Source organism: uncultured Gemmiger sp., assembly GCF_934561205.1.
Lineage (GTDB): Bacteria > Bacillota > Clostridia > Oscillospirales > Ruminococcaceae > Gemmiger.
This window is the reverse complement of the sequence record NZ_CAKTFU010000005.1, coordinates 115,343-172,597: the sequence shown is the minus strand read 5'-3', so window position 1 is coordinate 172,597 and position 57,255 is coordinate 115,343. Positions and strand designations below refer to the sequence as shown.

Annotated in this window: 57 protein-coding genes (1 of these 57 running past the window's edge); 24 read left to right on the top strand and 33 right to left on the bottom strand. The window is 55.0% G+C overall.

All coding sequences use genetic code 11. The annotated features are described in order from the left end of the window. Positions 1-308, bottom strand: partial view of a response regulator transcription factor gene (locus Q0I19_RS05020; protein WP_294760108.1) — the 5' portion only. The gene continues 367 nt to the left of window position 1, outside the view; only the first 308 of its 675 coding nucleotides appear in the window; it begins with the start codon at positions 306-308; its stop codon lies off the left edge, out of view. 79 nt (positions 309-387) lie between these two features. Here Q0I19_RS05020 and Q0I19_RS05015 point away from each other — a divergent pair, with 79 nt between their 5' ends. The 6 genes from Q0I19_RS05015 (at position 388) to Q0I19_RS04990 (ending at position 5,241) form a co-directional block, all read left to right on the top strand. Further along, positions 388-549 (top strand): CD1871A family CXXC motif-containing protein, encoded by a 162-nt coding sequence (locus Q0I19_RS05015; RefSeq protein ID WP_294760106.1) that lies wholly within the window; start codon positions 388-390, stop codon positions 547-549. Continuing rightward, positions 542-1,450, top strand: a complete 909-nt coding sequence (locus Q0I19_RS05010; RefSeq protein ID WP_294760104.1) for a 4Fe-4S binding protein — start codon at positions 542-544, stop codon at positions 1,448-1,450. Before Q0I19_RS05015 ends, Q0I19_RS05010 begins: the two co-directional genes overlap by 8 nt. 6 nt (positions 1,451-1,456) lie before the next feature. After that, positions 1,457-2,362, top strand: a complete 906-nt coding sequence (locus tag Q0I19_RS05005; protein WP_294760102.1) for a TlpA disulfide reductase family protein — start codon at positions 1,457-1,459, stop codon at positions 2,360-2,362. Positions 2,363-2,491: 129 nt separating this feature from the next. Beyond that, positions 2,492-4,015 (top strand): DNA methylase, encoded by a 1,524-nt coding sequence (locus tag Q0I19_RS05000; protein WP_294760100.1) that lies wholly within the window; start codon positions 2,492-2,494, stop codon positions 4,013-4,015. After that, positions 4,015-4,419, top strand: coding sequence for a hypothetical protein (locus Q0I19_RS04995; protein WP_294760098.1), 405 nt, complete (start codon positions 4,015-4,017; stop codon positions 4,417-4,419). The genes Q0I19_RS05000 and Q0I19_RS04995 overlap by 1 nt, the downstream gene beginning before the upstream one ends. Before the next feature lie 51 nt (positions 4,420-4,470). After that, complete coding sequence (locus Q0I19_RS04990; protein ID WP_294760097.1) at positions 4,471-5,241, top strand: TraX family protein; 771 nt, start codon at positions 4,471-4,473, stop codon at positions 5,239-5,241. Positions 5,242-5,283: 42 nt separating this feature from the next. Here Q0I19_RS04990 and Q0I19_RS04985 read toward each other — a convergent pair whose 3' ends face one another. Further along, positions 5,284-5,694 carry a peptide deformylase gene (locus Q0I19_RS04985; protein WP_294760095.1) on the bottom strand — a complete coding sequence of 137 codons (411 nt, stop codon included), beginning with the start codon at positions 5,692-5,694 and terminating at the stop codon, positions 5,284-5,286. Between the two features lie 227 nt (positions 5,695-5,921). Here Q0I19_RS04985 and Q0I19_RS04980 point away from each other — a divergent pair, with 227 nt between their 5' ends. The 7 genes from Q0I19_RS04980 to Q0I19_RS04950 all read left to right on the top strand — a co-directional run bounded on the left by Q0I19_RS04980 (position 5,922) and on the right by Q0I19_RS04950 (position 14,305). Next, the gene (locus Q0I19_RS04980; RefSeq protein WP_294760093.1) at positions 5,922-6,677 is read left to right on the top strand and encodes a DeoR/GlpR family DNA-binding transcription regulator; all 756 of its coding nucleotides are present in this window, start codon (positions 5,922-5,924) and stop codon (positions 6,675-6,677) included. Beyond that, positions 6,674-7,579 (top strand): 1-phosphofructokinase, encoded by a 906-nt coding sequence (gene pfkB, locus Q0I19_RS04975; RefSeq protein ID WP_294760092.1) that lies wholly within the window; start codon positions 6,674-6,676, stop codon positions 7,577-7,579. Before Q0I19_RS04980 ends, pfkB begins: the two co-directional genes overlap by 4 nt. Before the next feature lie 21 nt (positions 7,580-7,600). Further along, positions 7,601-9,523: a fructose-specific PTS transporter subunit EIIC gene (locus Q0I19_RS04970; protein WP_294760091.1), complete on the top strand. Its 1,923-nt coding sequence runs from the start codon at positions 7,601-7,603 to the stop codon at positions 9,521-9,523. Between the two features lie 175 nt (positions 9,524-9,698). Next, a complete protein-coding gene (locus Q0I19_RS04965) occupies positions 9,699-10,679 on the top strand; it encodes an ABC transporter ATP-binding protein (RefSeq protein WP_294760088.1) in 981 nt (326 codons plus the stop codon). Continuing rightward, the gene (locus tag Q0I19_RS04960; protein WP_294760086.1) at positions 10,663-11,526 is read left to right on the top strand and encodes an ABC transporter permease; all 864 of its coding nucleotides are present in this window, start codon (positions 10,663-10,665) and stop codon (positions 11,524-11,526) included. The genes Q0I19_RS04965 and Q0I19_RS04960 overlap by 17 nt, the downstream gene beginning before the upstream one ends. Beyond that, positions 11,523-12,977 (top strand): GldG family protein, encoded by a 1,455-nt coding sequence (locus Q0I19_RS04955; RefSeq protein ID WP_294760084.1) that lies wholly within the window; start codon positions 11,523-11,525, stop codon positions 12,975-12,977. The genes Q0I19_RS04960 and Q0I19_RS04955 overlap by 4 nt, the downstream gene beginning before the upstream one ends. Then, positions 12,974-14,305, top strand: a complete 1,332-nt coding sequence (locus tag Q0I19_RS04950) for a DUF4340 domain-containing protein (protein ID WP_294760083.1) — start codon at positions 12,974-12,976, stop codon at positions 14,303-14,305. The genes Q0I19_RS04955 and Q0I19_RS04950 overlap by 4 nt, the downstream gene beginning before the upstream one ends. A 73-nt stretch (positions 14,306-14,378) precedes the next feature. Here Q0I19_RS04950 and Q0I19_RS04945 read toward each other — a convergent pair whose 3' ends face one another. Next, entirely contained in the window at positions 14,379-15,686 is a 1,308-nt protein-coding gene (locus tag Q0I19_RS04945) for a hypothetical protein (protein ID WP_294760082.1), read from the bottom strand. A 189-nt stretch (positions 15,687-15,875) separates the two neighbouring features. On the opposite strand from Q0I19_RS04945, the gene Q0I19_RS04940 reads away from it, so the two are divergent. From Q0I19_RS04940 to Q0I19_RS04915, 6 genes are all read left to right on the top strand, one after another. Next, the gene (locus Q0I19_RS04940; RefSeq protein WP_294760080.1) at positions 15,876-17,327 is read left to right on the top strand and encodes a sugar transferase; all 1,452 of its coding nucleotides are present in this window, start codon (positions 15,876-15,878) and stop codon (positions 17,325-17,327) included. Positions 17,328-17,406: 79 nt separating this feature from the next. Further along, complete coding sequence (locus tag Q0I19_RS04935; protein ID WP_294760078.1) at positions 17,407-18,081, top strand: amino acid ABC transporter permease; 675 nt, start codon at positions 17,407-17,409, stop codon at positions 18,079-18,081. 4 nt (positions 18,082-18,085) lie between these two features. Beyond that, entirely contained in the window at positions 18,086-18,832 is a 747-nt protein-coding gene (locus Q0I19_RS04930) for an amino acid ABC transporter ATP-binding protein (protein WP_294760077.1), read from the top strand. Next, positions 18,829-19,650, top strand: a complete 822-nt coding sequence (locus Q0I19_RS04925) for a transporter substrate-binding domain-containing protein (RefSeq protein WP_294760076.1) — start codon at positions 18,829-18,831, stop codon at positions 19,648-19,650. The genes Q0I19_RS04930 and Q0I19_RS04925 overlap by 4 nt, the downstream gene beginning before the upstream one ends. A gap of 24 nt (positions 19,651-19,674) precedes the next feature. Continuing rightward, complete coding sequence (locus Q0I19_RS04920) at positions 19,675-21,078, top strand: MATE family efflux transporter (RefSeq protein WP_294760075.1); 1,404 nt, start codon at positions 19,675-19,677, stop codon at positions 21,076-21,078. A gap of 27 nt (positions 21,079-21,105) precedes the next feature. Continuing rightward, a complete protein-coding gene (locus Q0I19_RS04915) occupies positions 21,106-21,585 on the top strand; it encodes an N-acetyltransferase (protein ID WP_366012431.1) in 480 nt (159 codons plus the stop codon). Positions 21,586-21,636: 51 nt separating this feature from the next. Here Q0I19_RS04915 and Q0I19_RS04910 read toward each other — a convergent pair whose 3' ends face one another. The 4 genes from Q0I19_RS04910 to Q0I19_RS04895 form a co-directional block, all read right to left on the bottom strand. After that, positions 21,637-22,452 carry a hypothetical protein gene (locus tag Q0I19_RS04910; RefSeq protein WP_294760071.1) on the bottom strand — a complete coding sequence of 272 codons (816 nt, stop codon included), beginning with the start codon at positions 22,450-22,452 and terminating at the stop codon, positions 21,637-21,639. Positions 22,453-22,597: 145 nt separating this feature from the next. Beyond that, positions 22,598-23,980: a carboxylesterase family protein gene (locus tag Q0I19_RS04905; protein WP_294760069.1), complete on the bottom strand. Its 1,383-nt coding sequence runs from the start codon at positions 23,978-23,980 to the stop codon at positions 22,598-22,600. 3 nt (positions 23,981-23,983) lie between these two features. After that, positions 23,984-24,823: a creatininase family protein gene (locus tag Q0I19_RS04900; RefSeq protein ID WP_294760068.1), complete on the bottom strand. Its 840-nt coding sequence runs from the start codon at positions 24,821-24,823 to the stop codon at positions 23,984-23,986. A gap of 69 nt (positions 24,824-24,892) precedes the next feature. Further along, entirely contained in the window at positions 24,893-26,293 is a 1,401-nt protein-coding gene (locus Q0I19_RS04895; protein ID WP_294760067.1) for a glycoside-pentoside-hexuronide (GPH):cation symporter, read from the bottom strand. A gap of 179 nt (positions 26,294-26,472) precedes the next feature. Between Q0I19_RS04895 and Q0I19_RS04890 the strand changes: the two genes are divergently transcribed. Both Q0I19_RS04890 and Q0I19_RS04885 read left to right on the top strand, forming a co-directional pair. Next, positions 26,473-27,420, top strand: a complete 948-nt coding sequence (locus Q0I19_RS04890) for an AraC family transcriptional regulator (protein WP_294760065.1) — start codon at positions 26,473-26,475, stop codon at positions 27,418-27,420. Positions 27,421-27,433: 13 nt separating this feature from the next. Further along, positions 27,434-27,682, top strand: a complete 249-nt coding sequence (locus tag Q0I19_RS04885) for a DUF1653 domain-containing protein (protein WP_294760063.1) — start codon at positions 27,434-27,436, stop codon at positions 27,680-27,682. Between the two features lie 49 nt (positions 27,683-27,731). Here Q0I19_RS04885 and Q0I19_RS04880 read toward each other — a convergent pair whose 3' ends face one another. The 14 genes from Q0I19_RS04880 to Q0I19_RS04815 all read right to left on the bottom strand — a co-directional run bounded on the left by Q0I19_RS04880 (position 27,732) and on the right by Q0I19_RS04815 (position 41,283). Continuing rightward, entirely contained in the window at positions 27,732-28,586 is an 855-nt protein-coding gene (locus Q0I19_RS04880; RefSeq protein ID WP_294760061.1) for a hypothetical protein, read from the bottom strand. Between the two features lie 14 nt (positions 28,587-28,600). Continuing rightward, positions 28,601-29,302, bottom strand: a complete 702-nt coding sequence (locus Q0I19_RS04875; RefSeq protein ID WP_294760059.1) for a class D sortase — start codon at positions 29,300-29,302, stop codon at positions 28,601-28,603. 314 nt (positions 29,303-29,616) lie between these two features. Next, positions 29,617-30,261 (bottom strand): hypothetical protein, encoded by a 645-nt coding sequence (locus Q0I19_RS04870; RefSeq protein ID WP_294760057.1) that lies wholly within the window; start codon positions 30,259-30,261, stop codon positions 29,617-29,619. A gap of 179 nt (positions 30,262-30,440) precedes the next feature. After that, on the bottom strand, positions 30,441-31,199 hold the full coding sequence (locus Q0I19_RS04865; protein WP_294760055.1) for a CpsB/CapC family capsule biosynthesis tyrosine phosphatase: 759 nt from the start codon (positions 31,197-31,199) through the stop codon (positions 30,441-30,443). A gap of 8 nt (positions 31,200-31,207) precedes the next feature. Next, entirely contained in the window at positions 31,208-31,954 is a 747-nt protein-coding gene (locus tag Q0I19_RS04860; RefSeq protein ID WP_294760053.1) for a CpsD/CapB family tyrosine-protein kinase, read from the bottom strand. Next, positions 31,955-32,665 (bottom strand): Wzz/FepE/Etk N-terminal domain-containing protein, encoded by a 711-nt coding sequence (locus tag Q0I19_RS04855; protein WP_294760051.1) that lies wholly within the window; start codon positions 32,663-32,665, stop codon positions 31,955-31,957. Positions 32,666-32,859: 194 nt separating this feature from the next. Beyond that, entirely contained in the window at positions 32,860-33,525 is a 666-nt protein-coding gene (locus tag Q0I19_RS04850; RefSeq protein ID WP_294760050.1) for a hydrolase, read from the bottom strand. A gap of 192 nt (positions 33,526-33,717) precedes the next feature. Continuing rightward, positions 33,718-35,199, bottom strand: coding sequence for a 4-alpha-glucanotransferase (gene malQ, locus Q0I19_RS04845; protein WP_294760048.1), 1,482 nt, complete (start codon positions 35,197-35,199; stop codon positions 33,718-33,720). Between the two features lie 20 nt (positions 35,200-35,219). Further along, on the bottom strand, positions 35,220-36,230 hold the full coding sequence (locus Q0I19_RS04840) for a LacI family DNA-binding transcriptional regulator (RefSeq protein WP_294760046.1): 1,011 nt from the start codon (positions 36,228-36,230) through the stop codon (positions 35,220-35,222). A 25-nt stretch (positions 36,231-36,255) separates the two neighbouring features. Then, positions 36,256-37,104 carry a carbohydrate ABC transporter permease gene (locus tag Q0I19_RS04835; RefSeq protein ID WP_294760045.1) on the bottom strand — a complete coding sequence of 283 codons (849 nt, stop codon included), beginning with the start codon at positions 37,102-37,104 and terminating at the stop codon, positions 36,256-36,258. Further along, on the bottom strand, positions 37,104-37,955 hold the full coding sequence (locus Q0I19_RS04830; protein ID WP_294760044.1) for a sugar ABC transporter permease: 852 nt from the start codon (positions 37,953-37,955) through the stop codon (positions 37,104-37,106). The genes Q0I19_RS04835 and Q0I19_RS04830 overlap by 1 nt, the downstream gene beginning before the upstream one ends. A 94-nt stretch (positions 37,956-38,049) precedes the next feature. Then, positions 38,050-39,363, bottom strand: a complete 1,314-nt coding sequence (locus Q0I19_RS04825) for an ABC transporter substrate-binding protein (RefSeq protein ID WP_366012440.1) — start codon at positions 39,361-39,363, stop codon at positions 38,050-38,052. Positions 39,364-39,780: 417 nt separating this feature from the next. Then, positions 39,781-40,356 (bottom strand): isochorismatase family cysteine hydrolase, encoded by a 576-nt coding sequence (locus Q0I19_RS04820; protein WP_294760041.1) that lies wholly within the window; start codon positions 40,354-40,356, stop codon positions 39,781-39,783. 102 nt (positions 40,357-40,458) lie between these two features. Continuing rightward, positions 40,459-41,283, bottom strand: a complete 825-nt coding sequence (locus tag Q0I19_RS04815; protein WP_294760040.1) for a MerR family transcriptional regulator — start codon at positions 41,281-41,283, stop codon at positions 40,459-40,461. A gap of 81 nt (positions 41,284-41,364) precedes the next feature. On the opposite strand from Q0I19_RS04815, the gene Q0I19_RS04810 reads away from it, so the two are divergent. From Q0I19_RS04810 to Q0I19_RS04800, 3 genes are all read left to right on the top strand, one after another. Next, complete coding sequence (locus Q0I19_RS04810) at positions 41,365-42,036, top strand: YitT family protein (RefSeq protein WP_294760039.1); 672 nt, start codon at positions 41,365-41,367, stop codon at positions 42,034-42,036. Between the two features lie 174 nt (positions 42,037-42,210). After that, positions 42,211-43,389, top strand: coding sequence for an MFS transporter (locus Q0I19_RS04805; RefSeq protein WP_294760038.1), 1,179 nt, complete (start codon positions 42,211-42,213; stop codon positions 43,387-43,389). Continuing rightward, positions 43,386-43,910, top strand: a complete 525-nt coding sequence (locus tag Q0I19_RS04800; protein ID WP_294760037.1) for a nitroreductase family protein — start codon at positions 43,386-43,388, stop codon at positions 43,908-43,910. The genes Q0I19_RS04805 and Q0I19_RS04800 overlap by 4 nt, the downstream gene beginning before the upstream one ends. Positions 43,911-44,291: 381 nt before the next feature. Here the strand turns inward: Q0I19_RS04800 and Q0I19_RS04795 are convergent, their stop codons facing one another. The 12 genes from Q0I19_RS04795 to gnpA form a co-directional block, all read right to left on the bottom strand. Beyond that, entirely contained in the window at positions 44,292-45,161 is an 870-nt protein-coding gene (locus Q0I19_RS04795) for a YitT family protein (RefSeq protein ID WP_294760035.1), read from the bottom strand. Between the two features lie 133 nt (positions 45,162-45,294). Further along, positions 45,295-45,984 carry a hypothetical protein gene (locus tag Q0I19_RS04790; protein WP_294760033.1) on the bottom strand — a complete coding sequence of 230 codons (690 nt, stop codon included), beginning with the start codon at positions 45,982-45,984 and terminating at the stop codon, positions 45,295-45,297. Position 45,985: 1 nt separating this feature from the next. Beyond that, positions 45,986-47,509, bottom strand: coding sequence for a DUF1538 domain-containing protein (locus Q0I19_RS04785; protein ID WP_294760031.1), 1,524 nt, complete (start codon positions 47,507-47,509; stop codon positions 45,986-45,988). Positions 47,510-47,789: 280 nt separating this feature from the next. Continuing rightward, positions 47,790-48,290 carry a flavodoxin family protein BilS gene (bilS, locus tag Q0I19_RS04780; protein ID WP_294760029.1) on the bottom strand — a complete coding sequence of 167 codons (501 nt, stop codon included), beginning with the start codon at positions 48,288-48,290 and terminating at the stop codon, positions 47,790-47,792. A 2-nt stretch (positions 48,291-48,292) separates the two neighbouring features. Beyond that, positions 48,293-49,396: a bilirubin reductase gene (bilR, locus tag Q0I19_RS04775; protein ID WP_294760027.1), complete on the bottom strand. Its 1,104-nt coding sequence runs from the start codon at positions 49,394-49,396 to the stop codon at positions 48,293-48,295. After that, complete coding sequence (gene bilQ, locus Q0I19_RS04770; protein WP_294760026.1) at positions 49,368-49,838, bottom strand: bilirubin utilization transcriptional regulator BilQ; 471 nt, start codon at positions 49,836-49,838, stop codon at positions 49,368-49,370. Before bilQ ends, bilR begins: the two co-directional genes overlap by 29 nt. A 121-nt stretch (positions 49,839-49,959) precedes the next feature. Beyond that, the gene (locus Q0I19_RS04765; protein ID WP_294760024.1) at positions 49,960-51,255 is read right to left on the bottom strand and encodes a right-handed parallel beta-helix repeat-containing protein; all 1,296 of its coding nucleotides are present in this window, start codon (positions 51,253-51,255) and stop codon (positions 49,960-49,962) included. Beyond that, on the bottom strand, positions 51,215-51,676 hold the full coding sequence (locus tag Q0I19_RS04760; protein ID WP_294760023.1) for a hypothetical protein: 462 nt from the start codon (positions 51,674-51,676) through the stop codon (positions 51,215-51,217). Before Q0I19_RS04760 ends, Q0I19_RS04765 begins: the two co-directional genes overlap by 41 nt. Then, the gene (locus Q0I19_RS04755; protein ID WP_366012420.1) at positions 51,676-52,482 is read right to left on the bottom strand and encodes a carbohydrate ABC transporter permease; all 807 of its coding nucleotides are present in this window, start codon (positions 52,480-52,482) and stop codon (positions 51,676-51,678) included. Before Q0I19_RS04755 ends, Q0I19_RS04760 begins: the two co-directional genes overlap by 1 nt. Further along, on the bottom strand, positions 52,475-53,356 hold the full coding sequence (locus Q0I19_RS04750) for a sugar ABC transporter permease (RefSeq protein ID WP_294760022.1): 882 nt from the start codon (positions 53,354-53,356) through the stop codon (positions 52,475-52,477). Before Q0I19_RS04750 ends, Q0I19_RS04755 begins: the two co-directional genes overlap by 8 nt. Before the next feature lie 126 nt (positions 53,357-53,482). Next, the gene (locus Q0I19_RS04745; protein ID WP_294760021.1) at positions 53,483-54,823 is read right to left on the bottom strand and encodes an extracellular solute-binding protein; all 1,341 of its coding nucleotides are present in this window, start codon (positions 54,821-54,823) and stop codon (positions 53,483-53,485) included. Between the two features lie 77 nt (positions 54,824-54,900). Then, positions 54,901-57,066, bottom strand: a complete 2,166-nt coding sequence (gnpA, locus tag Q0I19_RS04740) for a 1,3-beta-galactosyl-N-acetylhexosamine phosphorylase (RefSeq protein ID WP_294760020.1) — start codon at positions 57,064-57,066, stop codon at positions 54,901-54,903. Positions 57,067-57,255: the final 189 nt, after the last annotated feature.

Genomic DNA, 57,255 nt, shown 5'->3' with positions numbered 1-57,255 from the left:
AACGGCTTTTCCATATAATCGTTGGCACCGGCATCAAGACCCTCGACCTTGTCGGCAATCTGACTTCGAGCGGATAAAATAATGACCTTGGTTTCGTCGTTATCTTGCCGCAGCTCCCGTAGAATGTCCATGCCATCCCGTCCGGGCAGGTTAAGATCCAGCACGATGAGGTCGTATTCCTCGGTCAAAGCATAATCCAGCGCTTCATCGCCGTCGTAGCAGGTGTCGACCTCGTAGCCCGCTGCATACAGGCTTTTGGCGATGGTATCGCACAGTTCCTTTTCATCTTCCACAATGAGCAGTCTCAAAACGTTTTCTCCTAATCTTAACAAGGATTTTACACCCCCTATTGTATAATAAGTAAGTCGACAGGTCAATAAGAGAAAAATGAAAGGAGCAGCAGCGATTTTGAAAGCAAAAAGGATTTTGCGGCTCGCATTGCTCACCGTGGGGGGCTGTATGGTGGCTTACGGTGCCGGCAGGGGAGAGGCTGCGGTCGTACTTGGCAAGGCCGTAAAACTGTGTCTGGAGTGTGTGGGAATTGGATAAAATAAAACGATCAATATCAAAAAAACTGGCACAGTTTCGTGGATGGATCCAGGCGGCAGCCACACTGCTTACCAATATCCATATTCCGAATCTGTTTCAGGGGAAAATCTACCAAGGCAACGCAAAAACCGTGTGCGTGCCGGGGCTGAACTGCTACTCCTGTCCGGCTGCGACGGGGGCCTGCCCCATCGGTGCATTTCAGGCGGTGGTCGGTTCGTCCAAGTTCAAGTTCACCTATTATATTACCGGCATACTGATTTTGCTGGGGGTAACATTGGGACGGTTTATCTGCGGGTTTCTGTGCCCGTTTGGCTGGCTGCAGGATCTTTTGCATAAGATTCCGAGTAAAAAGTTCTCGACCCAAAAGCTGAAACCGCTGCGGTACCTAAAATATGTCATCCTGGTCGTGTTTGTGATTTTGCTGCCGATGCTGGCGACAAACTCCATCGGTATGGGAGACCCGTTCTTCTGCAAGTACATCTGCCCGCAGGGTGTTCTGGAGGGGGCTATCCCGTTGTCGCTCAGCAATGCAGCCATCCGTTCGGCTTTGGGCAAGCTGTTTTCCTTCAAGAGCGTGATCTTGGCTGCCGTTGTGGTGCTGAGCGTCCTGTTCTACCGCCCATTCTGCAAGTGGATCTGCCCGCTGGGGGCCATCTACTCGCTCTTCAACAAGGTATCCTTGCTGGGAATTGAAGTCGACAAGAATGCCTGCGTCGGCTGTAAGCGCTGTGTTGCAGCCTGCAAGATGGACGTGAACGTGCTGAAAACACCGAACCACCCCGAGTGTATCCGCTGCGGTGCCTGCATGAAAGCGTGCCCCAAAGATGCAATTCACTATCAGTTTATGAATATAGACTGCCGCAAGAAACCCGACATTAACGAATCACTGAAAAGGAGCTAATTATCTATGAAACTCAAGAAGCATTGCATTGCCGCACTGGCCGTTTGCGCCGCCTTGACCTTTACCGCTTGTGCCGGAAGCAACTCCGCAGGCAGTGCCCCTGCCGCAAGCAGCACCACCGCAGTTTCCGATGCCGCAGGGGATGCGAACGCAACAATCGACGACCTGTTCCAGCAGGAAAACCAACTGTTTGCCGACCACGCCGACGTCTGGAACAAGCTGTTTGGCATGATGGGCAAGAGTGAGGGAGATGCCGATGCAGACTATGCCGACTTCCTGGCCGGCACGCTGGAGGCCAATAAGGACTCCTTCACCGAGGAGGAGATCGCTACGCTGACCGCCGACATTGAGACTATTCGCGGCATTGAGGCGCAGATCGCCGAGCTGCAGAGTCAGGCCGATTCTGCCGACAGCGCTGCAGGCGCTGACAGTGCACAGCAGGCATCTCCGTTTAAGAATTTCTCCGCTACCGACTTCGACGGAAACAAGGTCGATGACACGCTGTTCTCCAACAATGCCGTGACCGTCGTGAACTTCTGGTTCACCGGCTGCAAGCCCTGCGTCGGGGAGTTGAGCAAGCTGAATGAACTCAACGAGACCCTGAAGGCTATGGGTGGCGAGGTTGTCGGCATCAACACAGAAACCTTTGACGGCAACGAGACGGCTATTGCAGATGCCAAGAAAGTGCTGGAAAGCCAGAACGCCGCCTACCGCAACCTGTCCCTGACCTCTGATTCCGAGGCCGGCAAATATGCCTCCGGCATTATGGCGTTCCCCACGACCATTCTGGTTGACCGCAACGGCAACATTGTGGGCGAGCCCCTGCTGGGCGGCATCGACATCCAGGAAAACTATGATGCTCTGATGCAGCAGATCCAGAGCGTTGTGGATGCCGACAGCGCCAATTCGTAAGCGATCCCATGACGAGGACGGGAGAATTCCCGTCCTTTTTGGTTTATAGAATTGACACCGAATCCCAAAAATGCTATACTGTTTACAACGTTTGGTTGTAAAATTTGCGGGGCAAGGGGGCAGAAAAGCATGTCGGAAAAAACCTATCTGGCCATTGACCTGAAGTCCTTTTTTGCCTCGGTGGAATGTGTGGAGCGCGGCCTGGACCCGCTTACCACCAATCTGGTGGTGGCAGATGCCGCCCGCACACAAAAGACCATCTGCCTGGCGGTTTCACCCTCGCTGAAGGCCTACGGCATACCGGGGCGCGCTCGGTTGTTCGAGGTCGTGCAAAAGGTTGGGCAGGCCAATGCCTGGCGGCGCACCAAGGCCCCCGGCCGGCAGTTTACCGGAAAAAGCGTCAATGCCCCCGAATTAGCCGAACACCCGGAATACGAACTGGATTATATCATCGCGCCGCCCCAGATGAGCCATTATGTGGCCCGCAGCACCCAGATTTACGGCATCTATCTGCAATTTGTGGCACCGGAGGATATCCACAGCTATTCCATTGACGAAGTATTTATTGATGCAACGTCTTATTTGAAGCTGTACAACCTGACAGCCCGTGACTTTGCCATGAAGCTGATCCTTGAGATCCTGCGGGTGACAGGCATTACGGCCACGGCGGGAATCGGCAGCAATCTGTACCTGGCCAAGGTGGCCATGGACGTGCAGGCCAAGCATATCCCGCCGGACAAGAACGGTGTGCGCATTGCCTGTTTGGACGAGCAGAGTTACCGTCGTTTGCTGTGGGAGCACAGACCGCTGACGGATTTTTGGCGTGTGGGGCGCGGCTACGCCAAAAAGCTGGAGGCGCACGGCTTGTACACTATGGGCGATGTGGCGCGCTGTTCCCTTGGCAAGGAAAGCGATTTTTATAATGAGGAACTGCTCTACCGCCTGTTTGGCGTCGGCGCTGAGCTGTTGATCGACCACGCCTGGGGGTGGGAACCCTGCACCCTGGCAGATATCAAGGCCTACAAGCCGGCGGCTACCAGTATCGGCGGCGGTCAGGTGCTGCACTGTGCCACCGAATTTGACCAGGCTCGGCTTATCGTGCGGGAAATGGCAGATGGGCTGGTGCTGGATCTGGTGGACAAGGGCCTGATGACCAAGCAGATGGTGTTGACGGTCGGCTATGACATCGAAAACCTGACCGACCCGCAGCGCCGCAAGAACTACCACGGCCCTGTTACCACCGACATGTACGGCCGCAAGGTGCCCAAACACGCCCACGGCACAGCCAACCTGGAGCGATATACATCCTCCACCAAACAAATTATGGAGGCTGTTACCGAACTGTATGACCGCATTGTTGACGAGAATCTGCTGATACGCCGACTGAATCTGGTGGCCAACAACGTTTTGACGGAGCAGGCCGCCCGCGAGACGGAGTCCTGTGAACAGCTTGACTTTTTTACCGTGACACAAAAGGCGCAGCAACAGCATGCCGAGCAGCAAAAGGAGTTGGAGCGGGAGCGTCGACGTCAACAGGCGATGCTTTGCATCAAAAAGAAATTCGGCAAAAACGCCATTGTAAAAGGTATGGACCTGCAGGAGGGCGCGACCGCCATGCAGCGCAATGCACAGATCGGGGGACATAAGGCATAATGGGCCGCTATGATGATATCATACATCTGCCGCATCCCACGTCGGAACGACATCCGCGCATGTCCCGACAGGACAGGGCTGCGCAGTTTTCGCCCTTTGCGGCGTTGACGGGACTGGGCGCTGCCCTGCAGGAAAGCGCCCGCCTGACCGAGAAACGGATGATTCCCGACGAGTACGAGCAGGCAGAGCTGGACAAAAAATTGCAGTATCTGCGTGAAAACCTGGAAAAAACGCCCCGCGCAGCCATCACGCATTTTGTGCCTGATGACCGCAAGGAGGGCGGCAGCTACCGCCGAACCGAGGGCTGCGTTAAGAAATTGCAGGAATTTGAAAAAACCTTGGTGCTGACCGACGGCACGGTCATCGCCATAGAAGATATTCTGGAATTGGAGTTATTAGGCTAAGGCAATACTGCGATTGCAACAGAGTGAAAAGAAAAATCGAGGAGTATTTACATGACAAATCGGACCACCAACGAGCTGACCCCGAAACACTTCGACCTCAGCGCTGCGGCGCTGCATATCCTTGCCATGGTCTTTATGCTGATGGATCACATGTGGGCAACGGTCTTTCCTGCACAGGATTGGCTGACCTGCGTGGGACGCGTGGCGTTCCCCATATTTGCCTTTATGGCTGTCGAAGGGTATTTTCATTCCCGCAGCTTCAAAAAATATGCGCTGCGCATGCTGCTGTTTGCGGTATTGTCGGAAATTCCCTTCGACCTGATGTATGGCGGTACCTGGTTCTATCCTGTGCACCAGAACGTTATCTGGACCCTGCTGACGGGCCTTATGGGCATCCGCCTGATGGAGGCTGTGCGCCAAAAACAAAAGCCGTGGCTGTTCGCCGTGACTACTGTTTTGGTGGTTTTGCTGGGCGGTGTGCTGGGTACACTCGGCATGGTGGATTACTACGGCGTCGGTGTGCTGACGGTGTTTGTTTTTTACTTCTTCCGTGGGCGCCAATGGTGGTGCCTGCTGGGGCAGATCGCGGCCTTGTATTGGCTCAATGTTGAGTTGCTGGGCGGTTTGATGTACCCCGTACAGTTGTTCGGCAGGGAGTTTGAGTTTTGCCAGCAGGGCCTGGCGCTGTTGGCGCTGATCCCCATCTGGCTGTACCGCGGGCGGCAGGGCTACCACAGCAAGCCGTTCCAGTATCTGTGCTATGCATTTTACCCCGTACACATGCTGATTTTGGCACTGACGCTGAATTTCATCAACCGATAAACAGGAAACACCGCACGATGCCGTGCGGTGTTTTTGTGTACCTTATATTAAGATGCCGTTGCAGTGATCGACCTCATGCTGGATGATCTGCGCGGTCCAGCCGTTGAAATTTTTGGTGTGCGTCTGCATCTCACGGTCCTGCCACTGTACCTTTATGGTGCGGTGGCGTTTTGCTTTGCGCTGCCCCTGCAGGGAAAGGCAGCCCTCCTCGGCAAGGTACAGCCCCTTGCGGTAGACAATGACGGGATTGAACATTTCCCGCAGGGTGCCCTCGTCGTCAAAGGCAATGATGGCCTTGTTGACGCCGATCATGTTGGCGGCCATACCCACACAGCCGTCGGCGTGGGCCTTTAGGGTGTCCAGCAGGTCATCGGCAATGCCGATATCCTGCGTCGTGGCGGGCTGTGCTTTCTGTGCTAAAAAGACGGTGTCGGTCATAAGAGGGCGTACCATAGAAAACCTCCGCATGAAGTGGATTTTCGTCAGTATAGCATCTTTGCGGAATTTTTGCAAGCGAAGATTTCCGTGATAGTGCACAAAAAACAAGCACGAAATTTGGTGACTGAATTTGGCTGAAAATGCTTGAAAATGACAGATGATATGCTATAATACAAGTAAAGAAACCAAATACAACCACAAACAGCCAAAATCAGCCAGACTGAGTACAAGGGGGATGAACGATGTTAGCGGAGAAGCGATTTGCCAAAATTCTCGATATGTTGGAAGAAAAGCGGTCGGCAACCGTGCAGGAGCTATGCGAGGAGCTGAATGCCAGCGAATCGACCATACGGCGGGATTTGACCGAACTTGACCGTTTGGGAAAACTCAACAAGGTGCACGGCGGAGCAACCCTGCCGGACAGTCAGTTCCTTGCAGAGGAACCGACCATGGACGCCAAGCAGGCGCTGGCCATTGCCGAAAAGCGAGACATCGCCAGGGCGGCGGCGACGCTGATTCAGCCGCAGGATTTTGTCTATATCGATGCCGGAACAACCACACTGGCGCTGGTGCAGGCGCTGTCGGGTCCGGCGCTGGAGGCGCACTACGTCACCAACGGCATCGCCCATGCACGGTTGTTGGCACAAAAGGGCTGCAAGGTCTTTGTGCCGGGCGGTATGCTGCGCCCTAACACCGAGGCCATTGTGGGGGCAGCTGCCGTGGCGTCCTTGCAGGCGTACAATTTCACCAAGGCGTTTCTGGGTGCCAACGGCGTGGATCTGCAGGCTGGCTTTACTACCCCCGACCCTGAGGAGGCTGCCGTCAAGGCCGTGGCGGTACGGCGTGCGCGCGAAAGCTGGTTCCTGGTGGACAGCACCAAGTTTGCCTGCGTGTACCCGGCTGTTATCACCGAATTGCAGGGGGGTGCAATTTTGACGGACCGCTGCCCCGCCCCGCAATATGCCAAAGTTACACTGGTAAAGGAGACAAAGCTATGATCTATACCGTAACATTTAACCCGGCTATTGACTATGTTGTGCGCATCGACCACCCGATGGTGGTGGGCGCCGTAAACCGTGCGGCAGGGGAGGACTGTGTGCTCGGCGGCAAGGGCATCAACGTGTCCGGCGTATTGCAGCAGCTTGGCTGCCCCAGCGTGGCGCTGGGCTTTGTGGCGGGGGAAACCGGCAAATGGCTGGAACGCGGCCTTGCCGCACAGGGCTTGCAGACGGACTTTGTACAGCTGAAAGAGGGCATGACCCGCATCAACGTAAAAATCAAGGCGGATCAGGAGACTGAGCTGAACGGTGCAGGACCCAATATCCCGGAAACTGCCCAAAATGAGTTTGCAGCAAAAATTGACAAGCTGACCGAGGGGGATATCCTGGTGCTGGCGGGAAGTATTCCGTCCAGCCTGTCCCAGGATACCTACGAAAAGATCTTGCGGCGTCTGCAGGGGCGCGGTGTCCAGACCGTTGTCGATGCTACCCGCGACCTGTTGGCGCGTGTGCTGCCATACCACCCGTTTCTGATCAAGCCCAACAATCATGAACTGGAGGAGTTGGTCGGCATCAAGCTGAATACCGACGAGGAAATCGCCCGTGCGGCCGGGTATTTGCAAGAGCGCGGCGCGCGCAATGTGCTGGTCAGCATGGCGGGGGACGGTGCTCTGCTGCGCGATGAAAACGGGGTGATCCACCGCATCGGCTGCCCCAAAGGCAAGGTCATAAACAGCGTCGGCGCGGGGGACAGCATGGTGGCCGGCTTTGTGGCCGGTTACCAAAAGACCCGCGACTACGCCTACGCGCTGCGCCTTGGTACGGCGTGCGGCAGTGCCACGGCGTTCAGCCTGGGACTTGCAAAAAAAGAGGATATCGAAGCACTGCTGGAAACAATATAAACGATAAGAAGGAGAATTGCTATGCGTATTACGGAACTGTTCACAGCCCGATCCATTGCGTTGGATGCAGCGGTCTCTACCCGCGACGAAATCCTGGATAAGCTGGTAGCCCTGCAGGCCACCCACGGCAACATCACCGACACAGCCGAATACAAAAAGGCACTGTTGGCGCGCGAGGCCGAGGCATCGACCTATGTGGACAACGGCATCACGGTGCCGCACGCCCGCACAGCCTGTGTGACCCGCCCCAGCCTGGCGGCACTGCGTCTGGCTGTGCCCGTGCAGTACAATGCCGAGGACGACGGCAAGACAGATTTGCTGTTTGCCATTGCCGCACCCGAAAACGGCAGCCTGCACATGGATATGCTGGCCCGCCTGATGCAGATGCTGATGAATGAGGATTTTGTTGAGACGCTGCGCAAGGCCAAGACCCCCGCCGAGTTCCTGCAGGCCATCGACGACCGCGAGGATGCGCAGTTCGGTGAGGAGAGCTTTACCCAGCAGGAGATCCCCCAGACCGGCTACCGCATTTTGGCGGTAACAGCCTGCCCCAACGGCATTGCCCACACCTACATGGCAGCCGAGGCGCTGACCAAGACCGGTGAAAAGCTGGGCCTTGCAACCAAGGTGGAAACAAACGGCTCGGACGGTGCCAAAAATGTGCTGACCGCCGAGGAGATCGCTGCATGCGACGGCATTATCATTGCGGCGGACAAAAATGTGCAGACCGCCCGCTTTGACGGCAAGCCGGTGTTGTTTGCCCGCGTAGATGACGGCATCCACAAGCCGGAGGAGCTTATCAAAAAGGTTGCCCACGGCGAGGTGGCAGTGTTCCACGCCGATGCCGATGCCAAGGCGGCACAGGCCGCAGGTGCGGGGGATACCGTCGGGCACAGCCTGTACAAGCACCTGATGAACGGTGTTTCCCACATGCTGCCCTTTGTGGTGGGCGGCGGCATTATGATCGCGCTGGCATTCCTGCTGGACGATTACACCATCGACCCGTCCAACTTTGGCATGAACACCCCCGTGGCGGCGTTCTTTAAGACGGTGGGCGGCGCAGCGTTTGGTTACATGCTGCCCATTCTGGCAGGCTTTATCGCCATGTCGATTGCCGACCGTCCCGGCCTGGCGGTAGGCTTTGCGGGCGGTGTGCTGGCCATGAACGGCACCAACTTTGCGGGGCTTGTATCGGGGCAGACTACCGGCGTTTCCGGCGGTTTCCTTGCTGCGCTGCTGGCGGGCTTTGTGGCCGGTTATGTGGTGCAGTTCCTGAAAAAGATCACCGACAAGCTGCCCGCCAGCCTGAACGGCATCCGCCCCATGCTGATTTATCCCCTGGGCGGCATCCTGATCGTGGGCGCCGTGATGTGCGGCATCAACCCTGCTATGGGCATTATCAACACGGCCGTTGCCGACTGGCTGAACGCTTTGGGCGGCAGCTCCCGCGTACTGCTGGGTGCCATCGTGGCCGGCATGATGAGCGTCGATATGGGCGGCCCCATCAACAAGGCGGCTTATGTGTTTGGTACCGCAGCCCTGGCCTCCGGCAATTATGAGGTTATGGCTGCCGTTATGGTCGGCGGCATGGTGCCGCCCATCGCGATTGCCCTGTCCACGACCTTCTGCCCCAAAAAGTGGACGCCCGATGAGCGCCGCAACGGTATCGTCAACTATGTCATGGGTCTCTGCTTTGTGTCCGAGGGTGCGATTCCCTACGCGGCGGCCGACCCGCTGCGTGTGCTGCCCAGCTGCATTGTAGGCTCTGCGGTTTCCGGTGCGCTGTCCATGCTGTTCGGCTGTGCCCTGCGCGCGCCTCACGGCGGTATCTTCGTGTTCCCCGTAGTCGACCATGCCGTGCTGTATGTAGCAGCCCTGGCAGTGGGCAGTGTTGTGGGTGCTGTGATTTTGAGCCTGCTCAAAAAGGACGCTCCGCAGCAATAAGATCGTCATTCTCTCCAATATTTCCATACAACGCCAAACCGGCAGCTCCGCAAGGGGCTGCCGGTTTGGCGTTTCACGTTTCTTTAACGGGTCTGTCACATTTCAATCACAGGTTCATCAAACGTTTTTCAGAATTGCGTGCTATTGTTAAATGGAAATTTTAGGAGGTGCGTATATGATCACAGTGGAGCACTTGAGCAAAAAATACGGGGATTTCACTGCGGTGGACGATATATCCTTCACGCTGGAAAACGGACATATCTACGGCTTTTTGGGGCCGAACGGTGCGGGAAAATCCACCACAATGAACATCATGACCGGCTGCCTTGCCGCAACGGCAGGCACTGTCACCATCGATGGCTGCGATATCTTTGAGGATGCCAGGGACGCCAAAAAGCTGGTGGGCTACCTGCCGGAAATCCCGCCCCTGTATACTGAGCAGACGCCTGCGGAGTACCTGAGCTTTGTGGCGGAGGCTAAGGGCGTGCCGACCAAGCAGATCCCGCAGGAGGTGGCACGCGTGATCGAGGAGACCCGCCTGACCGATATGACCCATCGGCTGATTCGCAACCTCTCCAAGGGATATCGCCAGCGTGTCGGCATTGCACAGGCATTGCTGGGTAACCCGCAGTATATCATTTTGGACGAGCCGACCGTCGGACTTGACCCGCTGCAGATCATAGAGATTCGCGACCTGATCCGTGAGCTGGGTCAAAAGCACACCGTAATTTTAAGCTCCCACATTTTAAGCGAAGTACAGGCCATCTGCGAGAGCGTTCTGATCATCGCCCACGGCAAACTGGTGGCCTTTGACACACCGCAAAACCTTGAAAAAACGCTTGCCAACAGCAATAAGCTGAGCCTGTGCGCCCCCTGTACACAGGAAAAGATGGCGGAAATTTTGGCATCGGTGCCCGTCGTGGCGCAGACAAAATTTTCCAAGGGCGAAAACGATACCTGCCGCGCTGAACTGACGGTGAACGGCGAACTGAACCATGCTGCCGCTGAGATCTTCTTTGCCTTTGCCAAGGCCGAAATCCCGCTTTTGCAGATGACGCCGCAGAAGGCGGACCTGGAGAATATCTTTATCGAGCTTACCGAGAGTGAGCCGACCCTGCCGGAAAAGGAGGACGTCGAGCATGAAAGCGGTATTTAAGCATGAACTTTCGCTGTATTATCACGGGCTGATGGCCTATGTGTTTGCAGCGTTTTTGCTGGAATTTATCGGCATCGGCGCGATGCTGTATAACATCAACAGCGCCATGGCAAACTTTGAGTATGCGTTGGGCACCTTCAGCATTGCCTTTGTGGGGCTGGTGCCGGTGCTGACGATGCGTGTTGTGGCAGAGGAGAAAAAGCAAAAGACCGACCAGCTGCTTTCGCTGCTGCCCATCACCTCCACCGATATTGTATTGGGTAAATATTTCGCTATGGCGATTGTTTTTGTGCTGCCTATGCTGGTGGCGTGTGTTTACCCCTTTATCTTTTCGTTTTATGGCGATGTGTATCTGCCCACTTCCTACGGAGCGTTGTTTGCTTTTATCTGTCTGGGGCTGGCGCTGATCGCCATCGGTATGTTTATCTCCTCGTTGACGGAATCCCAGGGGATGGCGGCGGGCATCGGCGTGGTGGTCATGCTGTTTTTGTATTACAGTGCCTCGCTGGCCAACTACATTTCCTCCAAGGCGTTCAACATAGTTGTGCTGGTCGTTCTGGCCGCGCTGCTGGGGCTTTTGGTGCGCAAACTGACCAACTCCGATATTGTCGGGCTGGGGGTCTTTGCGGCAGGTGCGGCAGCGCTGGCAGCGGCATGGTTTGTCAAACCGGAGGCACTGACAAGCCTTTTGCCTGACCTGATGCAAAAGCTGTCCCCCTTTGAACGATTGTACACCTTTGTGAACGGTGTGTTTGACGTCACCGGCATTGTGTACTATGTCAGCATTGCTGTGTTTTTCCTGTTCCTCTGCGTGCAGGTGTGGGAGAAAAAGAGGTATAACGGATGAAAGACAAGTTTACACAAAAATGGCGGCAGATGACCGCCCGAAATAAACAGGCACTGAGCACCCGCACCGCTAAGGTCGGCGGATACAGCTTTGTGCTGGGTGTGGTCGTGCTGGCGATTCTGGTAGCGGTCAACGTGCTGGCAGGGGTGCTGCCCACCCGGTATACCCAGCTGGACATCTCTGCGGCGCAGCTGTACTCTCTGACGGCGGACACCAAGGTGGTGGCTACCAATCTGACCAAGGATGTCAACATCTACTGGATCGTACAGGCAGGTAAGGAGAACACCGTGCTGGACAAGCTGCTGGATCGGTATCAGGATCTTTCCGACCATATTACCGTCACCAAGAAGGATCCCGATGTCTACCCGACTTTTGCCCAACAGTACACCGACGAAACCGTCACCAACAACTCCCTTGTGGTAGAATGCGGAGACAAGAGCCGTTACATTCCGTATACCGATATATATAAGGTAGACAGCAGCACCTACTACACCACCGGCTCGGTATCCCAGAGCTTTGACGGGGAGGGGCAGATCACATCGGCCATCGACTATGTTGTCAGCGAGGATCTGCCGCAGGTGTATCTGCTCAGCGGTCACGGCGAGCAGCCGCTGTCGGACAATTTCCGCAGCCAGCTTACTCGCAGCAACTATGAACTGACAGAGGATTTCTCTCTGCTGAATGTGGATTCCATCCCTGAGGAGTGCGACACGTTGCTCATCAACGCCCCCACCGGCGATATTTCCGAGGAGGAGCTGAGCATTTTGCGGGACTACCTGCAAAGCGGCGGCAAGCTGATGGTGTTTTCGGGCCCGCAGAAAGAAACGGAGCTGACCAACCTGAAAACGCTCTTGCAGGATTACGGCGTGACTGTCGCCGAGGGCGTGGTCGTTGACAACGACCGCGAGCACTATGCCTTCAGTGCGCCCTATGTGCTGATGCCGGATATTGCCTCCTCTGAAATTACCGACCCCTTGGCCGAGGGTGCCTACCATGTAATCGTGCCGATTGCACAGGGGCTGACCGTCAGCGGGAGTCAGGCTACGGCGCTGCTGACGACCTCGGCGGAATCCTTTGCCAAAAAGGCAGGCTACGCAATGACGACCTACGAAAAAGAAGATGGCGATACCGACGGGCCCTACACACTGGCGGTTTCGGTACAAAATGAGGCCGACGGCAAGATGGTGTGGGTGGCCAGCGACTATCTGCTGGAGGACACCTACAATTCTTACTCATCGGGTGCCAATATGGATCTTGTTATGAACAGCCTGTCCTGGATGATCGGCAAAAACGATGCCGTATCCATCCGCAGCAAATCCCTGAACAATACCTACCTGACCATCAGTTCGGGGGCGGCCGCCTGGCTGAAGGTCTGCCTGATCGGCATTATCCCGCTGGGAGTTCTGCTGCTGGGCATTGACGAGGTCCTGCGCAGGAGGAAAACGACATGAAACGACAAAAAAATCTTCTGATTCTGCTGGCCGTGCTGCTCGGCCTTTGCCTGGCAATTTTGCTGGCGGCCGGGGTACAGAAACACATCGACAAAATAGCGACGATCGATAAGGATATTGTGGACCTGAACGCCGACAGCGTGACCAAAATCAGCTGGACATCCGGCGGAAAAACGCTGACCTATGAAAAAACCGACGATACCTGGCAGCAGAGCGATGACGCAGCGTTTCCCGTGGATCAGGAAAAGCTGCAGGAGCTTTTGCAGCGGTTCGCCCCCTTAAACGCCGGGTTTGAAATCAGCGATGTTCAGGATTACAGCCAGTACGGGCTGGATGCGCCGGAGGTCACTGTTACGTTGACAACAACCGAGGGTGACACGGTGGTGAAATTCGGCAACTTCTCGACGATGGACAGCAAGCGGTATGTGACCTTGGGGGATGGTACGGTCTACCTGATTGCGGACGATGTGGCAGGGGCTCTTTCCACCGACCGTGATGCGTACCTGTGCGCTGACAGTGTGCCGGCGTATGATACCATCACCGGCATCACGGCAACCGGGGAAACAACATTCACCGCGCAGTATCTGCCGGACGCAGCCCCGCTGTACACCGACACCTACGATTATTACGCGGTAGACGGCGAAAACTATACAGCGCTGTCGACCCAGAAAATCGAAGGTTTTCTCAGCGACTTGGCAGCGCTGCCTTACAGTGATTACGCCACCTACCAAGCCTCGCAGGAAAACCTTGCCGATTACGGGCTCGACACCCCGACTGTGACCTACACCGTGCAGTACACGCAGGATAAGACCGACGGCAGCTTTGCGCTGGCCTTAGGGAAAAAGGGTGATACCTGCTATGCCCGCATGAACGACAGCAAAATTATTTTTAAGCTGACCGAGGATGCGTACAACGACCTGACCGCTACCGACGCCAACGCGCTGCGCCCCGACGAGGCACTGTCTCTAGATTGGGACACGGTCAAGAGCATGACATTCACGGTGGACGATACTGACTACACGGTCGAGCATAAGGGAAATACCTTTACCATTAACGGTGACGAGGTGGATTTCGATGCCGTGAAACAGGCGGTGGATGGGCTGAAGATCACCGAATACAACAGCGAAACAACCGACAAAAAACAGGAACTGGCTTTCACCGTAACGCTGGATAATAAAGAACATCCGGAGCTGGCCGTGACAATTCAACAGTATGACGGAGAAAATTGCCTTGTCACACTAAACGGCGTTACCCTTGGCTTTGAGGCCCGCAGCAATGTAGTGACCCTGACCGAGGCGGTCAAGGCCATCACACTGGGGCTGGAATAAGAAAAAAGAAAGTCACCTTCTGTGGTATCCGAAAACGGATTTCACAGGAGGTGACTTTGTTGTGCAATAAAAGTTATATCGGTTCAGAGTTATCGGGGTCGTGGTTCCATCGGTCATACGGCAGGGCAAAAATGACGCCGGTAAGAAGCAGATCGGCGGGGGCGGAGGTCAGGTGCAATACCTGGTTTTCCATAAAGCCGTAGGCAACCAAAACCAACAGACAACTCAAAGCCACCCAGTTTCCCATGCGCGCATAGCGGTACAGGGCGTAGGTGGCCAACGCGCACACCAGAAGGAACATGATGGGGCCGACCGAGTAGAAAAGAAACACATAAAGGTTGTCAATGTAGGGGAAATCGCCGGTCAGAAGATAGCCGGCAATTTTTACGGGGTAGGTTTGCATAGCCATAAAAGCAAGCCAAAGACGCCCGGTGAACAGACTATCCAGCCTGCCTACAAAGGTAAGAATACTCTGCGGGAAATCGGGGTCGTCCATATAATTAAAAAGAAAGGAAAGTCCGAAACTGAGGAAAACAGTAAGCGGCAGTGTGGCAGCCGACAGCGCGGAAACGATCCTGCTGCCGCGCAGGCAGTTGCGGGAGAAAAGCAACACGGAAATCAGCACAAAGACAGCCAGAAGGAGAATAGAAATACCGGCAGAACGAGAGCGAATGTAGAATAAAACAAAGGATCCGAGAACGCCAAGACTCAATGCATCATAATACCGCAGACGCTTGCCGCGCATGATGACCCAGGCTAGGGCGAGGCCCAGAAGAATACCGCCGAAGGTGTTGTGTTGGCCGTAGCAGAAGGGGTGGCAGCCGCGGTTGCTGAGATCAGGTGTAATCGGAATGATCCCGGCGAAAGATAAAACAGCGGTGCAGAGGACGCAGGAAATACCCACCAGTAAAAAAGGCTTCATGCTGTGACAGATGTCCACATCCTTTGCTGCCAAAAGCGCTGCACAAAGCCAGATCCACCAGATGTTCTGGCCGTTAAAAAACACCCAGCGGGCAATGAAATACAGTAAACCTGCAAACAGTAAGCTTTTTCCGCTGTATTTTGTGCCCAGAAGGATCTTGACGGAAAAGCAGAGGGCTATGACCGCATACAGAATATTCGCCAGGGCAGGGTTCAGTGACGGCCAGGTCAAATAGGCATTGCTGTAACAGAAGGTGACGATAAATTCGTAAATGGCAAGGCCCAGAAAAAAGGAACAACGACCGATTTTTTGGCGCTGTGCCGAAAAGTGGGAACAAAACAGGAAAAACTCCTGCTCCCACCAGTCATGCAGCGTGAGCCGCCTGCGCAGAACCGGCAGCAGGCTGCATACACCGCCGGCAAACAAGGCCAGCAGCAAAAGATTGGCAAAAAGGAACATTGTCAAAACCTCCCGAATCCCTTTGTATACTGTCAATTATAACGGGCCGAGGGCAATTTGGCAAGTGACGGCGGGCAATAAACTGTAACAAAATCTTAACTTGAAAAAAAGGCGGAATTGTGATAGAATCATAGAATCCATTAATACATTGGGGTATTGTGTACAGACCTTGTACACAAGGTGAGGAATATGAACAATAAGAGAGAAAAAATCCAATATATCGGCGTTTTCTTTGCGGATCTCATTGCGCTGATTTTCAGTATCGGTATTGCCTGGGTCATCATTGACGGTATGCTGAGAAAAATGCCACAGTATGAGTACAATGATTTTCTGTGGGCGATGCTGCTGCTGACGCTGGCCTATATCTGCACCTTTCTTCTGTTTGACCAGCGGGAGGACATTGTCAAACGCAACAAGAGACACGAGTTTGCCAGAGCCGTAAAGTTCAACCTTTTGCTGGGATTGATCAACTCTGCGGGGCTTGCCCTGACCAAGGCAGCCATGCTGGAATCCCGTTACTTTTTGCTTTTGGTGCCGATCATCAACGTCTTTTTGATGACAGCCAGCCATATTGCGCTGAAAGAGATTCTGAAAAACACCTACAAAATGCGTGGACTGCAAAGTCTGGTGGGGGTCATTACAACCGCCGACCATGCGGAGAATATGATTCGGGATTTGTATCAGGATTGGTCCAACCGCATTGTGGGGCTGGCGATTCCTGAGGCGACCGACGACGAAGTCGGGCAGAAAATCGCAGGGGTTCCCATCGCTGCCAACTATGTAGGTTTTATGGATTGGCTACGCCGCACGGCGTTGGATGAGGTGTATGTGGATATCCCGATGGACAGCGGAAGTTCCTTTGTTCCGTTCCTCGAGGAGATGGAGAGCATGGGCCTGACGGTGCATTTCAGCCTGCCTACGTTGAACCGCTTGGAAAAAGACTGCTGCAGTGAGACCAGTGCCGCCCGCCTGAGCAGCACGTTGGGGCGGTGTGCCGGGCACAATATGGTGACCATCGGAACCGTGGAACTGAGCATGACCGATCAGATACTGAAGCGGGCACTGGATATTGTGGGCAGTATAATAGGCTGCATCATCAGTATCCCCATTATTGCAATTGTGGCTATTCCGCTGAAGATCGAAAGCCCGGGACCTCTATTCTTCAAGCAGCGGCGCGTGGGCTTAAACGGCCGCGAATTCTACATCCACAAGCTGCGCAGCATGTATATGGACGCAGAGGAACGCAAAAAAGAGCTGATGGCCCAAAATGAGATGACGGGCCTTATGTTCAAAATGCAGGATGATCCGCGCATCACCAAGGTGGGGAAGTTTATCCGCAAGACAAGTATTGACGAATTGCCGCAGTTTTTTGATGTTCTGCGCGGCCCGATGAGCTTGGTGGGTACCCGCCCGCCGACGTTGGACGAGTACAAACAGTATGAGAGCCACCACAAGCGCCGACTGAGCATGAAACCCGGTATTACCGGCTTGTGGCAGGTCAGCGGCCGCAGCAGCATTGAGGACTTTGAGGAGGTCGTAAAACTCGATACGACCTATATTGACAACTGGACCTTCTGGGGCGACATCAGGATCCTGTTCAAGACGGTCTGGGTCGTTTTTGCGCGGCGCGGTGCCGAATAAACACTGCGAAAAAAACGCATGGCTTGACATTTGCCGAGCCGTGCGTTTTTGACGATTCACGTTATAGAGGGGAAAAGTCATGACGGAACGCTTATTGCGTATTTTGATAAATTCTTTCGGAACAATCTTGCTGCCGGGCTTGACGGTGACCATTCCGCTGACGATTTTATCCTTTGGATTTGCGCTTGTCATTGCCGTCACGGTGGCGCTTGTGCAGTTTGCCCATGTACCCGTGTTGGAAAAACTCGCTCGGCTGTATATCTGGATCATCCGCGGCACACCGGTTCTGGTCCAGTTATTTGTGGTGTTCTATGGCTTGCCCGGAGTGGGGATTTTGATCGAGCCGTTCCCGGCCGCAGTGCTGGTGTTTTCTGTCAATGAAGGTGCCTACTGTGCGGAGACGATTCGCGCCGCGCTGGAATCGGTGCCGCAGGGACAGCTGGAGGCCGGGCAGTGCGTGGGCATGAGTTACCTGCAAATCATTCGGCGCATTATCCTGCCGCAGGCACTGCGCACGGCGTTTCCCACGTTGGCCAGTTCGTTGATTGCGATGGTCAAGGATACGTCGCTGGCGGCCAACATTACCGTGACCGAAATGTTTATGACCACCCAGCGCATCGTAGCCCGTACCTATGAGCCGCTGGCACTGTATATAGAAGTCGGTCTGATTTACCTGCTGTTCTGTACAGTGCTGACCCGACTGCAGGCGTGGGGCGAGAAGAAACTGAACCAACGCGGTGCACAAAGGAGTTGATAAAATGCTGCAGGTTCGCAATTTGAAAAAATCCTTTGGGCCGCTGGAAGTCTTAAAGGGCGTTGATTTGGATGTAAATCAGGGTGATGTTGTGGCAATACTTGGCTCCAGCGGAAGCGGAAAAACCACGATGCTACGCTGCCTGAATTTTTTGGAACGTGCGGATGCAGGCACGATGCTCTTTGACGAAACGCGGTTGGATCTGCACAGCGCCAACCATGCGGATATAAATGCTCTGCGCCGTCGCACCGGGTTTGTGTTCCAAAATTACAATTTATTCGCCAACAAGACAGCCCTGCAAAATGTCACCGAGGGGTTGATCGTGGCCCGCAAGATGCCCCGCGCTAAGGCAGAGGAAATCGGCAGGGCAGCGCTTGTGGAAGTCGGCATGGAGGATCGTGCCGACCATTATCCCAGCCAGCTTTCGGGCGGACAACAGCAGCGTGTGGCGATTGCCCGCGCCATTGCCACAAACCCGGAAATCATCTATTTTGACGAGCCGACCTCGGCCCTTGACCCTGAATTGACGGGAGAGGTGCTGGAGGTTATGCGCAAGCTGGCGCAGGAGGGACGCACCATGTTGGTGGTTACCCACGAGATGGACTTTGCCCGCCATGCCGCCAACCGAGTTGTTTTTATGGATCGAGGCGTCATTGTAGAACAAAATGACGCAGAATCGTTCTTCGCAAATCCGGTTCAAACCCGGACGCGCGAGTTTTTGCAAAATTACAAACAGAGGAGTTTATTGTGAGAGTTTTTACTAAGAAATTGTCCGCTTTGCTGCTTGCTGTCGGTTTGACGGCTGCCTTGACAGGCTGTGGCGGCAAGACCGAAAGCGCCGCCGATACGAAGGATCAACTTGCCCGCATCCAAGAAAGCGGTACCATCGTTATTGCAATGGAGGGCACCTGGGCCCCCTGGACGTACCATGACGAAAATGACAAGCTGGTCGGGTACGATGTAGAGGTCGGCAGCAAAATTGCCGAAAAGCTGGGCGTCACCCCCACCTTTGTTGAGGGCGAATGGGACGGACTGTTGGCGGGTCTTGATGCAGGCCGCTATGATATTATGGTCAATGGTGTGGATATTACCGAGGAACGCAGCGAAAAATATGATTTTTCGACCCCGTATGCCTACAACCGTACCGCAGTGATTGTGAGCAGCGATAATGATACTATCCATACGCTGGAGGATCTCAAGGGGAAACATACGGCCAACACCATCAGCAGCACTTATGCCCAGCTGGCCGAACAATACGGTGCAGAAGTGACCGGCGTGGATGACTTGAACCAGACCTTTGAGCTGCTGCTCAGCGGGCGTATCGATGCCACACTGAATGCTGAGATGACCTATTACGATTATATGAAGGAACATCCCGATGCACAGGTGAAAATTGCTGTGTTGACAGATGATGCCAACAAGGTGGCTATCCCCTTCCGTAAGGGGGACGACTCAGCGACCCTGCGTGAAGCTGTGAACAAGGCCATTGATGAACTGCGCGAATCCGGAGAACTGAAGGAACTGAGCGAGAAATATTTTGGCACAGACATCTCTACCATGGAACAGTAACAGCGCATAAGGAGAACGTTTGACATGGAAAAAACCGAAAAACTCACGCTGAGAGAGTGTATTTTCGGCAATAAACATTTTTACCGTCATGTCCTGGCGGTGGTTTTGCCCATTATTGTTCAGAACACGCTGACCAACATCGTCAGCCTGCTGGATAACGTTATGGTCGGGCAGGTGGGCACCCTGCCTATGAGTGGCGTTGCCATTGTGGGACAGCTGATTTTTGTCTACAATCTTGCTATTTGGGGCAGTACATCCGGCGCAGGGCTGTTTGGCGCGCAGTACTTTGGAAGCGGTGATATGGAAGGTGTACGGCATACCTTCCGCTTTAAGCTGTTGGTGGCCGCTGCCATCACAGCCGGCGGCATCCTGTTGTTCAGCCTGGCGGGCAAAACCCTGATCAGTGCCTACATAGCGGCAGACACAGCGCCAGCCGATGCGGCAGCTACGCTGGGCTATGCGTGGCAATATCTGTGTATTATGCTGGTGGGGCTGGTGCCCTTTGCCCTGACGCAGTGCTATGCGGGAACCCTGCGCGAAAGCGGTCAGACCGTTCTGCCTATGAAGGCCAGTATGATTGCCATGGTGGTCAACTTTATCTTTAATGCACTGCTGATTTTCGGTCTGTTTGGATTCCCTTGCATGGGTGTGGCCGGTGCCGCGGTGGCTACGGTGCTCTCCCGCTTTGTGGAACTGGCCATTGTGGCTGTGGGGGCACACAGCAGTGTGGAACGTTATCCTTTTTTTGCGGGTGTTTACGAAAACATGCACATTCCCGCAGCACTTGCCAAGAACATTCTGCTGCGCTCTGCGCCGCTGCTGCTTAACGAGCTGATGTGGGGCATGGGGCAGGCGATTTTGCTGCAATGCTACTCGGTGCGCGGCATACAGGTTGTCGCGGCATTGAATATCTGTAATACGATTTCACAAATTTTTAATGAGGTTTTCCTTTCTCTGGGCAACGCGACAGCCATTGTGGTCGGGCAGGAGTTGGGGGCGGATCGTCTGACGGGCGCGCGCCGTACAGCCTGGCGTATGCTGAGCCTGAGTGTGATGAGCTGTGTGGTCATGGGCTTGTTGCTGAGTCTGTGCGCTCCGCTGATACCGCAAATATACAACACCGAGGAATCCATTCGTCTGCTGTCTACCGAGCTGATTCGTGCGGTAGCGTTGTGCATGCCGCTTTTCGGCTTTGCCAACTGTGCCTATTTTACCTTGCGCAGCGGCGGAAAGACGTTTATCACATTCCTGTTTGACAGCTGCTTTACCTGCGGCATCACAGTGCCGGTTGCTTATGTGCTGGCGCACTATACAGCCATGCCGATTGTGCTGATATTTCTGGTGGCCAACGGCCTGGATCTGATCAAGTGTGTTATCGGGTTTGTATTGCTGAAGAAGGGTATCTGGGTCAAGAATATCGTAAAATGATTTCTGCCGTAACCGGCAGCAGGAGGTGTGATTTTGATACGAAAGGCAAAATCGGACGAATTGCCGCGTATTTTGGAAATTTACGCCTATGCACGGCAGTTCATGCGGGAAACCGGAAACCCGACCCAGTGGAAGGACGGAACGCCTGCTGAGAGCACCCTGTGCCGTGACATTGCGGAGGGGCAGCTGTATGTGCTGGAACAAAATGGTCTGCATGCGGTGTTCGCGCTGATTCCCGGCAATGACCCGACCTATGCCGAAATAGATGGTGCGTGGTTATCGCAGGAACCCTATGCTACCCTGCACCGCGTAGCGTCAGATGGTACGCAGCACGGGATAATGGACTGTGTGGTGGCATTTTCTAAAGAGCAGAATCCGCACCTGCGGATCGATACGCATCGGGATAATAAAATCATGCAGCATCTTATTGTCAAGAACGGGTTTGTTTATTGCGGTGTTATCCAGACAGATGACGGAACCCCGCGTTTGGCCTATGAACTGATATAAATAGAAAAGCTCCGCATCGCATTGCGATGCGGAGCTTTTTGCAGGAATCAATTATTCCTTTTCTTTCGTATCGGTTTTTACGGCGGCCTCATGGGTCTTGTAGGCAAGAACCATCTCGCGAATAACTACGACAACCAAGGCAAGTGCCAGGAAAATACCTGCCATGTTAATGGCACCGGTCAAAGCGCGCTCGCCTTTTTCCTTGCGGGCTTCGGTGGCTGCGGAAATGACCTTGATGGTAGCGTAATCGGTAACGGAATCCAGGCTGGAAATGCCGGCTTCCACTACGCTCTCACAGATTTCCTGAGCGTGATCCGCCTCACCGTTGGGAACCTTAACGGCGACCGAAACGCGGATGATCTGGGTGCCACTGGGTGTCCAGACATTGATGCTTTTGCGAAGGTCGTCAATCTTTTTGAGAAGGGCATCCTCATCCTGGAGATTCACCTTTGCATCTTCCATGGCGTACTGTCTTGCGATGGGGGTAATGATGGCATCGCTGCGCACAATTTCGGAGAAGGAGCTTGCCAGCATGCTGATTTTACCAGCCTCGTTGGTGTCGTTTTCACTTTCCAACATGTCGCGGTTCAGGTCAATAAACAGCACGGCATCGGAGGTGTAGGTCATTTCGGCAGACTTCTTTGCCTTGACGTAGCCGACAACACCGCCAATGATAAAAAGTGCAAGCAAGAAGGCAATGTAGCGCTTTAAAGTGAGCAGGATTTTTCTGCCCCAGACATCACATATCCGCATGATGTCATAAAAGCCGAGTTCCTCCTCGTCTTCGTCCTCGTAACGAACATAGACAAGCTGACGGTCATCTACGTTGGCAGGAAGGGACTTTTTGTTTTCAAGTTCTTGTGCCATTATATATCCTCCATAGCAGTTGAAATCAACACAAATATATCTTATTATAGCACATATCAAGAAAAAATCAAGACTGCATGTCGGAAAAATCCGAAGGAATTATGCACAAAGCCTCCTGCGTGATGCAGGGGGCTTGTAAAAACTGTTATTCGCCGACGGCCTTGTTGGTCAGCATGGTCCAGGCCAATTTGGCCATAGAGGCCTTGCCCATGTGTGTCGGCTGCTCACCCAAACGCAGAACCTTTGTATGGGAGGCATCCAGAGGTGCCCAGGCGGGCATACCTCCGCCGTTGGGGTTGCCGGTCTTGGCAAAGTTTGTCAGATAGGTGACCATCTGGGCACTCAAGACCTTGTCCGTGGCGGTAAAGGGACGCCAGCAGTGATCCAGCGTGCCGAACCAGTACCACAAGTCACTGCTGTGCCAAGCACCGTTTTTGTCACCGGGCAGCTGACGGTCAAAGAACCAGCCATAGCAGGCCGGGCCGCCTTGTTCGGCTTGGGTTTTGCACCAACCCTTGACCATCGTGTAGAGGATAGGAGGCATAATGTCCTCACTGGTCATACCGATCAGATAGGGGATGTGCCGCTGTTCTTTGGCGGCCACGACCTCGGTGCCGGGTTTGCAGATGAACACACCGTCCTGCGCAGGGCCTGCGGCAGCCATGGGGTTCTTACATTCTTTTTTGGCCTCCTGCCAGGCGGCAAACAACTTGTCGGGAGCCAATGCGCGAAATTCCGTCAAGTCCGAACAATCAGCCTTGGCCATAACGCTTTCCCAAAAAGGATAGGCATCTTCCACGGGTTTGGTCGTCAGCATCTTGCTGACGCCGCCGCCACTGCTCATCACAGCTTTGGCAAACAGCCCGTCGGCCAGCGGTGTCAGGCAAAGCTGCTGTACGCTCATAGCACCGGCGCTCTGCCCCATCAGAGTGATGTTTTCGGCGTCGCCGCCAAAGGCGGCAATGTTGGCGCGAACCCACTGCAGGGCGCATAGCTGGTCAAACAGGCCATAGTTGCCGGTATGCCCGGCCTCCTTTGCCAGTGCGTCCAGACAGGCGAAGGCCAACGGTCCCAAACGATAGTTGATGGTCACCGCGATGCAGCCCTTGGTGGGCCATTCGGGACCGTCAAAGTGCTTTTCGTGGCCGCAGCCGCCGGTAAAACCGCCGCCATGAATGTAGAAGATGACAGGCAGTTTGCTGTCGGACGTAGAGTCGACAGGGGTCCAGATATTCAGAAACAGGCAGTCCTCACTGTAACGGTAGCTTTCACCGCGGCGGAATTCATTGTAGTAAAACGCCTTTTCCACAACCTGAGATTCGTTGTAAAAGGCGCGGGGCTGGTAGCAGCAGGCACCGTATTCAGTGGCCTCATATACGCCGTCCCAGTGGGTGACCTGTTCGGGGTAGCACCAGCGTTCGGCGGTGGCGTAGCGAATGCCCTTGTAGGCGGCCACGCCTGGCCACTGGCAGTCAGTGCCGGCAATGTCACCGCAAGGGGTGTGACGCAGATATTTCAGCTCGCTCATGGGTCAGGACTCCTTCTTGTTATAGGCGCTGGGCATCCAGGGGTGGGTGCTTTCGACCTCGTGGTTATAAAGCTCCAGCTTGCGCATCTGGTCAGTTACATGGAGCATATCCATGGCGGTTACAGCCTTTTCGATGATGGACTGGCCCTCATCGGCCAGCTTTTGGCGGGTTTCCTCGTCGGGAATGGCGGTTGTGGGCATGTGGTCACTTTGCTTGGCGAAGCAATAGCCGATGGCAGCACTTTGGTAAGCCAGGCCGAAGATATCATTGAAGGGCGCGCAGCTCTGCTGTGCAGGCTCGGAAAATTCGGTCGTCAGCGGGATATCCTGTAAGCGACCCATAATTTGGTAGGCACCCACGGTGATGGCATGGAAACAATCCAGAGAGGTAAACAGGTCCTTGGCCAGCTTGCCCAGCTGCATGCTGAGATCCATATACAGGATGGGTACGCCGGTCTCGTCAAAGAAATCGCGCACCATGGGGCTGCAGGTCATGTGGGCGGGGCCGTGGAAACTGACATACACCTGCCGCTTGAAACCTTGGCGCAGTAGGCTATGTGCCACGGCGGACAGATAGTCAATGCCTTGACGCACACTGACCTGCACAGTGCCGCGCCCGGAGGCAGTCGCCCCGGCGTAGAAGTAGGGAAGCCCTGTCAGTACCAAACCGTCGCAGGCCTCTGCCATACGCAGCGCGTAGGCCTCGCTGATCACGGTTTCACTGTCCAGCGGAAAGCCGCCGTGCATTTCTACGGTGCCCACGGGCACAATGATGATGTCGTTGCGCTGCAGATATTCCTCAACCTCACTGTTGAGCATTTTGGGCAGGATACGGGTCCTCATAATGTGTTCCTCCTTAAAAACAGGGGACTGTGCGGTCATTTTGCCGCACAGTCCCAAGGATAGTATGTATTATTCGGCGGCAGAATTCTGTTTGCCGGTCTTGAAGGCGGCCATCTTGGCGCGAACCTCAGGAGTGATGTTCCACACAAAGCGGAAGGCGATCCAGCTGCCCAGAATGAAGATAGCGGGGGTCAGGACGACCAATGCCTTGATGCCGTTCAGGGTGGCAACGGTCTGGGTGGCGGCACCGGCCTGGTAGCCAATCCAGCCCAGAGCCAGAACAGCGGCGGAGTTGCCGACGGTCTGGCCGATGCGGCGGGTCAGGTTGAAGGTGCCATAGATGGAACCCTCGGTGCGCTTGCCGGTGACCATCTCGTTGTAGTCGATAGCCTCACCGACCAGGCCCCACTGCATGTAGATGGAGACGCTGGCCAGGCCCATGGCGACGGAGCTGACAAGCATGTAGACGATGGCGGGCACGGGCAGAACCATCAGGGAACCGAACAGCAGGAAATACAGGGCAGAGGAGATCAGCAGGCAGTAGCGGATCAGGCGCTCCAGGCCGACCTTGTCGGCAATCTTGGGGGTGATGATCAGCGCTACGATGCCCAAAGGCATGCTGACGGCGCTGGCAAGGCTCATCATACCGATGTTGCCCAGAACGTCGCCGTACATGTAGGTGCCCAAAGTGCTGCCGACGTACTGCATGGTGCAGATGCAGATGCCGTGGATGCACAGCGCCAGGAACGGACGGTTGACACGGAAAACATTCAGAATATCGCTGATTTTAACAGGCTCGGTGTTTTCACTGGGGGCATCGCTGACGTGGCGCTCCTCGGTCCAAGCGTAGTGCAGCATACAGAACACAAAGCCGATGGCCGCGCAGATGGTGGCACCAATGCCGAAAGCAGTGCTGGTGTCGCCGTACTTTGCCAGCAGCTGGGGCATGATGATCATGGGGATGATGTTGCCGATCATACCGCCGAAGCCGCGGGCGCTGGACAGGGCAGCGCGCTCGCCGTCGGTGTCAGCCATGGCGGACAGCAGGGAACCCATGGGAATGTTGAACATGGTGTAGAAGCCTTCGTACAGAATTTTGCAGAAGAACAGCACGACCAGCATGGTGGTGCCCTTAAAGAAAGTGGGCACAGTCCAGAACACGATAGCGCAGATGGCTACCATGGGGGCGGAGCGCAGCAGCCAGGGGCGGAACTTGCCTTTTTTGTTGTGCTTCTTTGCAAAAACCTTGTCCATCAGGGCGCCCATCAGCGGGTCGTTGACGGCGTCCCAGACGTTCCAGACCAGCAGCAGGGTGGCCAGCACGACGGTGTTGACCTGCAGGACGTTGGTGTAGTAGCGGGTGACGATGGAACCCATCAGGGCGAAGGTCATGCAGCCGCCCATGTCGCCGAAGGCATAACCGATCTTGTGTTTCATGGACAGGCCGCCGGCATTCTTTGTTTTAGCCATAATTTCCTCCTTTGTGTAAGACACACATGGGATACCGCCACAGGGTATCCACCTTTGATGCTTCTATTATACAATGCTGCATAGGAAATAAAAATTGTTAATGCAGGAAAATACATTGCAAATTCAGCATAAATATGGTATACTGTGTCTAAAATGCACAAACAAAAGGAGTGACTTTTGTGAAACTGCACGAAATGGCTCGACAGGTTCAAGCGTTGGGACTGGCCGTAGGGACTAGTGCGACAAAGGAGCAGCAGCGGGCTGTGCTGGAACGTCTGAACATAGATTTGGACAGCTTTTATCAGGAAATCGAGATGGACTATCCGCTGGTGCAGACCCAGCAGGACATCAGCGATACGGGCGACGTGGTGGCCCTGCACAGCCACGCGTACTATGAAATGATCTTCATCCGCAGCGGTAATCTGCAATACCTCATCGGTACGCGCCGCTACCGTGTGCAGCGGGGCGATATCCTGCTGCTGCGGCCCGGCGTCAGCCATCGACCGTTGTTTCCCGAAAAGCTGACCGAGAAATACGACCGTGTGGTCGTCTGGCTCAGTGCCGCCTGTAACGACATGCTGCGGGCAAACTGGCCCTTTCTGGCAGAGCTGGACAGGCTGCCCTGTGTTTTGCGTACCTCGGATATTTCAGCAGAAAGTTTGGCGTGGTTTGAAAAGACATTTCGCCGCGGAGTCAAGGAATCCGAAAAGGCAGCGCCCGGCTGGCAGGCGGTCGTGTTTGCCAACACACTGGAGTTGGTTACGGCGATGTACAGTTCATTTTTCGGCGGGAACGTGCCTGAGCCTGTGGAGGAAAAACCGGAATTGCTCGATGAGCTGATGTCTTATGTAGAAAGACGTCTGGCCGAGCACATCAATCTGGAGGACACAGCGCGATATTTCCATGTCAGCGAAAGCACGATCAGTCAGCTGTTTCGCAAGCGCATGGGGGTCAGCTACTATCGTTATGTGACCCAGCGCCGCCTGATTGCCGCCAAAACGATGATTGCGGAGGGAAAAAATCTGGAACGGGTTGCCGAGGCCGTAGGTTTTACCGACTATTCCGGCTTTTATCGTGCCTTCAAGCAGGAGTACGGCATCTCCCCCACAAAATTCCGCAGTCTGTAAGGAGAAGTACCGTATGAGAAACGCAGAGATCGGCCGAGTGTATCGGCATTTTAAGGGCGACTATTACCTGGTGGAGAACCTGGCCCACGACTCGGAAACCGGCGAGGAGGTTGTCATCTACCGTAAGCTGTATGGAGACGGCGGGTTATGGGTGCGCCCATTGGCCATGTTTTTAGAAAAGGTGGATACCGAAAAGTATCCCAACGCCGACCAGACCTACCGCTTTGAATTGCAGGAGATCGTCAGCCGCGCAGAACATTGAACCCAAATAAAACCAACCTCGGCAGATGATGCCGAGGTTGGTTTTTCTATCAAACAGATTTTCGCGGTTTCCTGGCGGAGAACTGCAATACCAGCAGTACGGCGGCCGCCACGGCAAAGACGGCGGCAAAAATGCCCAGCTGCCCAAAGATGCCGCGCAGATAGCACAGAACCAGCGAGCGCAGAGATTCGGGCCGCAGGGTGAGATTGTCCAGCCCCAGCAGGGGATAGAGCGCTGTGGCACACAGCAGGCAGACCAGCGCGCCGGAAATAAAGGAGTAGGTCACGCAGCGCAGACCCAGTCGGGCATTGCCTGCCAGACGTACCGTTAAAACCAGCGAGGCGATACAGAACAGCAGCGAAACCAAGACGCAGGGCAGCAGGATACGGTTGATTTTGGTAATGATGCCAAACAACTGCCCGGCCAAGGGGATAGCCACATAGTTGGTGTAATCCAAGCGGCAGGCGTCGGCGACAATATCGACGCCGTCCTCAATTTCCTCGGTGACCTCAATGCCGCGCTCAGCCAGGTTTGTTAGCAGAATATTGTTGACCTGAGCCTTAAAATCATCACGCGGATCCGCTTGGGTGTTGCCTGCGTACAAATCATCAACAGCCGTTTCCATATCGGTGTTGATCTGTTCCACAGACAAAGCCGAGCAAATTACGTCGGAATCAAAACCGGTGGCAGCGCCGTAGCTGGAAAAATCCTCCGAGAGGAAATCATAGGCCAGGCCCGCAAAGTTGCTGCGGCGAACCTGGGACTTCATGTAATCGGGACGGCTTACGGTGGTTATCAGGGCCAGAAAAAATGCTAAAGCGACAAGCAGCACCGAGGACAGCAGGGAAAGTGCCAAGGCCCAGGCCACGCTGCCGCGGCGGTTCGTATGGTTAGTATCTGTCAAAACAAGCGACCTCCTTAGCAGGTGCGGTCAATGACCGGGCCGGAAATGTACTTCGCATAAACAAAGAAGCGGTTGGGGGTAAAGCCCAGGGCGTCAAAGGGATAGCAGGTGTACAGAACCAGGTTTTCGTCCTGACGGGTGAAATCATAGGCAGTGGAATCCTGGTAATCCAGAATTTTGGTGTCGGTGACTTCATAGGTGTACACGCCGTAGTGCGTGGTGACGGTTACGGTCGCACCTGCCGCCACATGCTGAAGATCATTGAAGAAGGTGTTGTTATGCCCTGCCATGAGAATGGTCTTACCCTGACCGGGAATACCCGTGCCGACGCTGCCCACATAGGTGCCGACGCCCTGGTTCAGGATCTTCATGCTGTCACCGTAGTAAACGGGGGCATCTACGGTGGTGCCGGAGATGGTGATATCGGCGTAGCGGTCACCCAGAATGGGGAAGGTGATGGAGCTCATGGGGATCGTTTCCTGCACATCGGAATCCCCCGTGGCTCCGCTTATGGCACTGTTGGCCTGCTCCAGAAGGTCTTTCGGCTCGGCTATGGTGGTGTTGGCTACAAACCAACGCAGCATCGGCAGATACGGTGATGCCAGCGAATAGACAAAGGCAAAAAGGATAGCTGCCGTTGCAGCAGAAAGCGCCAAGGGAATTGCGACAAAAGCCAGGGGACTGTTGCCGACAAAGGATTTTTTGGCACGGGGCAAGGTGTATTCCTCCCTTAATCATCTTATCTATCTAAGGCAACACCGCACAATTCCCGCCTGACGGCTTAAGCACCGCTCCGGCGGCTGCGGCGCGGCATCTGCGTTGCCAAAATGCTCGCCAATACACAAAGTATTGCCTGCGCTTTTGGCTTAGCATCTGCCGCACCTCGCTCGCCGTATCGGCACTTAGAATTATGCGGTATTGCCTAAAGCGGAATTACAAAACAATAATTCCGCATAGAAACAACAAAACGGACAGAGCCAAAAGCTCTGCCCGTTAAATCCGACACATTGCGTATCGGCTGCGTCAGAACTCACAGAGTCTGAGCGTTCTCCTTGCGGACAGCCATGCCGAGCACAGCGGAAACACCCAGGACTGCGGCAACCAGGGCCACAGCGCTGTTGTCACCGGTGGGCTTGATGACACTGCCGGAAGAAGCAGCAATGGGGTTGGCAGCAGTACCGGTAGAGCCGGTAGTGCCGTTGCTGCCGAAGGCGCTGCTGCCCTTCTTGTCAAGGGGAACAACAGCCTGGGTGGTGCCGACAACACCTTTATCGGATGCGGCGGCGGGGGTCACGACGACCTCCGTGGCAGATGCCTCGACGGTGGCAACGGCGGTAACGCCGGCCTTGTTCAGGACACCCTGCACATTGTCCAGAGCGTTGTTGACAGCGGTCTGGACCTCGGTCTTGGAGGTGGCGCTCTCCAAAGCAGCCTTGGCGGCGGAGACATTGCTGGTCAGGGTACCTGCATTGTCGCGCAGGGTGGCCAGCTGCTCACCGTCCAGGCTGTTGACGACAGCGTCCATACCGGTAATGCCATTCTCAGCCAGATAAGCATTGATCTTGCTGCGGGCGCTTTCCACGTCCTGAACGGGAGCGGCGAAAGCGCAGGTGGCAAAGGCGCAAGCCATAGCAACACTGCCCAGCACAGCAACGATCTTCTGAATCTTGTTCATGATTTTCTCCTCCTTTCTTCAAGGATGTACGAGATACCGTACACTTATACAGTACATACTATACCTTATAAGTGTCTATAGTATAGCACAGCCCCAAAAGAAACGCAATAGATTTGATTGGAAAATCCCAAAAACAGTAAATACGAAATAAATTAAACGAAAACAAGAACCGGAATTGTTTATTTCCACAAGCCGAAGATCTTTTTAGGCTCGATCGGCTCCGGTATTATGGGCTCTTTGTCAAAGAAGACCGCCTCGCCGTTGCGCATGAAGTAGGCGGACACATCCTGCGGCAGCATGGCGTGGACGTCCTTCAGGTTGGGGGGACGCCGTTTGATGTTGTGCGCATCGGAGGCCAGCAGATGGATCAGATTCCAGTGGAGATACCGCTGCATCAGCTTGGCCGTTTCGCCGCCGCGCAAAAAGCCGCTGGCATTGACCTGCGCCAGGCAGCCCATTGTGACCCAGTTGTAAAGCAGTGTCGGGTTTTCGCTGACATAGGGGAAACGCTCCACATGCGCCAGAATCGGTGTGTAACCGCGCTGCAGGATGGCGTACAGCGTTTCTTCAATGCCCGCAGCGTGCACAGCGGTGGGAAATTCCACAAGAATATAGCGTGTTCCGCTAAAACATAGTTTGCTCAGGTCTAAAAAAGGAAGAGCCGGGGTGAAATGCACCTCGGCCCCGAGCTTTCCGGCTACGCGGACCCCTTCGCGCCGGCAGGCATTTGCGGTCAGGGTATAGGCAGCCTTGCGGTTGGCAACAAAGCTGTCCAGGCCCATGCGCTCATAATAAAAATGGGGGGTAAACATGACGGCATGTACGCCGTCCGCCTCCTCCTTGCGCATCAGGTCAACGGCGGCGTTTTCGTTGGCGGCACCGTCGTCAATGCCGGGGAGCAGGTGGCAATGCAGGTCAACCAGAATTGGCTCAGACATTATTGGATTTATCCTTTTTTCTTGCTGTCGGAGGAATCGTCCCCGTAGTAACTGTAATAGTTATACGAGTAATAGTAGCCGTCCTTCTTGCTGTTCTTCTTGGTGTCGTAGCCGTTGATGACAACGCCCAAAATGTGTGCGTCAACAGCCTCCAAATTCTTTTTGGAGAGCTGTGCCCCCTGAATGGTGGTGACATCGGGGCGCACCACCAACAGTACACCATCCACATAACGGCTCAGGATGGCGGCATCGGTGACAAGAGAAACCGGCGGTGTATCGACGATCAGTATATCGCAGTGGGACTTCAGATCCTCAAAGAGGGACTCCATCTGGCTGCTGGACAAAAGTTCCGAAGGGTTTGGCGGCAGCGGGCCGGTGGGAATGACCGTCAGGTTGTCTACGCGGGGGATAGAATAGCAGATATCTTTCCAATCGGCGGCACCGGACACCTTGCTGGACAGGCCGGGGGTGTTGCGACGCATATGCAGGTAATGACCCAACATGCCCTTGCGCAGGTCACAGTCCAGCAGAATGACCTTTTTGCCGGCGGCGGCCATGGTGTAAGCCAGGTTGACGGCCACGTTGGTTTTGCCCTCGGTGGGAATGGAGGAAGTCACCAAAATGCTTTTGCAGTCGGAGGTGGCGGCCAGAAATTCCAGATTTGTACGCAGAGATTTATAAGCCTCGTTGAACTGGAAGGAGGCGTTGTCGCCCACCAGCAGCAGTTCACGGCTTGCATTTTTCTTCTTAGCCACTTACTTTTTCCCTCCGTTCGTTTTGGGAATAACGCCGAGAACCGGCAGACCCAGATATTTTTCAACATCATCCTCGGTGTTGATCTTATTGTTGAGCAGTACACGCAGAACGATAACGCCCACGCAAACCACCAAGGCCAGCATCATGCCCAGCGCGGTGGTGCGCATTGTGCGGGGAGAAACCGGGTTGGTGGGCATGGTTGCAGACTCGATGACTTTGACAGAGCCGGCCTCGACCTTGTCCATAATAATAGCGGGCGCGACGGCGGTGATTTGGTCACAGATGATCTGCGCGGCCTGCGGGTTGGGGTCCTGCACGGAAATTTTGATGACCTGCGTGGTATCCACATCGCTTACCGTTACGCGATCATACAATGTCTTGTAGTCAATGACCAGATCCAGATCATCTACGACCTGCTGCAGTACGGTGCGGCTCTTGATAATAATGCTGTAGGTGTCCACCAGCTTGACAGCGGAGTTGATTTGGTCGCTGGTGACGTTGACGGTGGCATCCTGACGGGTGTTGACGATCATCAACGCGCTGGACTCATACTGTGGGGTGACAAAGGTTTTTACATAGAAAAAGGTCGCTGCACCGGTAACAAGGGTCACAGCGAGTATGACCCAGATATGGCGCAGAATCTCATAGAACAATTCCAGTAAATCGATTGTTTCCACATTGTTGAGATTCGGATTGTTTTGGTTCGGCATCACGTTACATCCCTTCCAGCGGTTCCGCCATGAGCTGTTATTTCGACATATACAGACAATTCTTATAAGAGTATACCATATAAACCGGAAGGATTCAATAACAGAATGAAAGAAATGCGAGACTAAAAAATCCAAAGAAATCAGATGTTTTTTGTGCGTCTGTAACAAACAGGGAAAAGGCCCGCAAAGGCACATCACTCGCGATATTTTTCCATCATGGCCTTGAACAGCTCGGCCGGGCTGGGTGGGGTATAGGTGATGGCATTGGCCCCTGCAGCCACAGTCGCAGCGATGGATTCCTCGGTTCGGCCGCCGGTGGCAATGATGGGCACGTCCGGGAAATCGGCGCGTATTTTGGCTACGATGCGGGGCGTTTGCAGGGCACAGGCAACATTTAATATCGAGGCACCGTTTGCAAGGCGTGCGGCAATGTCGGTGTCCTCCTTGGTGACCGTGATGATGACAGGAATATCCACCGCCATGGCCACGGCGCGCAGATTTAGGTTGGTGATGGGGGCGTTGAGCACAACACCCATGGCACCCTGACTTTCAACATCCTTGGCCAGACTGACCGTGCGCATGCCGCGTGTTGTGCCGCCGCCCACGCCGCAAAATACAGGTATGTAGGACGCCTTGATGATGGCATCGCTGATGGCTTGCTGGGGCGTAAACGGGTAAACGGCAAATACGGCGTCCGCATCGCAGTTGCGGATAATGGCAAGGTCGGTGGTAAACACAAAGCTCTTGATGCGCCGCCCGTTGACCACAATGCCGGTGGCTTTGTACACGGATTGGGGGATTCGTAAAATGTGACGCAGCTGCCCCTCAACCTGGGGCGAGGATTTCTTTTCCTGTGGCATCGGCAGCACTCCCTTAACAGTTCATTATCTTTGATTATAGCATGACAAAGCGGGACTTTGGTGTACAAAAAGTAAACAATTCGCACGGTATGGCCGTTTCGCCGCAAAGTAGCGGCGGTCGGTCACGGCGCAAAATAAATACCGCACAGTCTTGCCAAAAAAGGCGCAACTATGCGGTGTTTGATGTGTGGTTTATCGGGGCAGTCGATCGTAAAGCTCGGCAGCCTGATACAGCCTGGCGGCAAGGCGGTCATTGAACACGCCGCGCTTGGCGCGCCAGCACCAGTTGCTGCCCACGGTCGAGGGGGTGTTCATGCGGGCTTCATGGCCAAGACCCAAAATGTCCTGCGCCTGCACGATAGCCAACTCGGACGCACTGGCCCAGATGCCGCGCATCATGCCCCAGTGGTAGCCCTCCTGCTTGGTCAGGTTCAGGTACTGCACGGCGCGGGCAATATCCTCGGGCGCGGCGGTTTCCACCCAACCGTTGACAGGCTCGTTGTCGTGGGTGCCCACATAGGCAATGCTGTTTACAGGATAGCTGTGGGGACGGTACTCGCCGCCGTCGCGGCTGTCAAAGCCGAACTCCAGCACCTTCATGCCGGGGTAGCCGCACTTGCGCAGCAGGGCGTTGACGTCCTCAGTCAAAAAGCCCAAGTCCTCGGCAATAATGCGCGGCGCACCGAGCTTTTTCTTGATGGCGGCAAACAGCGCGTAGCCGGGGCCGGTGCGCCAGCGCCCGCAGGCAGCCGTTTCACTGCCGTAGGGGATAGCGTAATACCCGGCAAACCCACGGAAATGGTCAATGCGCACAACGTCATAGATACTGCACATGTGTTTGATGCGCCGTACCCACCACGCAAAGCCGTCCTTTGCCATGGCGTCCCAGTCATACAGCGGGTTGCCCCACAGCTGCCCCGTGGCGGAAAATCCGTCCGGCGGACAGCCCGCCACTTCGGTCGGGTTCAGGTGCTCGTCCAGCTGGAACTGGTGCGGGTCGCTCCATACATCGACGCTGTCCAGCGCAATGTAGATGGGAAGATCGCCGATGATTTGAATATTCCGCGCATTTGCGTAATCCTTCAGTGCTTGCCACTGACGGAAAAACAGGTATTGCACAGCCTGCCAAAAGGCGATCTCCTTGGCGTAACGCTTGCGGGCGGCCTTTACGGCATCTGCCTCGCGGCGGCGCAGGGGTTCCGCCCACTGCTGCCAGCAAGCACCGCCGTGGGCGTCCTTCAGCGCCATAAATAGGGCATAGTCGGGCAGCCAGAAACGATTTTGCTTGACAAAATCACGGTATTCGGCAGGGGGTGCGGCCAGCAGCCGTTCACAGGCAAGGTGCAGCACGGCGTAGCGCTCTTGATACAGAACGCCATAGTTGATGCACTCCGGCGAACATTGCCAGTCGATGTGCTTGTACTCCTTGGGGCGCAGCAGTCCCTGCGCGGCCAGCTCGTCCAAATCGATAAAATAGGGATTGCCCGCATAGGTAGAAAAGGACTGGTAGGGGCTGTCACCATAGCTGGTCGGACAGATGGGCAAAATCTGCCAGTAGGACTGCCCGGCCTTGTGCAAAAAATCTACAAACTGCCGCGCCTGCTGCCCCATGGTGCCGATACCGTAGGGGGAAGGCAGTGCGGAAATGGGCATTAAGATGCCGCTTGCTCTCATCCGGGAAAACCTCTTTCTCATTACGGGGTCAGCGTACACACGCTTTCGCCCTCAATCAATTCAAAGGGAACCACCTCATGCACGGCGGTGCCGGGTTCCTTGATGTTGTGCAAAAGTATCTTGGCGCTGCGCACGGCGAGCTGCTCCATGCCCTGGCGAATCGTCGCAAGGCGGGGGATGCTGTACTGCCCCAGGGCGATGCCGTCATATCCGGTCACCGAAATATCCTGCGGTACGCGCAGCCCGTGGTCCTGCAGGGCACGGATGGCACCCAGCGCCATTAAGTCGGACATGGCAAACACGGCGGTGATATCGGGCGCGGTCTTGAGCAGACGCTCCATCGCCTTGTAACCGTCGGCAAGCGAAAATCGTGCGTAGGCATATTGCTTTTCAACGGAAAACGGCAGACCCAGCCGCACCATGGCGCTCTGGACGCCAGCCAAACGGGATAAGCTGGGGCGGGATAAGTCAGGGCGGCCGCCGATCACGCCGATGCGGCGGTGCCCGTGATCATACAGATACTCGATCATTCGGTCTGCGGCGGCCATGTCGTCAACCGTTACGCTGGACAAGTTGGAAATCTGCAGGCTGGAGGCACTGTTGGTAAGCAGTACGCAGGGTACACCCAAGGTTTCCAGTTCGGGGGTGAAATAGTCCAGGTTGGAGCCGAGAAACATAATGCCGTAGGGCTTGCGCTCGGCACAGATGCGCTTGGCCTGCGTTACCTCGTTGGCTTCCTCGTCAATGTAATAGACAAAGGATATGTAACCGCTGGCGGCGATCTCGCTTTGCAGATGTTCCAGAATATCCGCAAACAGCATATTCTGGGTGCCTTTTACGATCAGGGCAATGCCGTCGTTTGCCTGCTGCTTCAGGTGCTTGGCATTGGCGTTAGGCTCATAGTTGTGGCGGTTGACCACCTCCAGAATCCGGCGGCGGGTCTCGGCACTGATGCCGGGGGCGTTGTTCAGCGCCCGCGATACGGTGCCGACTGCGTAGCCGGATTCCCGCGCAATGTCTTTGATCGTCATGGGCAAAGCCTTCTTTCGGTTAAAATCAGCCCTTCACAGCACCGGCGACAACGCCATCGATGATGTACTTCTGGCAGAGAAGGTACAGCACGATGACCGGCAGAACCGTGATCATAATGCAGGCCATCATGGGGGCCATCTCCACCTTGCCGTAGCTGCCGCGGAAATACTGGATGGCCATCGGGATGGTACGATACACCTTGATATCCAGCACCAGCGTGGGCAGCAGGTAGTCGTTCCACACCCACATGGTCTCCAGAATAGCGGTGGAGATCATCGTGGGCTTCAGGATCGGGCAGACCACCAGGAAGAAAATCTGCAGGGGGTTGCAGCCGTCGATCATGGCGGCCTCCTCAATGGCGATGGGCATACTCTTGACAAAGCCGGTGAACATAAACACGGCCAGACCTGCGCCGAATCCCAGGTAGATGATGCAGATGTTGTAGGGGTTGTTGAGCTTCAGGGTGTCAGCGGTCTTGGCAAGGGTGAACATAACCATCTGGAACGGAACGATCATGCTGAATACGCACAGATAGTACATTCCCTTGGACAGCACGCCCTGCACGCGGGTGATGTACCAGGCGCACATCGAGCAGCAGAGCAGGATCAGCACCACGGAGCTGATGGTAATGACAAAACTATACCAGAAGGAGGACAAAAAGTCCATCTCCTGAATGCCGTAAATGTAATTTTTTAAGCCCACAAAGGTGTCGACGCTGGGCAGCTCGAAGGCGCGGGTGGTCGTTATGGCTCGCTCGGTCTTTAAGGAGTTCATCAGAATCATGAACACCGGGTACATCCATGCTACGCACAGGATACCCAGAACGACCGACAATACCGCGTTGATGCGGCGGTCTTTTTTGGTAGCACCCATTATTGCTGTACCTCCTTAGAACGTGTTGCCTGCAGCTGAATCAGGGAAATGACCACCACAAACAGGAAGAATACCACGGCCTTGGCCTGGCCGATGCCCTTCCACTGGGGTCCCGAACGGGCGTAGAAGGTGTCGTAAATGTTGTACGCCAGCATCATGGACTGCTTGGCAGGCTCGCCGGCAGTCAGGGACAGGTTCTGGTCGAACAGCTTGAAGGAGTTGGTCAGGGTCAGGAAGGTGCAGATGGTAACACTGGGCATGACCATGGGGATCTTGATCTTGAACAGAATCTGGCGGGAGGTTGCGCCGTCGATGCGTGCAGCCTCGATCAGGTCGGTGGGAACATTCTGCAAGCCGGCAATGTAGATGATCATCATATAACCGATCTGCTGCCAGCACATCAGGATGATCAGGCCCCAGAAACCGTAGGTGGCGTTCAGCGCCAGCAGCGGCTTGCCCCATGCGGTCAAAAGGCCGTTGAGCAGGATCTGCCAGATGTAGCCCAGAACGATGCCGCCGATCAGGTTCGGCAGGAAGAACACGGTGCGGAACACGTTGGTGCCGCGCATACCGCGGGTCAACAGCAGGGCAATGCCAAAGGCAAGCACGTTGATGAGCACGGTGGACACCACGGTAAAGGCAGCGGTGAACCAGAACGCATGCATAAACGTGGCGTCGGACCAAATCATTTTATAGTTGCTGAGTCCCACAAAGGACACATTTTTTACGGTCGTGAATTTGCAGAAGGACAACCCGGCGCCCCAGATAAACGGCCATACAAAGCCGATGATAAAGGCAATCAGGGTCGGCAGCACAAACACGGGCCAGTAGCGTTTTATGGCTTTTTCCATGGAAAAGCTCCCCCATTTTTTCAAATAAAAGCGGGGCGGGCGAATCTCGCCCGCCCCGTTGATCGGTGATTCTATGCAGGAATTGTTTAACCGATTAGGCGGCGTTCAGAGCAGCCTCGGTAGCCCAGCCATCGACGAAAGCGGTGACAACAGCGTCCCAAGTGCCGGTACCGGCAGCGTAAGCGGTCAGGGCAGAACCCACACCGTTCTTCCAGTTCTCGGAAGGCATGGTGGAGAAGTTCCAGGCCACAGGGGTCTTGCCGGCGGCGGTCATAGCGTTGTCAACCTTGACGAACAGGTTGGGGGACTCGACAGCCTTCTTGAAGGGGATAACAAAGCCCATGTCGTTTGCCATGGCAGTGGTGCCTTCCTCAGAGGTGACGCACCAGTACATGAAGTCCAGCGTAGCCTGAATGTCGTCGGCGCTGGCTTCCTTGTTGACGCACCAGTAGTTCTCGGTGCCGGTGCACAGGCCCTGGTTGGCTTCGTCGCCGACGCCAATGTAGATGGGCAGCATGGTCAGGTCGTCATCGGTGAAGGGCTTGTCCTCGCCGACGAGGTTGTTGTACTCCCAAGAACCGTTCTGGAAGAAGACGGCCTCTTTGTTCAGGAACTCGTTGCGGCTGTCATCGCCGGTCTTGCCTGCCAACTCGGCGGGATCGCAGGTGGAGTTGTTGATGTACAGATCAAAGATGTTCTTGTAGTTGTCGAGGTAGGTGCCCTTGATGGCATCGGTAGAGGAGATGCCGTCTGCCTGATACTCAAAGTAGATGGGCAGGTTGGCAAGGTGGGTCTTGAAGCGCCAGTCAGAGGAACCGTCCATACCGGCGGAGGTGAAGGCAGCAAAGCCCAGCTCGTCCTTGCGGGCGGTGATGTCCTCGGCAACCTTCTTCAGGTCGTCAAAGCTCTTGATGTCCTCGGCCTTGTAGCCGGCCTGCTCGAGCAGGGTCTTGTTGGTGATCAGGCCGTAGCTCTCGATAACGTAACCGATGCCCAGGGTGGCGTCGCCGTCCTTCAGGGAGTAGGTGTCGCTGGTCAGCTCACCGGCAAAGGGAGTGCCGGACAGGTCGTAGCAGTAGTCTTTCCAGCTGGCCAGACCGACAGGGCCGTTGACCTGGAACAGGGTGGGGGCGTCACTCTTGGCCATCTCGCTCATCAGGGTGGTTTCGTACTGGCCGGAGGCGGCGGTAACGACGGTTACGGGAACGCCGGTCTCCTCGGTGTAGGTGGCGGCCAGCTTCTGCCAGGCTTCATCCTGTTCGGGCTTGAAGTTCAGGTAGTAGACCTTGCCGGCGGCTGCGGGGGCAGCGGGGGCAGCGGTGCTGGAAGCAGGGGCGTCACTGGAAGCAGCGGGGGTGCTGGAGCTGGCAGCGCCACCGCCGCAGCCGACCAGCAGACCGGCGGTCATGGCGGCCGCGAGGGTCAGGGACAAAGTTTTCTTGGTTTTCATGGTTTTTCCTCCTTCTAAAGAAAAACATTGGATACATGAACTTGGAATTGCATCGGAAACGTTTCCGCTTCGGATTGACATTATAATACACCTATTCCACTGAAAAATCAAGGGAAAAATGTTTATTTTAACCAATTTTGTGGCTTTGCACGAATGGCAATGTCTGAATTTGGCTATATCTTCCAAAAAAGGTTACAATTTAGATGGAAACGGTTCCGTTTTGCGGTATGCGGCAGAGGAAAAGGATTATCTTGTCGATGGATCGTGGTTTGGTTGTAATTCTTTTGTAAGAATTTTACTGCAATATCCGTCAAATGAAAAAACGCCTTTCCGCAGGAGAAAGACGTTTGGCATGTGTATTTTTCCGGGTTTCTCTTACGAAACGATCGTAAACTGGCAGGCCTGCATGGCATCCAATGCGGTTTGATGGGTTTGCGGTGTTACACCGGCGCAGCAATCAGCCTGAATCTCGATTTCAGTTTCGGGGAAGGCGGCGCGCAGAACCATGGCATTGCTGATGACGCAGATATCGGTGCAGTAGCCGTAGACAACAAATTTTTCAATGTCCTCCACGCTCTTGTTGTGAGCCATCAGTTCGTCCAGAATATCGCCGGGCAGCATATAGCTGCCAAAGGTCGGCTTGTCGATAATGCGGCAGACGACAGGCTCAGTGTCGGCCATCGCGGATTCCAGCTCCGCGGCCAGGTTCCAGCCGTCCTCACCCTCAATGCAGTGCGCAACGGGCAGGTGGCGGCCTTCACGGGTGGTCAGATAATTGTCGTGGTGGGTGTCGCGCGTAAAGAACATCCAGTGCCCCTCGCGGGCGTGGTCTTGGGCAGTTTGTGCCAGATGCGACACGTTGGCCTGTGCCTGTTCGTTGGCCAAGGCCCCTGTGATAAAGTCCTTTTGCACATCGACCACAATGTCGATGATGATTTTGCTATCGCTCATGATTGTATGCTCCTTTATATAATAAAGTAGATTACTACCAGTATAGCGCAAGACAGCAGCTGTGTAAATGGCAGGGGCTAAATTTGCTGTGTGGGTCGATGCTTATTGTGCATCCTCGACATAGAACAGGATCTTTGTGATATATTCGGTCTCATCTCCGGTGGATAAATAGTCGGTCAGGGCAAATTCGTAGGAATCGGAGATGATGCGCAGCTGATGCTCACGGCAATATGCCAAAATGCGCTCATACGCAATGCCGATGGATGGATAATCCCCCGTGTGGTAGGTGACTACACACGGCCCGGCAGGCAGCTCGACAACACCGGCGGCAGGGCAGTTTTCAATGGGCAAAAACGCATGGGAGGCCAGGGTATACTGTCCCTGTCGGATGCGCGACAGCGGCACGATGGCTCCGCTTTGAAAGAAAACCGGCAACCGTTCCCTGAAAGAGCGCACAAAGCATTGTTTTGTCGCCACGCTGACCATCTCCAGGGTGTAGGGGGCGGCAACTTCCTGAAGCAGGATGGTTTGCTGTTTGGCGGTTTGGACTGATACATCGGCAATTTTGTCACGGATGGAGGCCGATTGTTCCAGCTGCAGGCAGCGGTGTTCGACACGGCTTTTTATGACCTGCAGATCCTGAATTTGGCGTTCAATGATGGTCAGCTGCCTGCGCAGGGCGACAAGGGAGGTGTCCAGCGTGTATTCTTTCAGGTATGTCTTGATCTCATCCAGTGAAAAGCCGATTTTCTTCATGATGCAGATGGTATCCAAAGAATCCAGCTGGGCGGCACTGTAATAGCGGTAACCGTTTTGCGGGTCCACATAGGCCGGGCGAAAAAGCCCGATTTTGTCGTAAAAAATTAAAGTCTGGCGGGAAATGTTCTGCAAGTTTGACAGCTCACCGACAGAAAACAGGTTTTTCATGAAAACTCCTTGACTTTATAGTTACTATATAGTTTATAATTATAGCATATAAGTGGTCATTGAACAAGGAGGACACACAGATTGAAATCCCGCGTTTCCGAGCTTTGGGCTAAGCTGACAGAAGGGCTTACCCTGAAAAAGATTTTGCTTATTATGCTGGGTGCCATGATATGCACCTTTGGCATCCACAATATCCACCAGCGCACCCATATTACCGAGGGCGGCGTGATCGGCCTGATGCTTTTTGTCGAGCACTGGTGCAAATTTTCACCTGCCTACATTACGCCGGTGCTGGACATTGCCTGCTATCTTTTGGCTTATAAGTATCTGGGCGGCGGCTTTATCAAGATATCCATCATCTCTACGCTGTTTGTATCCGGTTTTTATAAGGTATGGGAGCAGTTCCCGCCGATGCTGCCCGATTTGTCGGAGTACCCGCTGGCGGCGGTTGTGCTGGGCGGGTTGTTTGTCGGTATCGGCGTGGGGTTGATCATTCGTCAGGGCGGCTCCAGCGGCGGTGACGATGCGCTGGCGCTGTCGATTTCCCATATCACAAAATGTCGGCTGTCGCGCTCGTATCTGTTTACCGACTTGGTCGTTTTGCTGCTCTCGTTGAGTTATATCCCCGTGATGCGCATTGCGTTTTCGCTGGTCACCGTCACAATTTCCTCCTACCTGATCGACTGGGTGAAGGAATTTGAGTTTCCTGCATCCAATAAATCTAAGATGGCGCAACAGCAATCCGAGTTCTGATGCCGCCAAACTATCGACAGGGCTTTGCGCCCTGCCGATTTTCTTTTTTGTGTGCAGCAGGAAAACACTATCGCACAATCAGGAAATCTGTGATATAATACTGCCAATGCGCAGGGAAGTCTTGCCGTTTGTTGTTCCTCACATTGTAGTCTTAGTTAAGGGAGAGTATACAAAATGATCCATCTGCTCCTGGCAGTAATTTATCTTTCTTTTATCAGTCTGGGCCTGCCGGACTCCCTGCTGGGGGCAGTCTGGCCGTCCGTGTATCAGGGATTTGGCGTGCCGATTTCCTATTCGGGGGTGATTTTCTGCATCATCTCGGTGGGAACGGTGATTTCCAGTCTGCAAAGCGACCGCCTGACCCGCCGTTTCGGCGCGGGGGCTGTGACAGCAGCCAGTGTAGGCTTGACGGCACTGGCACTGTTTGGATTTTCCGTCAGCAACTCCTTTTGGGCACTTTGCCTGTGGGCGGTGCCGTATGGTCTGGGCGCCGGCAGTGTGGACGCGGCACTCAATAACTATGTGGCGCTCCACTTCGCCAGCCGCCACATGAGCTGGCTGCATTGCATGTGGGGCGTGGGGGCCTCGGTGGGGCCGTACATCATGGGGGCGGCACTGTCCCGCAACTGGGGCTGGCATGCCGGATACCGCATTATCAGCGTCATCCAGCTTGTGCTGACGGTCATCATTTTCCTGAGCCTGCCGCTTTGGAAACCGCACGCCGCTGCAGACACCGACGAGCCGGAAACTCCGTCCCGTGCGCTGACGCTGCCGCAAATTTTGCGCGTGCCGGGGGTAAGGCAGGTGCTGGTCATGTTCTTCTGTTACTGTGCTTTGGAACAGACAGCCGGTTTGTGGGCCGGCAGTTATCTGGTTCTATACAAAGGCATCGCACCCGAAACCGCTGCGGGCTTTGCCGGTCTGTTTTATGTCGGAATCACGGTGGGACGGGCGCTCTGCGGATTTTTGACCTTAAAGCTGAATGATTCGCAGATGATCCGCATGGGTGTGGCCATTATTACCATCGGCTTGGCGGTGCTTTTGCTGCCGCTTGGGGAAAATGTGACGCTGGCTGGTCTGATCGTGGTCGGTCTTGGCTGTGCGCCGATTTACCCCAGCGTGATACATGCCACGCCGCATTACTTTGGGGCCGACAAATCTCAGGCGATTATCGGCGTGCAGATGGCAAGCGCCTACATCGGCAACTGCCTGATGGCACCGCTGTTCGGCGTGATTGCCAACCATACGACCATTGCCCTGTATCCGTTCTACCTGTTGGGGCTGCTGCTGCTCATGGGCACGATGCACGAAAGGCTGCTGAAAACGATTTCAAGGAAGGAGATATCCGAATGAATACACAGCAAGCGATACTTACCCGACGCAGCTGTCGGAAATTTATCGACAAACCGATCGAATCGGAAAAGCTGCACCAACTCTTGCAGGCTGCCATGAGTGGGCCAAGCTGTGTCAATGCAAGAGACTGGTCGTTCGTGGTCGTGACGGACCGCGGCAGGTTGACACAGATGGCAGATGCCAACGGCCGCCCGGCCGAGCCGTTGCGGGGGGCCGCCGCCGCGATCCTGGTTTGCGGCGATTTGCAGCGTGCATTTCCGCCCGCACAGGATTACTGGGTCATCGACGGCGCGATTGCTGCACAAAATATCTGCCTGGCGGCGCAGGAACTGGGACTTGGCGCGGTCTGGCTGGGAACCTGGCCGCAGATGGATAGGGTTCAGGCGCAACAAAAGCTGTTCGCCCTGCCGGAGCATATTGTGCCCCATTCTGTCCTGGCACTGGGCTACCCCGCCATCGACCTGACATCCCCGCGCGAAGATCGCTATGAGGAAAACCGCGTGCATTTTGAGCAGTGGTAGGTTACAGAGTTTGCGGCGCTGCCGTTTCCGGTTGTGGGAGATTGTTGTTGCACAGGAGTTCGCTGCCGTTCAGTTTGACCTTGCAGACAACGGCATTTTCCAGTACATACACGACCTTGGCGGTTGCTTTCCGCCCAATTTTGTCATATAATCTGCCGGCGCTGAGGCAGTCACCCAACACGGTGTAGGGGCTGTTCGCTACATATCCAGCGCAGCCAAGCCCCGGCAACTCGGCACGGATGGCCTCTGAGAAGTTCTTCGATACTTCTATTATAGGCCATGTTATGTGCCATAAAAGGTACTGCGAACAAAACCCGCAAAGATGTACAAATATAAAACAGGAACAGAAAAAGCCGTCGGTCAAACCGGCGGCTTTGCTGTTTAGTCGGTAATACTCTTGGGCTGGTAGCGCATATCCGAGACGGTGTAGACCGTGATGAACGCATGCGGATCCTCGCGGTTCATAAAATTCATCAGCTTTTGGTATTCGGACTTGTCCACAATGGTAATGATCTCGCGGCGCCTTTCCATATTGTAGGCTCCGAAGGATTCGTACACCGTTGCCCCGCTGTGCAGATCGTGCAGGATAAAATGGCGCAGCTCCTCCTCCTTTTTGGTGATAATGCAGACGCGGCGCTTGATGTTGTGGTCAAAAATGAAGTGATCCAGCACGATACCGTTAAAATAGGTGCCCAGTACGCTGAGCACGACGGTCTTTTTGTCGTAGACCAGCGCGGCCGACAGCGCCACACACATGCCGGAAAGCGACATCGCCCGACCTAAATCCATGTGCAGATACTTGTTCATGATTTTGGCCACGATATCCAGCCCGCCCGATGAGGCGTTGCGGTTGAACAGGATGCTCAATCCGACGCTGACCACAAGGATATAGCACAGCACGTCCAACTCCTGGCTGTCGGTCAGCGAGCCAATGTCGGGAAACAGCCGCTCCAATATGCCGATCAGCAGCGGCAGCATGATGCTGGTGTAGACTGTTTTGGCGCCAAACTCCCGCCCACAGGTCAAAAAGCCGATAATCAGCAGCACAACGTTCAAAATCATCGTGATGGCCGAGAGGGGCAGCGGCACAAAGTTGGACAGCACAATGCCCAGACCGGAAATGCTGCTGACCGAGGCATGGCTCGGCACCAGAAAAAAATATACCGCTGCGGCAATAACTGCCACGCCCGCCGTCAGAATGCAGACCTCCTGCACGGCGGCCGACAGACGGTGTTCTTTGTTTTTCGCCATAGTTCTTTCTCCTTGCTGCTACCTTGGATTCCTTTGCTATTATAGTCGATATCGCGGAAAAAGTAAACGACGGTTTTTGCGGTATGATGTATGCGGCAAAAAATCGGCCGCCCCGAAGGGCGACCGATTGTCTTTACATGCCGGTCACGGAATCCACCGGCAGGGAGATAAAAATACCTTGCGCGTCGCTGTGCATACCGCAGCTTTCGCCCATGCTTTGCATCAGGGCTACCTTGTTGGCAGACTCAGTCAGGATCAGAACGATTTCCTTTTCATCCTGCACGCTCAGGCCCCAGAAGCCGGTTGTCTCCGCATTGCCGATGCGGCGGCTGCGGATGACGGTGCCGCCCTTGGCGCCTGCCGTGCGAACGGCCTTCATAACATCGTCGCTGAAGCCGCTGTTTACGATGGCAGCAACCAGAGAATGTTTCGTTTCAGACATAGTGTTTTCATCCTTTCCGGCAGTATTCGTGACATCTTTTCCTGCATCGTGGGCCAAAATGCGTAAAATCATATTGTTGGCACCGTTCAGGGGCATGGTAAAGGCGATGCCGCTGTTTGCTTTGTGCATCTGCAGGTCGGTGTAAAGTTTCTCCATCAGCACAGGCGAAAGGTGCTTGGGCACCATGCTGATCAGTACGCTCTTATCAATGCTGCCAAGGCCCAGCATATCCATGATCTCACTGGAGGCCGTGCCCTCGGCATTAAAGCGGTATTGCAGCGGCAGAGAGCCTTTTTTGAACATCTCCGCCGCGCGCTCGGCCAGCTTTGGCGTGGTGATGACCACCAACAGCTGGAAAGCAACCTTCTTTTCGTGCTCCATATTACTCGCCCTCCTCAAGATCGACGATCATATCGCAGTCGTCGGCAATGGCGGCCGGTACGGTCTGCGTTTTCTTAGCGGTCTTTGCCTTGTAAACCAACCCCATAAGTTGAATGGCAATCAGCGGTGTCAGTGCGACCAGAGCCACCACACCGAAGGCATCGGTCATCAGGTTGCCGCCCAGTGCCTCGCAGACGCCGATGCTCAGCGGCAGCAGAAGGGTCGAGGTCATCGGGCCGCTGGCTACACCGCCGGAGTCAAAGGCGATGCCGATAAAGATATCCGGCACCATGCGGGACAACACCAAGGCAATGATGTAACCGGGGATGACAAACCACTGGATGGATATCCCTGTCAATACGCGCAGCATGGCCAGACCGACACTGGCGGCAACACCGATTTGCATACAACGGTTCATCATTTTTACCGATATGGCGCCGTTTGTTACCGCCTCGACCTGGTGATTCAGCACCTGAATGGCCGGCTCGGCTTTTACGATATAATAGCCGATCAGCGCACCGATCGGTACTAAGATCCAACGGAACGATACGGCGGCCAGTTCCTTGCCCAGGTAGGCACCGACGGGCGCAAAGCCAACATTGGCGCCGCAGAGAAACAGCACCAGGCCGATGTAGGTATACCCAAAACCGATGACAATACGCTTAATTTGCACGCCGTGATACCGATGGGTCATCCACTGGAAAATCAAAAACACCCAAAGGATCGGCACAAGAGAGATGAGAACCTCCTTGGCATACAGCGGCAGACCCTGCGCAAATACGCGGGCAACGTCCTGTGTGGTCACGACCGTTGCCACGTCGGTCAGGGAGTAGGCAGCCTCGGTCGGCTTAAAGAAACAGCCAAGAATCAGTACCGCCAGAATCGGCCCTACGCTGGAGAGTGCCACAAGACCGAAACTGTCATTTGCGGCATTTTTATCACTGCGCATGGAGGCCAGACCGACGCCCATCGCCATGATAAACGGTACGGTCATGGGGCCGGTTGTGACGCCGCCGGAGTCAAAGGCTACAGCCAAAAACTCCTTGGGCACAAACATGGACACCAAAATGAGCACGAGATAGCAAACGATCAGCAGCATGGAAAGGCTGATTTTATAGCGAATACGCACAATGGCCAGCGCCAGAAAAAAACCCACGCCGAGTGCGACGGTCAGGATCAGTACTTCGTTGGGTACCGACGGCACCTGCCCGGCCAGCACCTGCAGATCCGGTTCGGAAACTGTGATAATAACACCCATCAAAAACCCCGTCAACAGGACAGTGAGCAGCTTTTGCATTTTGGATATCTGCACGCCGACCCCCTCCCCGATGGGGGTCATGGCCATCTCGGCTCCGAGCTGGAAGAACCCCATGCCGATGATCAGCATAAGTGCCCCTGTCAGGAACATGACGACACTTCCCAACTCCATCGGTATCAAAAATACACTGAGCATCAAGACAATTCCGGTAATTGGAAGCACGGCCGAGAGTGACTCGCTGATTTTTTCCTTCAGTTTTACATTCAATGATACGCCCACCTTTCAACAGAGAGTTGTTCTTGCATGGTGCTCGCAAATATCCCCAAAACAGTAAGATCCGAACCCTTGCTTTTGTATTACTATAACATTATATTGCGCGAAAAAAGTTAAGGTTTTTTGAATATTTACAAAATTTGGGCATACGCTGAGATCTGTTTGTTTAGGGACGGAAAAACTATATCCATTGGCGGTTTGTGTGACAAAAAACAGTCCGCCTGCACACACGGTGCGGGCGGACTGTAATGCAATTCTGTAAAAAGTAAGCAGGTCAGGCAAGCTGTGCCACGATATCTTTCAGGCTTTGCAGGTCCTGCGTGTCGGGGTGGGTGGCAGCGCGGTCAAAATTTTCAATCAGCATGTCCACGTTGGGAACAGGAACGGGGGAGGCTTTCATCTTAACATAACGGTCGCGCACAGACTGGGGCATCTTGCCCTGGCACATGTAGCTGCCAATCAGTGTATTGCTGCGGTCGAGATGCTTTTTGACAGACGAAAGAACCTTGTCGAAATAGGCTGCATCTCCACCGAAACCGGCTGTGCCGAACAGGAAAACCTGCTTGCCCCGCACGGTTTTGAGGAAGTCTGCAATCTCGCTGTTGCAGCTGCCCTTGTCCGTCCAAAAGCCGATATAGATTCGGTCGGCGGCCAGCGCGGCATCGCTCGGCGTGCCGTTGTAGAGGATGTCGCTTTCCGGCAGGACGGCGGCGATGGCATCGGCCAGTTGACGGGTGTTACCGGTTTTGCTGCTGTACACGATGGAAGTTTTCATGATTACCCCTTCTCGTAAATGCAATGCGTGCCTTGATGCAGCTGCAAACCGCCGAGGCACTTCTTATTGCAGCGGACGCAACGGTGGATCTCTTTGCATTGGTCGGCGGCGACCTTATTGGGCCATTCGGGGTCAGCCAACAGCTGACGGCTCATGGCGGCACAGGTGATGCGGCCGGAAGCCAGCTGTTCCTCTACAAAGGCGGGGTCGCTCAGGCCGCCCACGCCGGTGATGGGCTTGTCGGTAAACTTACGCACCTCATCGCAGAATTTCAGGAAGCAGCCCTGTCCCTTGAAGTACGGGTGGTTGGCAGGGGGAATGGTGTCCTCCAGGCTGGAATGGTTGGCCAGTGTCACATGAAAACTGGTAACACCGGCGTCCACCAGCAGGGGAACAAAGATGCCCAACTCGGCCTCCAGCACACCGGCGTTGCCGTAGTGCGGTTCTTCCTGGCGGACCGCCAGCTTGTAGTCGATGGGCAGCTCCGGCAGACGGCTGCGGATGGCCTTGACAGCCTCGACGGCAAAGCGGGCGCGATTCTCGGCGCTGCCGCCGTACTCGTCGGTACGCTTGTTGAACACGGTGGAGCTAAAGCTGCCGCACATGCGGTCGCCGTGTACCTGCACCATATCGAAGCCTGCCTTGACAGCCAGAACGGCAGCCCTGCCGAAACCGTCGGTGATTTTCTTGATCTTCTTTACGGACAGCTTGGAGATGTAAGGTGCGACCTCGTTGTTCAGCAAGGGACGCAGCTCCTGCATGGAAATTCTCTTGGTCAGCACACCCGGCACATACTTGAGCATGGCCAGCATGTTGGAATCCGACTGATGCAGCTGTGCGCAGATGCGGCAGTCATAGCTGTGTGCGATTTCCGTCAGCTTTTGGTAGTAGGCAAAGCCCTTTTTGTCAAACAGGGACTTCTCAAAAGCGCTTTTGCCTACGGGCACATCGCCTACAATGATCATGGCGCAGCCGCCTGCCGCGATACGGCGCATCTTTTCAAAATACTCCTCGTCCGAAAGGCCGAAGGTTGTCGGCGCAAAGATGATGCGGTTTTTAAGCTGTAAACCACCGTAATTAACAGGACTCTGAATCGTTTCGTACATGATGCGGTACCCCCTGTGCTGCTTTTTGCAATAACGCAAGCAGCTGTTCTTTTTCCTTGTCGTTGAGATTCGTCATAAAGGTGCTGTCCCAATCAAAGAACACACGGTGGGAGGCCTCAAAGGCCTCTTGCCCGCGCTCGGTCAGATGCAGCAGATAATGGCGCCCGGATTTTTCCTTGGTGATAAAACCGTCCGCTACCAGTCGGTTTACACATCGCTGGCTGTGCCCCCAGTCGAGCGACAACTCCTTGGTAAGCTCTGACGGGGTGCAGTTTGGCCGTTTACCGATATACACGATGAAAAACAGAAGGCCGAAATTCAGGCCTACTTTTTGCAGGCGCTCCCCGGTAAAGGTGGAAAAACTGCGGTACAGCATGGCGACATAGTAGGAAAGTGTTTTCTGAAACATGGCAGGTGGACGTTCATCTCCTTTCAATTTCATAGTATAGTCGCATTACTTGATTTTGTCAAGTAAAAATCTGCAAAATTTTGTAATTTTTTTGATAAAGCAAAAAAACGGCCCAACACCCGCAGGGCAGCAGGCGTTGGGTCACTGAATGCCGTCATTCCGTTGTATTTTCAGATAGGGGAATGACCGTGTTGTTTTTTTCGGTGTAGCGGCCGCCGCCCATGTGGGGTCGAACAAAGGGAACACCTTCGCGGACATAGAAGGTGTTGTCCGCTATCAGGGCATCCGGATTTTCGGAAGGGCTGATGGTGCCGCCCAGGTCGTCATAGCTGACGTTGCAGCGGAAGGTGTTGTGGATAGCCTCCTGCAGGCAGAACATCACACAGCCGCCCTCATTCATGCGGCTGGTATTGTACTCGTACACGGTGCCGTCGCCGGAGTCGGCGTCATAGGCCATACCGTCCTGGTTAAGGCGGGTGTCCACAGCCTCGTTATGGCGGAACAGTGCGTCCTTGCATTTCCACGGCCAGATGGCTGCTGCGACCTTGCCCAGACGGTTGCCCGGCTCGCTGTATACGCGGTCGTTCATCTCACAGGCAACGGAATCCGCCGTGTTGTGCTCGACCAACGGGCGCAGGGCATACATCACGGTAATGCCATCGCCGCCGGCTGCCTTGACATAGTTGTCGCGGATGACGATGTTCTCATGGCCGTATGCGGCAAAGGACTTCTCGTCCAGCTCGGCGCCTTGGAACTGCGCATGGGCGTAGGTGTAGCCCACGGCAATGCCCCAGCGGCTGACGTTGGCAACATAGCAGCCTTCCACCAAAATGTCCGCAAAGCGGGCGGGGCCGGTGGCGGTTTCATCGGTGGGGCGCAGGGCGGTCATATAAATGCCGCCGTTGTTCATGTGCTTATCGTACACGTTGCCGTTTACGTCATGAATCATCAGATTTGTCAGCGTGATGCCGCGGCGAACACCCTTGTCTTTGGCCACAACGGCCACGCCGGTGCGCTGCATCTTGTCGGGCTGGGAGTAACGCTCCCCGATCACAGCCTCGGCGCGGTTGGTAAGCTCCAAATCGCGCACCGTGACATAGGCGGCATCATACAGCAGCACGGCGGAGGAAACATAGCCGTGATACACATGGGTGGGGGAGTCCAGCTCACACCCGTAATCCTGATACCAGATACCCTGTCCGTCGGTGTCGATGGCGGGAGCGCTGCCTTCACCATAAGCACCGATGGTGATGGGGCAGTCTTTTGTGCCGCTGCATGGCAGCTGCAAAAACTGTTTTTCAAAGCGGCAGCCGCGCATCAGCAGCACACTGTCGCCGGGGGCAAGAGCCAGGCGGTTGACCGCAAACAGCGTGGCGAGGGGACGATCCTTGTGCAGACCGTCGTTGGCGTCATTGCCGATCAGCGGATTCACATAATATGTCTTGCACAAGGTTGTCGTACACCTCCTCCCGCATACGCTTTTCAATGATAAGGCGCGATTCCTCGTAGGAGAAGCTGTCCCCGAAATAGCGGGTAAACAAATCGGGGTTGGCATCGTACCATGCACGGGTTTGCTCATCGGTAAACGTCGGGCAGACACCCAGCGCGCGAATTTTCTCGCACGGCTCGACAAAGTCCAGCTTAAAGCGGGTCAGCTCAAATTGCAGGTAGGCGGGGGCGGAAAAGAACCGTGTGCCGTATACCGGCGCACCCTCTGCCTCGCTGCGGGATATCGCGGCATTTTTGGCGGTACGTCGCTTTTCCAGTGCGGCGGGGCTGTCGTCATCGATCAACCCCAAGCGTTTGGCAAGCGTCAGGCAGCCCTGCGCATAGCGCCATTCCCGCGGGGTTAAGCAGTATGTACGTTTCATCACTTGACCGCACCCGTGATGCCGTTGGCAAAGCTCTTTTGCAGGCAGAGGAAGATGATGGCGGTGGGCAGTGTGCAGATCAGAACGCCCAGCATCAGCATGCCGTAGTCCACGCTGTAGCCACTCTTGAGGTTGGCAACCAGCATAGGCATCGTGATGGAGCTGTTGTTTTGGAATACGATCTTCGGCCACAGGTAGCTGTTCCATGCGTTCATGAAGGTGACTGTCATGGCGGCGCCGTAGGTGGAGCGCATGATGGGAATGAACATGCGGAAGAAGATACCGATCTCGCTCAGTCCCTCCAGACGTGCGGCCTCGATGATGTCGCTGGGGAAGCTGCGCGCCGCCTGGCGGAACAGCATGATCATAAACGGCGTCGAGATGGACGGCAGAACAAAGGCCGCCCAGCTGTTGACAAGGCCCCAAGCGGAAATCATCTTGAACAGGGGGATCATGATGGCGACAAACGGCAGCATCATGGCCAGCAGCAGAACGCTCATGAGGATGTCCTTTGCCTTGTCGTGGTAAATTTCAAAGCCGTATCCGGCAATGGAACAGACCAGCAGCGTGATCAGCGTCATCAGGATGGCGTTGCGGAAGGAGTTGGACATGGCCAGCGCCAGGTTCTGGTTGGCGACCAGCGCCTTGAAGTTTTCGACCAGATAGGTGCCGGGAATCAGCTTGCCGCGGATAACGTCAATGCTGGGATTGGTTGCGCCGCACAGCATGTAGTATAGCGGGAACACCGACAGGAAGCTTGCAAAAATTAAGATGGCGTGGGTCAGAATTTTTTTGCCCTTAGTCACGCTTGTCACCTACTTTCATCTGAATGGCAGACAGAACAGCCACTACGACCAGAATAAACACAGACAAAGCTGCCGCATAGTTGAACTTGGGGGTCTCGACAAAGGAGATATTGTAGATGTAATGCGTCAGCGTCATGGTTGCCTTGCCGGGGCCGCCTGCGGTCAGGTTGACGGATTCGTCAAATAACTGCAGCGTGCCGGAGGTGGACATGATGGCGGTCAGCAGGATGGTGGGTTTCAGCAGGGGAATGGTCAGGTGGAAGAACTGCTGAATAGGAGAAGCGCCGTCGATGCGGGCGGCCTCGTAGATGGAGTAGTCGATATTCTGCAGACCGGCCAGATAGAACACCATGTTGTAGCCGGTCCAGCGCCAGACCAGCGCAATAACGATGACCCAGCGTGCTGCCCATGCGTTCTGGAACCAATCCACTGTGGGGATGCCCACGGTGGACAGCACCCGGTTGATCAGGCCGTCGTTGGCAAACAGTGACTTGAAAATCATGGAGTAAGAAACCAGAGAGGTGGCGCAGGGCAGGAAAATCATGGTGCGGTAGATGCCCTTGCCCTTCAGGTCGGGGCTGTTGAGCAGCTGAGCCAGAATCAACGCCAGGATCAGCATGATGGGTACCTGGATCACGAAATAGAAAACCGTGTTGAACAGGCACTGCTGGAAGGTGGCGTCCTTCAAAATACGCGCATAGTTGGAAAAACCTGCCGGCTGAACATTGCTGCCCATGCCCTTCTGGAACGAGAGCATCAGCGCCTGCACCATGGGGTAAAAGCAGAATACAAATATCAGGATCGTAGCAGGCAGCAAAAACGCCCAACCGATCAGGTTGCGCTTTTGCTCCATATCAAGTCCTTTTTTCTTCATGTTGATATCTCCTAACAGGACGAACGGAATCATAAAGCAAGGGCACGGCTTGCAGAAACACTATCGGATGCAAACCATGCCCTTGGCAGATTGTTAGTTGTTATCGGATGGGGGTCAAAGTCAGGCTTAGCCGGCGATGTTGAACTCGACGGTGTCCTGAGCAGTCTTCATCTCGGCCTCAACGTCGGCGTTGTTCTGCACAACATTGGTGATGGCGTCGGTCAGAGCGCTGCGAACGTCAGAGTAGTAAGCGCCGCAATCGAAAGCGGGAACCTGGCTGGCGAACTCAACGATGTCCTTGTAAACGGTCTGGCCGCCGTAGAACTCGGAGGGCTGGTTGTAGATGTCGGACTTGGAAGCGGGCAGGTAGCTGGCGATGGCACCGGCATTGGGCAGCAGGTCGTCATACAGCTCGACGCTGGCGCCGAAGGTGCTCTTCAGGAAGTCGTAAGCCAGATCGACATTCTTGCAGTTGGAGGAAACGGCCCAGCTTGCGCCGCCGCAGTTGGCGTAGTTGGTGGCACCCTCAACGGTCTCCAGCTTGGGCATGTTGACGATGGCCCACTTGCCGGCCTGATCCTCAGCAGCCTGGATGCTGGACATGATCCAGCAGCCCTGGATGACACCGGCGGCCTTGCCGTCGTTCATGGAGGCAATGTACTGATCCCAGTCGGTGTACTCGGCCAGGATGCCCTTGTCGACCATTTCCTTGTAGACGGTCATGGACTCCTTCAGGGCGGCGTTATCGGCGATGTTGACCGTGCCGTCAACAACGGGGGAAGCACCGGCAGACTGCAGCATCTCGATGATCAGCTCGGAACCGCCGCTGGAGGTCAGCATGGGAACACCGTTGGCGTCAACGACCTTCTGAGCCTTTTCCATGAACTCGGTCCAGGTCAGATCCTTGAAGTCGGCAACGGTCAGGCCGGCCTTCTCGACCATGTCGGAACGGATGGCCATGATGGAAGCACCGTTGTCAAAGGGGATGCCGTAGTGGTGGCCGTCCACAGTAGAGTCAGCCAGCTTGCCGCCGGAGAAGTCGTCCCAGTTGAAGCCGCCGTTGTCCAGCTCGGTGTAGATGCCGGGGAAGTTGGCGACCATCTTGTGGTAGGAGTAGTCCTGCATCAGGAAGATGTCGGGCAGGGTGCTGTAGTCCTCGCTGGTGGCAGCGGTGATCAGCTTGGTCTCGATGTCGTTGTAAACGTTTTCTTCAATGTTCAGCTTGAAGTTGGGGTGATCCTTCTGGTAGATGGCCTCAGCCTGCTTCAGAGCGTAGATGTTGAAGTTGGGGTCCCAGGCCCAGACGGTCAGGGTCTCATCAGCCTCGGTGGCGGCGCTGCTGGTCGCGACGGACTCGGCAGGTTTGCTGTCGGGGGTGGTGGAGCTGCTGGCTGCACCGCCGCAGCCGGCCAGCATAGAAGCGGCCATGGCGGCGGCCAGAAGGGCTGCTGCATTCTTCTTTTTCATAGTGGTTTCCTCCTTGGAATTTCTCCATTCTTTCTATAATGTATGCCGCGCACGGTGCGAAGCATAATTATCGGTGATTATTGGGCGTCGCTGACCCAGCGCATCTCACGCGGGGCCAAGGTCAGCTGGTCGATCAGCTTGCCTTTGATGTAGAGGTCGGTCTTTTGCTCCTGCTCGGAGTTGTTGATGACCGCGATGCGCTTCGTTTCGGGGAATACCGTGACCTCGGTGTCCACGTTGGTTACATAGTAGTGCTTCATCTCCTCCGGCATACCGGCGGCGTAGTAGATGGCGCGCAGCAAAATGCGGCAGTTCTGCGGGGAGTAGGGCAGCCCGGCAAAGTAGACGCTGTGACCCTTGCCGTACTCGTTCACAACAAGCTGGCTGTATTCGCCGTCCTGTGCAAGGATCTGGTAATGCTTGCCCTGCGCGTAGATGCGGGTCGTACCCTCGCCAAAGTCGATCTTGCCGGTGAAGGATTCATCTTCGAGAATGAAGTGGTGCGGGTCGCAGGTGTTGTATTTGTCGGTGCTTAACGAGAAACCCATCTCGCGGTCCACACCCATCACATCGCTGAGCTGGAAGAACCGCCCCTGATGCTGGCAGGCGGTAGGCTCGCCCACGCCGATGAAGCCGCCGCCCTCGTCCACAAATTTGCGGATGGCGGTCACGACCTGCTCATCGATCCAGTTCTCGGCACCGCTGAAGGCCGTGTAGGCATCGCCCACATTGATGATGACACCGATGTCCTTGGGGATGCCGTTGCGGATGTCATCGAAGTCGATGAACTCCACGTCGAACGGCATACCACTCAGACATTCGAGCACCCCCTCGGCGGAGTAGGTCTCGCGGTGGTAGATCGAGTGGTGAACCTGATTGCTCATCCACTTGCGCAAACCGCCCCAGCAGTTGAGGATGGCGACCTTGAACGGGGCAACGTAGGACTTTGTGCCCTGCATGTTTTCGTGGATCTGGCGGAACTCGCTGACCACATTCTGGATCTCGTCGATAAAGCCGGGCCAGTTATTGGCGAGCTTGAGGTAGCCGCCGTAGCCGATGCGGTCCAGCGGGCTGCGCAGGATGGCACGGCGTGCCTTCATCCAGTTGGTGCGGGCCTCGCCGATGGGGTCGCCGCCCTCGGTGAACACATCGGGGAAGAAGTAGGGCAGCAGACGGCCTTCGGTGTATTTGACACCCTTGATGTCGGAAATCATTCGCAGCGTAACGCCGCTGCCGACCGAGCCGACCACGGCGTCCAGCCCGATGGAGGCAAAATACTTGCCGTAAGGCTCGGTGCCGATCCAGTGGTCGCCGAGGAACATCATCGCCTCTTTGCCGTAGGAGTGGACGATATCCACCATCTCTTTGGCGAGTGCGCAGACTTCCTGCTGCTGGAACTCGATAAAGTCGCGAAACTCCTTGCTGGGCACGCGGAACATTGTGTTGTGGTAGCCCTGGTCCACGATGAACTCGGGGCGGAACTTGTACCCTGCCCACTTCTCGAACTTTTCGAGGATGTAGGGGCTGACGCTGGCGCTGTAGCCGAACCACTCGACGAATTTCTCACGCTTCTGGTCGTCGAACGTCAGCGTGAACTGGTGGAAGAAGGTCGTGAACCGCACCACATCAATGTGGGGGTTGGCCTCGCACCAGCGGCGCAGCTTTTCTTTTACATACGCCTGCGTCTTGGGCTGGCGCACATCGTAGGTCAGTTGGTGGGGCGTGTCCTTCCAGTCGTTAGTCAGGAAGTTGTACATGTGTACGGGGTCCCAGATCAAAAACGCCAGAAAGCTGACAGTGTACTCGTGATAGGGGATCGTCTCAATTTCGACCTCGCCGGTCGGCTCATCGAAGAACCATTTGTCGGTGGGTACGACCTCACCGGTCGTGCGGTCGATGACCTCCCACCAACGTTTGGGGTCGTCCAGCGTGTTGACTTTCAGCTGCTGGGTGTGGAAGCCGTCCATCAGGTGGATGCGCAGCTTCGTGCCGCGCGCGGTGTGGCGGTCGCTGATAAGGTACTCCTGCTGGACCTCATCGGGGTTTGCCTCAGCCCAGGCGTTGTCCTTGCGGGTCGTATAATAAGTAGCGTATTTCTTTGCAGGATCCTGCAAAAGCTCTGCGGGCATTTCGGTGCCGTCGCAGTCGCGCAGGGCGTCAGCTCCCAGCAGATTTTTCAGACGCAGGGTTTCGTCAACGACGTCTGCATCCGTGGGAAGCGTCAGTCTTCCGAGCTGCTCCATGTTTGTGTCCCTTTCCGATCCATGACGCGGCGAGCGATGCCGGGCGCGTCGGACTTACTTTCTTTACCTACATGATACCTGTTTAAGAAGGCTTTGAACAGCCCGTTTCTTGTTATACGTTTGTACTATCTTGCTGTTTTGCCTTGACTTGCGGTCAAAAACGACGAATAAGCAAAAAACTGCACAAAA

Excerpts from the sequence above, each read along its gene's own strand:
- Q0I19_RS05015 (WP_294760106.1), top strand. The coding sequence starts at position 388 with ATGAAAGGAGCAGCAGCGATTTTGAAAGCAAAAAGGATTTTGCGGCTC.
- Q0I19_RS05005 (WP_294760102.1), top strand. The coding sequence starts at position 1,457 with ATGAAACTCAAGAAGCATTGCATTGCCGCACTGGCCGTTTGCGCCGCC.
- Q0I19_RS05000 (WP_294760100.1), top strand. The coding sequence starts at position 2,492 with ATGTCGGAAAAAACCTATCTGGCCATTGACCTGAAGTCCTTTTTTGCC.
- Q0I19_RS04995 (WP_294760098.1), top strand. The coding sequence starts at position 4,015 with ATGGGCCGCTATGATGATATCATACATCTGCCGCATCCCACGTCGGAA.
- Q0I19_RS04990 (WP_294760097.1), top strand. The coding sequence starts at position 4,471 with ATGACAAATCGGACCACCAACGAGCTGACCCCGAAACACTTCGACCTC.
- Q0I19_RS04985 (WP_294760095.1), bottom strand. The coding sequence starts at position 5,694 with ATGGTACGCCCTCTTATGACCGACACCGTCTTTTTAGCACAGAAAGCA.
- Q0I19_RS04980 (WP_294760093.1), top strand. The coding sequence starts at position 5,922 with ATGTTAGCGGAGAAGCGATTTGCCAAAATTCTCGATATGTTGGAAGAA.
- pfkB (WP_294760092.1), top strand. The coding sequence starts at position 6,674 with ATGATCTATACCGTAACATTTAACCCGGCTATTGACTATGTTGTGCGC.
- Q0I19_RS04970 (WP_294760091.1), top strand. The coding sequence starts at position 7,601 with ATGCGTATTACGGAACTGTTCACAGCCCGATCCATTGCGTTGGATGCA.
- Q0I19_RS04965 (WP_294760088.1), top strand. The coding sequence starts at position 9,699 with ATGATCACAGTGGAGCACTTGAGCAAAAAATACGGGGATTTCACTGCG.
- Q0I19_RS04960 (WP_294760086.1), top strand. The coding sequence starts at position 10,663 with ATGAAAGCGGTATTTAAGCATGAACTTTCGCTGTATTATCACGGGCTG.
- Q0I19_RS04955 (WP_294760084.1), top strand. The coding sequence starts at position 11,523 with ATGAAAGACAAGTTTACACAAAAATGGCGGCAGATGACCGCCCGAAAT.
- Q0I19_RS04950 (WP_294760083.1), top strand. The coding sequence starts at position 12,974 with ATGAAACGACAAAAAAATCTTCTGATTCTGCTGGCCGTGCTGCTCGGC.
- Q0I19_RS04945 (WP_294760082.1), bottom strand. The coding sequence starts at position 15,686 with ATGTTCCTTTTTGCCAATCTTTTGCTGCTGGCCTTGTTTGCCGGCGGT.
- Q0I19_RS04940 (WP_294760080.1), top strand. The coding sequence starts at position 15,876 with ATGAACAATAAGAGAGAAAAAATCCAATATATCGGCGTTTTCTTTGCG.
- Q0I19_RS04935 (WP_294760078.1), top strand. The coding sequence starts at position 17,407 with ATGACGGAACGCTTATTGCGTATTTTGATAAATTCTTTCGGAACAATC.
- Q0I19_RS04930 (WP_294760077.1), top strand. The coding sequence starts at position 18,086 with ATGCTGCAGGTTCGCAATTTGAAAAAATCCTTTGGGCCGCTGGAAGTC.
- Q0I19_RS04920 (WP_294760075.1), top strand. The coding sequence starts at position 19,675 with ATGGAAAAAACCGAAAAACTCACGCTGAGAGAGTGTATTTTCGGCAAT.
- Q0I19_RS04910 (WP_294760071.1), bottom strand. The coding sequence starts at position 22,452 with ATGGCACAAGAACTTGAAAACAAAAAGTCCCTTCCTGCCAACGTAGAT.
- Q0I19_RS04905 (WP_294760069.1), bottom strand. The coding sequence starts at position 23,980 with ATGAGCGAGCTGAAATATCTGCGTCACACCCCTTGCGGTGACATTGCC.
- Q0I19_RS04900 (WP_294760068.1), bottom strand. The coding sequence starts at position 24,823 with ATGAGGACCCGTATCCTGCCCAAAATGCTCAACAGTGAGGTTGAGGAA.
- Q0I19_RS04895 (WP_294760067.1), bottom strand. The coding sequence starts at position 26,293 with ATGGCTAAAACAAAGAATGCCGGCGGCCTGTCCATGAAACACAAGATC.
- Q0I19_RS04885 (WP_294760063.1), top strand. The coding sequence starts at position 27,434 with ATGAGAAACGCAGAGATCGGCCGAGTGTATCGGCATTTTAAGGGCGAC.
- Q0I19_RS04870 (WP_294760057.1), bottom strand. The coding sequence starts at position 30,261 with ATGAACAAGATTCAGAAGATCGTTGCTGTGCTGGGCAGTGTTGCTATG.
- Q0I19_RS04865 (WP_294760055.1), bottom strand. The coding sequence starts at position 31,199 with ATGTCTGAGCCAATTCTGGTTGACCTGCATTGCCACCTGCTCCCCGGC.
- Q0I19_RS04855 (WP_294760051.1), bottom strand. The coding sequence starts at position 32,665 with ATGCCGAACCAAAACAATCCGAATCTCAACAATGTGGAAACAATCGAT.
- Q0I19_RS04850 (WP_294760050.1), bottom strand. The coding sequence starts at position 33,525 with ATGCCACAGGAAAAGAAATCCTCGCCCCAGGTTGAGGGGCAGCTGCGT.
- malQ (WP_294760048.1), bottom strand. The coding sequence starts at position 35,199 with ATGAGAGCAAGCGGCATCTTAATGCCCATTTCCGCACTGCCTTCCCCC.
- Q0I19_RS04840 (WP_294760046.1), bottom strand. The coding sequence starts at position 36,230 with ATGACGATCAAAGACATTGCGCGGGAATCCGGCTACGCAGTCGGCACC.
- Q0I19_RS04835 (WP_294760045.1), bottom strand. The coding sequence starts at position 37,104 with ATGGGTGCTACCAAAAAAGACCGCCGCATCAACGCGGTATTGTCGGTC.
- Q0I19_RS04830 (WP_294760044.1), bottom strand. The coding sequence starts at position 37,955 with ATGGAAAAAGCCATAAAACGCTACTGGCCCGTGTTTGTGCTGCCGACC.
- Q0I19_RS04825 (WP_366012440.1), bottom strand. The coding sequence starts at position 39,363 with ATGACCGCCGGTCTGCTGGTCGGCTGCGGCGGTGGCGCTGCCAGCTCC.
- Q0I19_RS04820 (WP_294760041.1), bottom strand. The coding sequence starts at position 40,356 with ATGAGCGATAGCAAAATCATCATCGACATTGTGGTCGATGTGCAAAAG.
- Q0I19_RS04815 (WP_294760040.1), bottom strand. The coding sequence starts at position 41,283 with ATGAAAAACCTGTTTTCTGTCGGTGAGCTGTCAAACTTGCAGAACATT.
- Q0I19_RS04805 (WP_294760038.1), top strand. The coding sequence starts at position 42,211 with ATGATCCATCTGCTCCTGGCAGTAATTTATCTTTCTTTTATCAGTCTG.
- Q0I19_RS04800 (WP_294760037.1), top strand. The coding sequence starts at position 43,386 with ATGAATACACAGCAAGCGATACTTACCCGACGCAGCTGTCGGAAATTT.
- Q0I19_RS04795 (WP_294760035.1), bottom strand. The coding sequence starts at position 45,161 with ATGGCGAAAAACAAAGAACACCGTCTGTCGGCCGCCGTGCAGGAGGTC.
- Q0I19_RS04790 (WP_294760033.1), bottom strand. The coding sequence starts at position 45,984 with ATGGAGCACGAAAAGAAGGTTGCTTTCCAGCTGTTGGTGGTCATCACC.
- bilS (WP_294760029.1), bottom strand. The coding sequence starts at position 48,290 with ATGAAAACTTCCATCGTGTACAGCAGCAAAACCGGTAACACCCGTCAA.
- bilR (WP_294760027.1), bottom strand. The coding sequence starts at position 49,396 with ATGTACGAAACGATTCAGAGTCCTGTTAATTACGGTGGTTTACAGCTT.
- bilQ (WP_294760026.1), bottom strand. The coding sequence starts at position 49,838 with ATGAAATTGAAAGGAGATGAACGTCCACCTGCCATGTTTCAGAAAACA.
- Q0I19_RS04760 (WP_294760023.1), bottom strand. The coding sequence starts at position 51,676 with ATGAAACGTACATACTGCTTAACCCCGCGGGAATGGCGCTATGCGCAG.
- Q0I19_RS04750 (WP_294760022.1), bottom strand. The coding sequence starts at position 53,356 with ATGAAGAAAAAAGGACTTGATATGGAGCAAAAGCGCAACCTGATCGGT.
- Q0I19_RS04745 (WP_294760021.1), bottom strand. The coding sequence starts at position 54,823 with ATGAAAAAGAAGAATGCAGCAGCCCTTCTGGCCGCCGCCATGGCCGCT.
- gnpA (WP_294760020.1), bottom strand. The coding sequence starts at position 57,066 with ATGGAGCAGCTCGGAAGACTGACGCTTCCCACGGATGCAGACGTCGTT.